The sequence below is a fragment of the Modestobacter italicus genome, from assembly GCF_019799965.1.
GTDB classification, from domain to species: Bacteria; Actinomycetota; Actinomycetes; order Mycobacteriales; family Geodermatophilaceae; genus Modestobacter; species Modestobacter italicus_A.
Genome location: NZ_JABGCJ010000008.1, coordinates 57,382 through 114,623 on the forward strand (window position 1 = coordinate 57,382; position 57,242 = coordinate 114,623).

Annotated in this window: 53 protein-coding genes (2 of these 53 only partly in view); 33 read left to right on the top strand and 20 right to left on the bottom strand. The window is 73.8% G+C overall.

What is annotated here, in order from left to right:
* On the top strand, nt 1–2,196 hold the 3' portion of the coding sequence (locus tag HLA93_RS18160) for an excinuclease ABC subunit UvrA (RefSeq protein ID WP_308128229.1). The gene continues 171 nt to the left of window position 1, outside the view; the window shows 2,196 of its 2,367 coding nt (coding positions 172–2,367); its start codon lies off the left edge, out of view; the stop codon is at nt 2,194–2,196.
* Between the two features lie 297 nt (nt 2,197–2,493).
* Here the strand turns inward: HLA93_RS18160 and HLA93_RS18165 are convergent, their stop codons facing one another.
* Nucleotides 2,494–2,808, bottom strand: a complete 315-nt coding sequence (locus tag HLA93_RS18165) for a DUF1622 domain-containing protein (protein WP_281425458.1) — start codon at nt 2,806–2,808, stop codon at nt 2,494–2,496.
* Nucleotides 2,809–3,164: 356 nt separating this feature from the next.
* On the opposite strand from HLA93_RS18165, the gene HLA93_RS18170 reads away from it, so the two are divergent.
* From HLA93_RS18170 to HLA93_RS18190, 5 genes are all read left to right on the top strand, one after another.
* Entirely contained in the window at nt 3,165–4,430 is a 1,266-nt protein-coding gene (locus tag HLA93_RS18170; RefSeq protein ID WP_222195848.1) for an ABC transporter substrate-binding protein, read from the top strand.
* A 97-nt stretch (nt 4,431–4,527) separates the two neighbouring features.
* On the top strand, nt 4,528–5,412 hold the full coding sequence (locus tag HLA93_RS18175; protein ID WP_222195849.1) for a carbohydrate ABC transporter permease: 885 nt from the start codon (nt 4,528–4,530) through the stop codon (nt 5,410–5,412).
* 2 nt (nt 5,413–5,414) lie between these two features.
* On the top strand, nt 5,415–6,326 hold the full coding sequence (locus tag HLA93_RS18180) for a carbohydrate ABC transporter permease (protein WP_222195850.1): 912 nt from the start codon (nt 5,415–5,417) through the stop codon (nt 6,324–6,326).
* Complete coding sequence (locus tag HLA93_RS18185; protein WP_308128230.1) at nt 6,310–8,952, top strand: glycoside hydrolase family 78 protein; 2,643 nt, start codon at nt 6,310–6,312, stop codon at nt 8,950–8,952. Before HLA93_RS18180 ends, HLA93_RS18185 begins: the two co-directional genes overlap by 17 nt.
* An 85-nt stretch (nt 8,953–9,037) precedes the next feature.
* Nucleotides 9,038–10,111 (top strand): ABC transporter ATP-binding protein, encoded by a 1,074-nt coding sequence (locus HLA93_RS18190; RefSeq protein WP_222195851.1) that lies wholly within the window; start codon nt 9,038–9,040, stop codon nt 10,109–10,111.
* A 68-nt stretch (nt 10,112–10,179) separates the two neighbouring features.
* Here the strand turns inward: HLA93_RS18190 and HLA93_RS18195 are convergent, their stop codons facing one another.
* From HLA93_RS18195 to HLA93_RS18205, 3 genes are all read right to left on the bottom strand, one after another.
* The gene (locus HLA93_RS18195; protein ID WP_222195852.1) at nt 10,180–12,420 is read right to left on the bottom strand and encodes a beta-glucosidase; all 2,241 of its coding nucleotides are present in this window, start codon (nt 12,418–12,420) and stop codon (nt 10,180–10,182) included.
* A 158-nt stretch (nt 12,421–12,578) separates the two neighbouring features.
* Nucleotides 12,579–13,592: a LacI family DNA-binding transcriptional regulator gene (locus HLA93_RS18200; protein WP_222195853.1), complete on the bottom strand. Its 1,014-nt coding sequence runs from the start codon at nt 13,590–13,592 to the stop codon at nt 12,579–12,581.
* Nucleotides 13,593–13,740: 148 nt separating this feature from the next.
* Nucleotides 13,741–14,031 (bottom strand): hypothetical protein, encoded by a 291-nt coding sequence (locus HLA93_RS18205; RefSeq protein WP_222195854.1) that lies wholly within the window; start codon nt 14,029–14,031, stop codon nt 13,741–13,743.
* 134 nt (nt 14,032–14,165) lie between these two features.
* Here HLA93_RS18205 and fabG point away from each other — a divergent pair, with 134 nt between their 5' ends.
* From fabG to HLA93_RS18225, 4 genes are read left to right on the top strand one after another with little or no spacing between them, the layout of a single operon-like run.
* A complete protein-coding gene (gene fabG, locus HLA93_RS18210; RefSeq protein ID WP_222195855.1) occupies nt 14,166–14,870 on the top strand; it encodes a beta-ketoacyl-ACP reductase in 705 nt (234 codons plus the stop codon).
* Between the two features lies 1 nt (nt 14,871).
* Nucleotides 14,872–15,639 (top strand): enoyl-ACP reductase FabI, encoded by a 768-nt coding sequence (fabI, locus tag HLA93_RS18215; RefSeq protein ID WP_222195856.1) that lies wholly within the window; start codon nt 14,872–14,874, stop codon nt 15,637–15,639.
* Nucleotides 15,636–16,820 carry a ferrochelatase gene (locus tag HLA93_RS18220; RefSeq protein ID WP_308128231.1) on the top strand — a complete coding sequence of 395 codons (1,185 nt, stop codon included), beginning with the start codon at nt 15,636–15,638 and terminating at the stop codon, nt 16,818–16,820. Before fabI ends, HLA93_RS18220 begins: the two co-directional genes overlap by 4 nt.
* A 17-nt stretch (nt 16,821–16,837) precedes the next feature.
* Nucleotides 16,838–17,326 carry a GNAT family N-acetyltransferase gene (locus tag HLA93_RS18225; protein WP_222195857.1) on the top strand — a complete coding sequence of 163 codons (489 nt, stop codon included), beginning with the start codon at nt 16,838–16,840 and terminating at the stop codon, nt 17,324–17,326.
* A 17-nt stretch (nt 17,327–17,343) separates the two neighbouring features.
* Here HLA93_RS18225 and HLA93_RS18230 read toward each other — a convergent pair whose 3' ends face one another.
* On the bottom strand, nt 17,344–18,084 hold the full coding sequence (locus HLA93_RS18230) for a hypothetical protein (RefSeq protein WP_222195858.1): 741 nt from the start codon (nt 18,082–18,084) through the stop codon (nt 17,344–17,346).
* A gap of 113 nt (nt 18,085–18,197) precedes the next feature.
* Here HLA93_RS18230 and HLA93_RS18235 point away from each other — a divergent pair, with 113 nt between their 5' ends.
* Together HLA93_RS18235 and HLA93_RS18240 are read left to right on the top strand one after the other, a co-directional pair.
* Nucleotides 18,198–18,629, top strand: coding sequence for an NfeD family protein (locus tag HLA93_RS18235; protein ID WP_222195859.1), 432 nt, complete (start codon nt 18,198–18,200; stop codon nt 18,627–18,629).
* Nucleotides 18,630–18,732: 103 nt separating this feature from the next.
* Entirely contained in the window at nt 18,733–19,989 is a 1,257-nt protein-coding gene (locus HLA93_RS18240) for an SPFH domain-containing protein (protein ID WP_222195860.1), read from the top strand.
* Nucleotides 19,990–20,067: 78 nt separating this feature from the next.
* On the opposite strand, the gene HLA93_RS18245 is transcribed toward HLA93_RS18240, so the two are convergent.
* Both HLA93_RS18245 and HLA93_RS18250 read right to left on the bottom strand, forming a co-directional pair.
* Nucleotides 20,068–21,075, bottom strand: coding sequence for an RNA polymerase sigma factor SigF (locus tag HLA93_RS18245; RefSeq protein WP_222195861.1), 1,008 nt, complete (start codon nt 21,073–21,075; stop codon nt 20,068–20,070).
* Nucleotides 21,072–21,569, bottom strand: a complete 498-nt coding sequence (locus tag HLA93_RS18250; RefSeq protein WP_222195862.1) for an ATP-binding protein — start codon at nt 21,567–21,569, stop codon at nt 21,072–21,074. The genes HLA93_RS18245 and HLA93_RS18250 overlap by 4 nt, the downstream gene beginning before the upstream one ends.
* A gap of 277 nt (nt 21,570–21,846) precedes the next feature.
* Here HLA93_RS18250 and HLA93_RS18255 point away from each other — a divergent pair, with 277 nt between their 5' ends.
* Nucleotides 21,847–22,854, top strand: a complete 1,008-nt coding sequence (locus HLA93_RS18255) for a DNA topoisomerase IB (protein ID WP_308128232.1) — start codon at nt 21,847–21,849, stop codon at nt 22,852–22,854.
* A gap of 143 nt (nt 22,855–22,997) precedes the next feature.
* On the opposite strand, the gene HLA93_RS18260 is transcribed toward HLA93_RS18255, so the two are convergent.
* Together HLA93_RS18260 and HLA93_RS18265 are read right to left on the bottom strand one after the other, a co-directional pair.
* Nucleotides 22,998–23,396 (bottom strand): STAS domain-containing protein, encoded by a 399-nt coding sequence (locus HLA93_RS18260; protein ID WP_222195863.1) that lies wholly within the window; start codon nt 23,394–23,396, stop codon nt 22,998–23,000.
* A gap of 240 nt (nt 23,397–23,636) precedes the next feature.
* Nucleotides 23,637–24,158 (bottom strand): hypothetical protein, encoded by a 522-nt coding sequence (locus HLA93_RS18265; protein ID WP_222195864.1) that lies wholly within the window; start codon nt 24,156–24,158, stop codon nt 23,637–23,639.
* Between the two features lie 178 nt (nt 24,159–24,336).
* Here HLA93_RS18265 and HLA93_RS18270 point away from each other — a divergent pair, with 178 nt between their 5' ends.
* The 8 genes from HLA93_RS18270 to HLA93_RS18305 all read left to right on the top strand — a co-directional run bounded on the left by HLA93_RS18270 (nt 24,337) and on the right by HLA93_RS18305 (nt 32,544).
* Nucleotides 24,337–24,924, top strand: coding sequence for a DUF1360 domain-containing protein (locus HLA93_RS18270; RefSeq protein WP_222195865.1), 588 nt, complete (start codon nt 24,337–24,339; stop codon nt 24,922–24,924).
* 195 nt (nt 24,925–25,119) lie between these two features.
* Nucleotides 25,120–26,130 (top strand): non-homologous end joining protein Ku, encoded by a 1,011-nt coding sequence (gene ku, locus HLA93_RS18275; protein ID WP_222195866.1) that lies wholly within the window; start codon nt 25,120–25,122, stop codon nt 26,128–26,130.
* A gap of 6 nt (nt 26,131–26,136) precedes the next feature.
* Entirely contained in the window at nt 26,137–27,621 is a 1,485-nt protein-coding gene (ligD, locus tag HLA93_RS18280) for a non-homologous end-joining DNA ligase (RefSeq protein WP_222195867.1), read from the top strand.
* Nucleotides 27,622–27,694: 73 nt separating this feature from the next.
* On the top strand, nt 27,695–28,612 hold the full coding sequence (gene ligD, locus HLA93_RS18285; protein ID WP_222195868.1) for a non-homologous end-joining DNA ligase: 918 nt from the start codon (nt 27,695–27,697) through the stop codon (nt 28,610–28,612).
* Nucleotides 28,613–28,732: 120 nt separating this feature from the next.
* Nucleotides 28,733–29,368 carry a DUF6518 family protein gene (locus HLA93_RS18290; protein ID WP_222195869.1) on the top strand — a complete coding sequence of 212 codons (636 nt, stop codon included), beginning with the start codon at nt 28,733–28,735 and terminating at the stop codon, nt 29,366–29,368.
* Nucleotides 29,369–29,410: 42 nt separating this feature from the next.
* Nucleotides 29,411–30,286 (top strand): formyltetrahydrofolate deformylase, encoded by an 876-nt coding sequence (gene purU / locus HLA93_RS18295; protein WP_222195870.1) that lies wholly within the window; start codon nt 29,411–29,413, stop codon nt 30,284–30,286.
* 111 nt (nt 30,287–30,397) lie between these two features.
* The gene (locus tag HLA93_RS18300) at nt 30,398–30,883 is read left to right on the top strand and encodes a Fur family transcriptional regulator (RefSeq protein WP_222195871.1); all 486 of its coding nucleotides are present in this window, start codon (nt 30,398–30,400) and stop codon (nt 30,881–30,883) included.
* A complete protein-coding gene (locus tag HLA93_RS18305) occupies nt 30,880–32,544 on the top strand; it encodes a catalase (protein WP_222195872.1) in 1,665 nt (554 codons plus the stop codon). Before HLA93_RS18300 ends, HLA93_RS18305 begins: the two co-directional genes overlap by 4 nt.
* 76 nt (nt 32,545–32,620) lie before the next feature.
* Here HLA93_RS18305 and HLA93_RS18310 read toward each other — a convergent pair whose 3' ends face one another.
* Entirely contained in the window at nt 32,621–33,874 is a 1,254-nt protein-coding gene (locus tag HLA93_RS18310; RefSeq protein ID WP_222195873.1) for an FAD-binding oxidoreductase, read from the bottom strand.
* A 151-nt stretch (nt 33,875–34,025) separates the two neighbouring features.
* Here HLA93_RS18310 and HLA93_RS18315 point away from each other — a divergent pair, with 151 nt between their 5' ends.
* Nucleotides 34,026–34,625: a carboxymuconolactone decarboxylase family protein gene (locus HLA93_RS18315; protein ID WP_222195874.1), complete on the top strand. Its 600-nt coding sequence runs from the start codon at nt 34,026–34,028 to the stop codon at nt 34,623–34,625.
* Nucleotides 34,626–34,647: 22 nt separating this feature from the next.
* Here the strand turns inward: HLA93_RS18315 and HLA93_RS18320 are convergent, their stop codons facing one another.
* Nucleotides 34,648–35,601: a proteasome assembly chaperone family protein gene (locus HLA93_RS18320; protein WP_222195875.1), complete on the bottom strand. Its 954-nt coding sequence runs from the start codon at nt 35,599–35,601 to the stop codon at nt 34,648–34,650.
* Nucleotides 35,602–35,689: 88 nt separating this feature from the next.
* Nucleotides 35,690–36,967, bottom strand: a complete 1,278-nt coding sequence (locus HLA93_RS18325) for an AI-2E family transporter (RefSeq protein ID WP_222195876.1) — start codon at nt 36,965–36,967, stop codon at nt 35,690–35,692.
* Nucleotides 36,968–37,083: 116 nt separating this feature from the next.
* Between HLA93_RS18325 and HLA93_RS18330 the strand changes: the two genes are divergently transcribed.
* From HLA93_RS18330 to HLA93_RS22120, 4 genes are all read left to right on the top strand, one after another.
* The gene (locus HLA93_RS18330; RefSeq protein WP_222195877.1) at nt 37,084–37,548 is read left to right on the top strand and encodes a PPOX class F420-dependent oxidoreductase; all 465 of its coding nucleotides are present in this window, start codon (nt 37,084–37,086) and stop codon (nt 37,546–37,548) included.
* A 56-nt stretch (nt 37,549–37,604) separates the two neighbouring features.
* Nucleotides 37,605–38,189, top strand: a complete 585-nt coding sequence (locus tag HLA93_RS18335; RefSeq protein ID WP_222195878.1) for a hypothetical protein — start codon at nt 37,605–37,607, stop codon at nt 38,187–38,189.
* Between the two features lie 88 nt (nt 38,190–38,277).
* Nucleotides 38,278–38,799, top strand: a complete 522-nt coding sequence (locus HLA93_RS18340; RefSeq protein WP_222195879.1) for a hypothetical protein — start codon at nt 38,278–38,280, stop codon at nt 38,797–38,799.
* 132 nt (nt 38,800–38,931) lie between these two features.
* Entirely contained in the window at nt 38,932–39,789 is an 858-nt protein-coding gene (locus HLA93_RS22120) for an endonuclease domain-containing protein (protein ID WP_222195880.1), read from the top strand.
* 94 nt (nt 39,790–39,883) lie between these two features.
* Here the strand turns inward: HLA93_RS22120 and HLA93_RS18350 are convergent, their stop codons facing one another.
* Nucleotides 39,884–41,428, bottom strand: coding sequence for a helix-turn-helix domain-containing protein (locus HLA93_RS18350; protein ID WP_222195881.1), 1,545 nt, complete (start codon nt 41,426–41,428; stop codon nt 39,884–39,886).
* Between the two features lie 75 nt (nt 41,429–41,503).
* Between HLA93_RS18350 and HLA93_RS18355 the strand changes: the two genes are divergently transcribed.
* From HLA93_RS18355 to HLA93_RS18370, 4 genes are all read left to right on the top strand, one after another.
* A complete protein-coding gene (locus HLA93_RS18355) occupies nt 41,504–41,719 on the top strand; it encodes a hypothetical protein (protein WP_222195882.1) in 216 nt (71 codons plus the stop codon).
* A gap of 84 nt (nt 41,720–41,803) precedes the next feature.
* Nucleotides 41,804–42,415: a hypothetical protein gene (locus tag HLA93_RS18360; RefSeq protein WP_308128233.1), complete on the top strand. Its 612-nt coding sequence runs from the start codon at nt 41,804–41,806 to the stop codon at nt 42,413–42,415.
* A gap of 45 nt (nt 42,416–42,460) precedes the next feature.
* The gene (locus HLA93_RS18365; protein ID WP_222195883.1) at nt 42,461–43,213 is read left to right on the top strand and encodes a dienelactone hydrolase family protein; all 753 of its coding nucleotides are present in this window, start codon (nt 42,461–42,463) and stop codon (nt 43,211–43,213) included.
* Nucleotides 43,214–43,275: 62 nt separating this feature from the next.
* On the top strand, nt 43,276–43,686 hold the full coding sequence (locus HLA93_RS18370) for an ankyrin repeat domain-containing protein (RefSeq protein WP_222195884.1): 411 nt from the start codon (nt 43,276–43,278) through the stop codon (nt 43,684–43,686).
* A 16-nt stretch (nt 43,687–43,702) separates the two neighbouring features.
* On the opposite strand, the gene HLA93_RS18375 is transcribed toward HLA93_RS18370, so the two are convergent.
* A complete protein-coding gene (locus tag HLA93_RS18375; protein WP_222195885.1) occupies nt 43,703–44,272 on the bottom strand; it encodes a MarR family winged helix-turn-helix transcriptional regulator in 570 nt (189 codons plus the stop codon).
* A gap of 90 nt (nt 44,273–44,362) precedes the next feature.
* On the opposite strand from HLA93_RS18375, the gene HLA93_RS18380 reads away from it, so the two are divergent.
* On the top strand, nt 44,363–47,521 hold the full coding sequence (locus tag HLA93_RS18380) for an efflux RND transporter permease subunit (protein ID WP_222195886.1): 3,159 nt from the start codon (nt 44,363–44,365) through the stop codon (nt 47,519–47,521).
* 64 nt (nt 47,522–47,585) lie between these two features.
* Here HLA93_RS18380 and HLA93_RS18385 read toward each other — a convergent pair whose 3' ends face one another.
* Nucleotides 47,586–48,983 (bottom strand): MFS transporter, encoded by a 1,398-nt coding sequence (locus HLA93_RS18385; RefSeq protein WP_308128234.1) that lies wholly within the window; start codon nt 48,981–48,983, stop codon nt 47,586–47,588.
* 109 nt (nt 48,984–49,092) lie between these two features.
* On the opposite strand from HLA93_RS18385, the gene HLA93_RS18390 reads away from it, so the two are divergent.
* Together HLA93_RS18390 and HLA93_RS18395 are read left to right on the top strand one after the other, a co-directional pair.
* The gene (locus HLA93_RS18390; protein ID WP_222195887.1) at nt 49,093–50,400 is read left to right on the top strand and encodes an alpha-amylase family glycosyl hydrolase; all 1,308 of its coding nucleotides are present in this window, start codon (nt 49,093–49,095) and stop codon (nt 50,398–50,400) included.
* Nucleotides 50,401–50,569: 169 nt separating this feature from the next.
* Nucleotides 50,570–51,919 (top strand): MFS transporter, encoded by a 1,350-nt coding sequence (locus tag HLA93_RS18395; RefSeq protein ID WP_222195888.1) that lies wholly within the window; start codon nt 50,570–50,572, stop codon nt 51,917–51,919.
* Nucleotides 51,920–51,923: 4 nt separating this feature from the next.
* Here HLA93_RS18395 and HLA93_RS18400 read toward each other — a convergent pair whose 3' ends face one another.
* From HLA93_RS18400 to HLA93_RS21840, 5 genes are all read right to left on the bottom strand, one after another.
* A complete protein-coding gene (locus HLA93_RS18400) occupies nt 51,924–53,252 on the bottom strand; it encodes a DUF2254 domain-containing protein (RefSeq protein WP_222195889.1) in 1,329 nt (442 codons plus the stop codon).
* Complete coding sequence (locus tag HLA93_RS18405; RefSeq protein WP_222195890.1) at nt 53,252–53,938, bottom strand: spermidine synthase; 687 nt, start codon at nt 53,936–53,938, stop codon at nt 53,252–53,254. Before HLA93_RS18405 ends, HLA93_RS18400 begins: the two co-directional genes overlap by 1 nt.
* A 113-nt stretch (nt 53,939–54,051) precedes the next feature.
* Entirely contained in the window at nt 54,052–54,867 is an 816-nt protein-coding gene (locus HLA93_RS18410; RefSeq protein WP_222195891.1) for a CPBP family intramembrane glutamic endopeptidase, read from the bottom strand.
* Nucleotides 54,864–55,790 carry an alpha/beta fold hydrolase gene (locus tag HLA93_RS18415; RefSeq protein ID WP_222195892.1) on the bottom strand — a complete coding sequence of 309 codons (927 nt, stop codon included), beginning with the start codon at nt 55,788–55,790 and terminating at the stop codon, nt 54,864–54,866. The genes HLA93_RS18410 and HLA93_RS18415 overlap by 4 nt, the downstream gene beginning before the upstream one ends.
* 89 nt (nt 55,791–55,879) lie before the next feature.
* On the bottom strand, nt 55,880–57,242 hold the 3' portion of the coding sequence (locus tag HLA93_RS21840; protein WP_222195893.1) for a LuxR family transcriptional regulator. The gene runs 875 nt beyond the window's last position; the window shows 1,363 of its 2,238 coding nt (coding positions 876–2,238); the start codon falls outside the window, past its right edge; its stop codon occupies nt 55,880–55,882.

Below are 57,242 nucleotides of genomic sequence, written 5' to 3' on the forward strand. Positions count from 1 at the left end.
GCGGAGTCCCAGCGGCTGATCAACGAGACCTACAGCTCGTTCGTCCAGGGGTTCATGCCCTCACTGGCGCGGCCGGACGTCGACGTACTCGACGGGCTGACCACCGCGATCATCGTCGACCAGGAGCGGATGGGGGCCAACCCCCGGTCCACCGTCGGCACCGCCACCGACGCCAACGCGATGCTGCGCATCCTGTTCAGCCGGCTCGGGCAGCCGCACATCGGTTCGCCGCAGGCCTTCTCCTTCAACGTCGCCTCGGTCAGCGGCGCCGGGGCGGTCACCTTCGAGCAGGGCGGCAGGACGGTGAAGGAGCGCCGTGAGTTCAGCATCACCGGCGGCATGTGCCCGCGCTGCGAGGGCATGGGCCGGGTCACCGACATCGACGTCAGCCAGCTCTACGACGACAGCAAGTCGCTGAACGACGGCCCGTTCACCGTCCCTGGCTACAGCGCGGACGGCTGGTACGGGCGGATCTACAGCGGTTGCGGCTTCTTCGACCCGGACAAGCCGATCCGCGAGTTCACCGAGACCGAGTTGCACGACCTGCTGCACAAGGAGCCGACCAAGATCAAGGTCGACGGGATCAACCTGACCTACGAGGGCCTGATCCCGAAGATCCAGAAGTCGATGCTGTCGAAGGACCGGGAGGCGATGCAGCCGCACGTCCGGGCGTTCGTCGACCGCGCCGTCGTGTTCACCACCTGCCCGGAGTGCGACGGCACCCGGCTCAGTGCGGTCGCCCGCTCGTCGAAGATCGACGGCGTCGACATCGCCCAGGCCTGCGCCATGCAGATCAGCGACCTGGCCGACTGGGTGCGCAAGCTGGACGAGCCCTCGGTGGCGCCGCTGCTGGCCGGGCTGGGGGAGACCCTCGACTCCTTCGTGCAGATCGGGCTGGGCTACCTCTCCCTCGACCGGCCGGCCGGCACGCTCTCCGGTGGCGAGGCGCAGCGCACCAAGATGATCCGGCACCTGGGCTCCTCGCTCACCGACGTCACCTACGTCTTCGACGAGCCCACGATCGGCCTGCACCCGCACGACATCGCCCGGATGAACGACCTGCTCCTGCAGCTGCGGGACAAGGGCAACACCGTGCTCGTCGTGGAGCACAAGCCCGAGACGATCGCGATCGCCGACCACGTCGTCGACCTCGGCCCCGGAGCCGGGACGGCGGGCGGCACCATCTGCTTCGAGGGCACCGTCGAGGGGCTGCGGGCCAGCGGCACCCTCACCGGCCGGCACCTCGACGACCGCGCGGCGCTGAAGCCCGCGGTGCGCACGCCGTCCGGCGTCCTGGAGGTGCGCGGAGCGGACACGCACAACCTGAAGGACGTCGACGTCGACATCCCGCTCGGGGTGCTCGTCGTGCTCACCGGGGTGGCGGGCTCGGGGAAGAGCTCGCTGGTGCACGGTTCGGTGTCCGGCCGGGAGGGCGTCGTCACCGTCGACCAGACCCCCATCCGGGGCTCGCGGCGCAGCAACCCGGCGACCTACACCGGACTGCTCGACCCGATCCGCAAGGCGTTCGCGAAGGCCAACGGCGTGAAGCCCGCGCTGTTCAGCGCCAACTCCGAGGGTGCCTGCCCCACCTGCAAGGGCGCCGGGGTCATCTACACCGACCTGGCCACGATGGCCGGCGTCGCCACCGTCTGCGAGGAGTGCGAGGGCCGCCGGTTCATGGCCTCGGTGCTGGAGCACCACCTCGGCGGCAAGGACATCAGCCAGGTGCTCGCCATGTCGGTAGCCCAGGCCCAGGAGTTCTTCGGCTCCGGCGAGGCGCGCACCCCGGCGGCGCACAAGGTCCTCACCCACCTGGCCGACGTCGGGCTGGGCTACCTCACCCTCGGCCAGCCGCTGACCACGCTGTCCGGCGGCGAGCGGCAGCGGCTCAAGCTGGCCACCCACATGGGGGAGCGGGGCGGGGTCTACGTGCTCGACGAGCCGACGACCGGGCTGCACCTGGCCGACGTCGAGCAGTTGCTGGCCCTGCTGGACCGGTTGGTCGACGCCGGCACGTCGGTGCTGGTCATCGAGCACCACCAGGCGGTGATGGCGCACGCGGACTGGATCATCGACCTGGGGCCCGGCGCGGGGCACGACGGCGGGCGGATCGTGTTCGAGGGCACCCCGGCCGACCTGGTCGCCGGCCGGACCACCCTGACCGCCGAGCACCTGGCGGCCTACGTCGGCAGCTGACCGCGCCGGTCGCGCCGCGCAGGAGCCGTCCGCGCCGCCAGGCCGGGCGGACCAGCACGCCGCCAGCCGGCCACCGCCGGCTCGGCCGCGCCGCCGGTGAGCCGGACACCGAACGGGCGCTGATCCGCAGCCCCAGGCCGATCAGGTGGCGCAGCCCGGCCGCCACCAGCAGGTCCAGCAGCACGCCCAGGGCGAGCGCCGGCCGGCGGGTGGTGACCAGGGCGACCGCGCCGGCGGCCAGCGCGGCTGCGGTGAGCAGCTGTGCGAGGACGCCGGAGAGATCGGCCAGCAACGGCGTCAGACCGGCCGGTCGGCGGTCGGCGCGCCGGACGGCTGGTCCCCGGCCGCGCGGGCCTTCGCCTGGTCCTCCTCGGCCACCTGGCGACGCTCCTCGGCGATCTCCTTGCCGAGGAACCAGTTGAGCGCCGTCCGGATCGCCGCGATCGCGGCCAGCTGGCCGATCTCCCGGAAGTTCGGGGCCACCGCCGTCCGGAGCACGTCGCCGGCGAGCTGGAACTCCAGGCCCAGCGCCAGGAAACGGCCGAGGGTGAGGCGGACCGGGACGAACGCCCGGTCGTCGTGGTGGCGCAGGCCCACCCAGAGGAACCGCAGGAAACGCCCACACCGCCCCGACGATGATCACCCCGCGGCGCCGCAGGCCTCCACGATGACGACCAGCACGTTGACGACGTCCTGCAGCAGCTCTTCCACGCGGGGGCGCTCACCCGCCCGGCCAGGTACCTGCCCCCGCCGGGGGAGCGGGCTGGTTCACTGCGGAGCCCGGGCCGGCGTTCGGCTGCCGGCGGGGCGCGGCTGACAGGTTGCGGTGCGGTCACGGTCCGGGGCCAGCTGATTGACCCGGGGATGTGGCGCGCGCTACTTTCTCGGCGCAGTTGAAGCGCTTCAATCCGAAGTACTCAGGAGGACTGGTGACGATGAAGTCGACTGGCCGGACATGGGCTCCGCGGGTGGCGTGTGCCGTCACCGTGTCCCTCGCCCTCGCCGCATGTGGTGGCGGAGGTGACGGTGGAGGCGGGTCCTCGGACGACGGCTTCACCATGATGTCGCTCAACGAGAACACCACGCAGGACTCGGTGATCACCTCGCTGAGCGAGGACCAGTGCGCCGACCAGAACGGTGCGCTGGCGCTGGACATCACCGAGCAGGCGCAGGAGAGCGTCGACCAGCAGATCCAGCTGCTGGCCGGCCAGGGCGCACTGCCGGACCTCTTCCCGGCCAACACCCCGGACCTCATCCGCGAGCTGGCGGACAACGACCAGGTCGCCAACGTCGGGGAGGTGCTCTCCGGCGGCGAGGCGGCCGACGCGATCGTGCCGGCTGCCGAGTCCGCGGCGGACCAGATCTTCGGTGACCAGCTCGTCCTGCCGGTCGAGCTCAACATCGAGGGCATCTGGTTCAACAAGCAGATCCTCGAGGCCAACGGCATCGCCGTCCCGCAGACCTGGGACGAGCTGGTCGCCGCCTTCGAGACGCTCAAGGCCGCCGGCGTCCAGCCGATCTCCAACGCCGGCTCCGGTGGCGACGGCTGGGGCGTCAGCCGCTGGGTCGGCGCCTACCTGTTCCGCACCATCGGCCCGGACGCGATGCGGGCGATCGCCGACGGCGAGGCCAGCCTGACCGACCCCGAGTACGTCGAGGCCGCCGACGCCATCGCCGAGCTCGGTGAGGCCGGCTACTTCGGCCCGGCGCCGACCTCGATCGACTACGCCACGGCGATCAACACGTTCCTGACCGGCGGCGCCGCCTTCATGTACATGGGCTCGTGGGCGCTGGCCGACTTCAACGACCCGGAGTCGAACCAGATCGGCGAGGACGCCATCGGCTTCCTGCCCTTCCCCGAGGTCGAGGGCGGCGCGGGCAACAGCGACCAGACGCCGACCAACCTCGGCACCTCGATCGTGCTCTCGTCCTCGGTCGCCGAGGACGAGCAGGCGCAGGCCTGGGTCGAGTGCATCGCCGGCAACTACGGCACCGTGGCGCTGCGCGACCACGGCCAGATCACCGGCCTCGAGCTGAGCGAGGAGGTCGAGGTGCCGCCGCTGACCGGGCTGGTGCAGGACCAGATCGAGGCCACCGACGAGAGCGTGCTGTGGTTCGAGGCGCTCTTCCCGGCCTCGGCGACCACGGCCAGCCAGCAGAACGCGGGCCTGCTCGGCTCCGGCCAGATGAGCGGCGAGGACTTCATGGCCGCCGTCGCCGCCGAGCTCGGCTGACCGGCAGCACCCTCCTCACCATCCGGTGCGGGCAGCGCGGACCGCGCTGCCCGCACCGGTGCTCGGCACACGGAAGACCTCGGAAGGCGGACAGTCCGTGAGAGAAGTCCTCGGCGACAGGCGCACCATCCTGGTGCTGCTGGCGCCAGCGCTGGCCATCTACACGCTGGTCATGCTCGTCCCGATGCTGTGGTCGCTGGGCTACACCGTCTTCGACGGCAGCGTGATCTCCGGCTTCCAGTTCGCCGGCCTCGACAACTTCAGCCGCCTGTTCAGCGACCCGAAGATCGCCGACGCACTCTGGTTCACGGTCAAGTACGCGGTCGTCATCACCGTCGGGCAGGTGCTGTTCGGCTACGTGCTCTCGCTGCTCTACGTGTTCGTGCTCAAGCGGGCCTCGGCGCTGATCCGCACCCTGGTGTTCTTCCCGGTGGTCATGCCGACCGTCGCGGTCGCGCTGCTGTTCCAGAAGCTCTTCGAGGTCGCCCCGCAGACCGGGCCGGTGAACGCGCTGCTCAACGCCTTCGGGCTTGAGTCGGTCAACTGGCTCGGCGACCCCGGCAACGCCTTCGTCGTGCTGGCGGTCATGGACATCTGGCGGTCGATGGGCTTCTACGCCGTCCTGCTGTACGCCGGCCTGATCGACATCCCCGAGGACGTGCTGGAGGCCGCCCGGCTGGACGGCGCCTCGGGCTGGCGACTGGTGCGCAACATCGTCATCCCGCTGTCGTTCCCGGTGCTGATCTCCTCGCTGATCTTCAGCATCAACGGGACGCTGAAGGTGTTCGACTCCATCTACGCCCTCACCGGCGGTGGCCCCGGGACGGCGACCACTCCGCTCACGCTGGCGATGTACCGCACCTCCTTCGCCTCCGGCGACTACGGGTACGGCGCCACCATCGCCCTGGCGCTGACGGTGCTGTCCCTGCTCGTGACCCTGCTGATCTTCAAGACGTCGCGGCGCGACCTGACCCAGGGCTGATCATGACGACGACCCCTCTCATCGCACCGCACGCCGACCTCCGTACCGGGGAGCGCCCCGCTCCGCGGCCGCGGCGCCGCCGGCGGCCGATGCGCACGCTCCGCAAGCTGCCGCTGTACGCGGTCGTGGCCCTCCTGCTGGTCAGCGTGCTCTACCCGCTGGTCTGGCTGGTGCTGGGCGCGTTCAAGACCCAGGACGAGTTCCTCAACTCCCCGACCTGGGCGCTGCCCGAGGACTTCACCAACCTGGCGAACTTCGGCGACGCCTGGGGGAGCGTGAGCCAGTACCTGCTGAACTCGACGCTGGCCGTCTTCCCGGCCCTGCTGGTCATGCTGGTGATCGGCACGGCAGCCGGGTTCGCCCTGGAGATCATGGTCTGGAAGGGCAGGAACACCGTCCTGCTGGTCTTCCTGGTCGGCATCATGGTGCCGTGGCAGATGATCCTGCTGCCGCTGTTCACCGTGTATTTCCAGGCCGGCCTGACCCAGACTCTGTGGCCGCTGATCATCACCTACACGGCCACCGGCCTGCCGCTGACGGTGTTCCTGATGGCCACCTACTTCCGGGCCATCCCGCGCGAGGTGTTCGAGGCGGCGACCCTGGACGGGGCGAGCATGCTGCGCTCGCTGGTCTCGATCGCCTTCCCGATGATGAAGAACGCCATCTTCACGATCGCGCTGGTGCAGTTCTTCTTCATGTGGAACGACCTGCTCATCGCGCTGACGTTCACCACTCGCGACGAGCTGCGCACGGTCCAGGCCGGCCTGCTCAACTTCACCGGCGAGTTCGGGGTCGTGCAGTACGGGCCCACCTTCGCCGCGATCTGCATCAACGTGCTGGTCATCCTGGCCATCTACCTCTTCCTGAACCAGCGGGTCATGCGCGGGATGGCAGCCGGTGCGGTCAAGGGCTGACGTCGCGGCCGCCGGCGCCGGGCAGCCGGCGGACGACCTGGCGCCTCAGGTCGTCCGGCTGGGGTTCGAGCACCACCGGGCGGCGCTGGGGATCGGGGAGCCCGCTCCCCGGCTGACCTGGGCCACGGTGGCGGGGGAGGGCTGGGTCCAGGCGGGGTACGAGGTCGCGGTCGACCGTGCCGGGCGGACGACGACCACCGGCTGGGTCGAGGGCACCGACTCGCTGCTCGTCCCCTGGCCGGGAGAGCCGTTGCGCTCCCGGGAGCGGGCCGAGGTCCGCGTGCGGGTCTGTGGCGTGGACGGCCGGGAGTCCGGCTGGTCGGCGCCGGCCGTGGTCGAGGCGGGGCTGCTGTCCCCGGAGGACTGGTCGGCGGTGCCGGTCGGCCCCGGACCGGGCACCCCGCCGGACGGCGTGTGGCTGCTCCGCCGGGAGTTCGCGGTGCGCGAGGACCTGGTGGCCGCGCGGCTGTACCTGACCGCGCACGGCGTCGCCGAGGCCGAGGTCAACGGTGCGCCGGTGGGCGACGACGTCCTCGCCCCCGGCTGGACGTCGTACGACTCTCGGCTGCAGTACGCCACCCACGACGTGACCGACCTGCTGCGGCCGGGGGCCAACGCGCTCGGCGTCCGGCTGGCCGACGGCTGGTACCGCGGTCTGGTCGGCTTCGAGGGCGGCACCCGGGAGATCTACGGCGACCGGGTCGCGGTGCTCTGCCAGCTGGAGCTGCACCACGCCGACGGGTCCACCGCGGTGGTGGCGTCCGGGCCGGAGGGCTGGACCGCGCTGCCCGCGCCGACCACGTCGGCCAGCTTCTACGCCGGCGAGCGGCACGACGCCCGCGCGGACGTCGACGGCTGGTCGTCCCCCGGTTCGCCGGTCGGGGACTGGCGGCCGGCCACCGACGTGTCACCCCGGGACCCGGCGACCCTGGTCGCCCCGGAGGGCCCGCCGGTGCGGCGCACCGAGGAGCTGGCGCCCGTCTCGGTCACGCCGCTGGAGCCGGGCACCTTCCTGCTCGACTTCGGGCAGAACCTGGTGGGCCGGCTGCGGCTGCGGGTGGACGGCCCCGCCGGCACGGTGCTCCGGCTGCGGCACGCCGAGGTGCTCGAGGACGGCCGGCTCTGCACCCGGCCGCTGCGCGAGGCCGCCTCGGTCGACGAGTACGTGCTGGCCGGTGGGGGACCGGAGGAGTGGGAACCGCACTTCACCCTGCACGGCTTCCGGTACGCAGAGGTCAGCGGCTGGCCGGGCGAGCTCGACCCCGGCGCGGTCACCGCCAGGGTGCACCACACCGACATGGAGCGCACCGGGTGGTTCGCCTGCTCGGACCCGCTGGTCACCCGGCTGCACGAGAACGTCGTGTGGAGCATGCGCGGCAACTTCGTGCACGTGCCGACCGACTGCCCGCAGCGGGACGAGCGGCTGGGCTGGACCGGTGACATCCAGGTCTTCGCCCCCACGGCCGCCTTCCTCTACGACTGCGCCGGCATGCTGCGGTCCTGGCTGCGCGACCTCGCCGCCGAGCAACTGCCCGACGGCACCGTGCCCTGGTACGTGCCCTACGTGCCCGGCGGGCAGATGTGGTCGCCCCCGCAGCCCGGCGCGGTGTGGGGCGACGCCGCGGTGCTCACCCCGTGGGTGCTGTTCGAGCGCTTCGGCGACCGGCAGGTGCTCGCCGACCAGTACCCGTCCGCCCGGGCCTGGGTCGACCTGGTGGAACAGCTGGCCGGCCCGGACCGGGTCTGGGACCGCGGGTTCCAGCTCGGTGACTGGCTGGACCCGGCCGCACCGCCGGAGGACCCGACCGCCTCGGTCACCGACCCGTACCTGGTCGCCACCGCCTACTTCGCCTGGTCGGCCGAGCACCTGGCCCGCACGGCGGCGGAGATCGGGCGGGGCGAGGACGCGGTGCGGCACGCCGCACTCGCCGAGGAGGTGCGCCACGCCTTCCGCAGCCGGTACGTGACCGCGGCCGGGCGGCTGACCAGCGACACGCAGACCGCGTACGCGCTGGCCATCTGCTTCGACCTGCTGCTCCCCGAGCACCGGACGGCGGCCGGGGCCCGGCTGGCGCACCTGGTGCACACCGCCGGCAACCGGATCGCCACCGGGTTCGCCGGCACCCCGTTGGTCACCGAGGCGCTCGCCCGGACCGGTCAGGTCTCCGCGGCCTACGACCTGCTGCTGAGCCAGGACTGCCCGTCCTGGCTCTACACCGTGCGGCAGGGCGGAACCACCATCTGGGAGCGGTGGGACAGCCTGCTGCCCGACGGCTCGGTGAACCCCGGCGACATGACCTCGTTCAACCACTACGCGCTGGGCGCGGTGGCCGACTGGCTGCACCGCACGGTCGCCGGCCTCGCCCCGGCGGAGCCCGGCTACCGGCGGGTGTCGTTCCGGCCGCAGCCCGGCGGGGGCCTCACCTGGGCGCGCGCCCGGCACACCTCGCCGTACGGGCCGGTCGCGATCGAGTGGCACTGGACCGAGGGCCGGCTGGACGTCGAGGTCGAGGTGCCGACCGGCACCACCGCCACCGTCGAGCTGCCGCTGCAGGCACCGCGCGAGGTCGGCCCGGGGCGCCATCGCCTCACCGCCGACGTCCCGCCGGACTGGGCCGACCGATGAGCCCGGCCGGCCCGTTGCACCCGGCGGGGACGCCCCGCACCCGAGCGGACGTACCGCCCGGTGGACTCCTGGAAGGACGCTGACGATGGCGACCGTGGTCTACGACGCCGCGACCCGGCTGTACCCCGGCGCCGACCGCCCCGCGGTCGACGCGCTGGACCTGAGCATCGAGGACGGTGAGTTCCTGGTGCTGGTCGGCCCGTCCGGCTGCGGGAAGTCGACCTCGCTGCGGATGCTCGCCGGTCTGGAGGAGGTGGACGGCGGCGCGATCCGGATCGGGGACGTGGACGTCACCGACGTCGCCCCCAAGGACCGCGACATCGCGATGGTGTTCCAGAACTACGCCCTCTACCCGCACATGACGGTGGGCGAGAACATGGGCTTCGCGCTCAAGATCGCCGGGGTGGGCAAGGAGGAGCGCGCCACCCGCGTGCGCGAGGCGGCCCGCATCCTCGACCTCGAGCAGTACCTGGACCGCAAGCCCAAGGCGCTGTCGGGCGGGCAGCGGCAGCGGGTCGCGATGGGCCGGGCGATCGTCCGCCAGCCGCAGGTGTTCCTGATGGACGAGCCGCTGTCCAACCTCGACGCCAAGCTCCGGGTGCAGACCCGCACGGAGATCGCCTCGCTGCAGCGTCGGCTCGGGGTGACCACGGTCTACGTGACCCACGACCAGGTCGAGGCGATGACGATGGGCGACCGGGTCGCGGTGCTCAAGGACGGCGTCCTGCAGCAGGTCGGGTCGCCCCGTGAGCTCTACGACCGGCCGGCCAACGCCTTCGTCGCGGGCTTCATCGGTTCCCCGGCGATGAACCAGCTGGAGCTCCCGGTCGTCGACGGGGGAGTGCAGTTCGGGGACAGCACCCTGCCGGTGGACCGCGCCGCCCTGGCCCTGGCGGGTGACCAGCGGGTGCTGGTCGGGGTGCGGCCGGAGGACCTGCAGCTGGCCGAGCACGGGCTCCCGGTGACCGTGGACGTCGTGGAGGAGCTCGGCGCGGACGGGTTCGTCTACGGCCACACGGTGATCGCCGGGGCCGAGCACCCGGTCGTCGTCCGGGTGGACGGTCGGCGGGTCCCGGCCCGCAGCTCGACCATCCACGTCCGCCCCGAGCCCGCGCGCACCCACCTGTTCGCCACCACCGACGGCCGCCGCCTGGACTGACCTGCCGGGGACGACGTCGAACGGGGCGGGGAGCGCACTGCGCTCCCCGCCCCGTTCGACGTGTCGGATCAGCGGATCCGGAACCGGGACCGCTCGGTCGCCTCGATCGAGCCGCCCACGGTCACCTCGTACCGGCCGCGCGGGGTGGCCCAGCTGCCGGCGTCCTCGTCCCACACCTGCAGGAGGTGCAGCTCGGCCAGGTCCTCCTCGGTCAGGACGATCTCGACGGTGCGGTGCTCGCCGGGCTGCAGCGTGACCTGCTCCCAGCCGACCAGCCGGCGGAACGGCTCGCCCGCCTCGTCGGGCAGGCTCAGGTACGCCTGCGCGGTCTCGGTGCCGGCGCGGTCACCGGTGTTGGTGAGCCGGAAACGGATCCGGACCTCTCGGCCCTCCTTGTTGCTCACCGGCGTCACCTTCACCCGGCTGTACTCGAACTCGGTGTAGCTGAGCCCGTGGCCGAAGGCGAACAGCGGGTCGATCTCCTGGGCCTCGTACCAGCGGTGGCCGACCTGCAGCCCTTCGCCGTACTCGACCTGCCGGATCTCGGTGCTGCCCTCGGCGCGGGTGGTCGAGCCGTCGGCGAACGTGCCCGGGTACCGGTCCGGGGAGGCCGCGGTCGGGGTGTCGGCGAGGGAGACCGGGAAGGTCATCGGCAGCTTGCCGGAGGGGTTGACGTCGCCGAACAGCAGGTCGGCGGTCGCCGGGCCCATCTGCTCACCGGCGTACCAGGTCTCCAGCACCGCGCGGACGTCGTCTACCCAGGGCATCTCGACCGCGCTGCCGGTCTGCAGCACGACGACGGTGTCCGGGTTCGCCGCGGCCACCGCCTCGATCAGCGCGTCGCCGTTGCCCTGCAGCCGCAGGTCGGGCAGGTCGCTGAACTCACCGGACCGCTGGTAGCCGAAGACGACGGCGACGTCGGCCTGCGCCGCAGCCGCCGCGGCGGCTGCCACGTCGCTGCCGTCGGTGAAGGTGACGGTCGCGCCGTCCTGCGCGGCCCGCTCGCGGATCGCCGTCTCGGGGGAGACGAGGTCCTCGCACTCCATCGTCCCGGCGTTGTTGAACCGCCAGGCCATCGAGCAGACCGAGGCGGCGCTGACCCCGTCGGTCGGGGTGCTGGACGCCGTCGGCCCGATCAGCGCGATGGTGTCCCCGGCGGCCGGCGCCAGCGGCAGGACGCCGTCGTTCTGCAGCAGGACGCTGCCCTCCGCGGCGACCCGGCGGGCCAGGGCCTCGTGCTCCGGGGTGGACGCGTCGGCGACCGGGGTGGCCGGCAGCGGGTGGTCGAAGAGCCCCCCGTCGATGTACGTGCGCACGACCCGGAACGCCGCCTGGTCGATCTGCGCCTGGGTGACGTCCCCGGCCGCCAGCGCCTGGTCCAGGCGCTCGGGGGTGAACCAGATCGGCCGGTTGAGCTCCTGGTCCAGCCCGTTCACCAGGCTCGGCGCGGTGGAGTGCACGGCGCCGAAGTCGCTCACCACGTAGCCGTCGAAGCCGAGGTCGTCGCGCAGCACGTCGTCCAGCAGCGGGTTCTCGCAGCCGTACACGCCGTTGACCTGGTTGTAGGAGCACATGACGCTGGCCGGGGAGCTGCGGTCCAGGGCGATCTCGAAGGGCAGGTCGTAGATCTGCCGCCGGGTGCGCTCATCGACGTTCGACGAGCTGGTCTGCCGGTCCAGCTCCTGCTCGTTGGCGACGTAGTGCTTGAGGTTGGACAGCACCGCCTGGTCCGGGTCGCCGCTCTCCTCCAGCCCGTTCACGGTGGCCGCGGTCAGCAGCCCGGTGAGCAGCGGGTCCTCGCCGAAGTACTCGGCGGTGCGGCCGGACAGCGGGGTGCGCCCGCTGGCCAGGCCCGGGCCGAGGACGACGTTCTTGCCCTTGTCGAACGCCTCGGCGGCGATGGCCGCGCTGCGCGCCTCGGTCAGCTCCTCGTCCCAGGTGCTCGCGACCGCGATCGGGGCGGGGAAGGCGGTGACCCCGGGGGTGAACCGGACGCCGTCCGGGCCGTCGGTGTAGACCACGGTCGGGGTGCACGGCACCTGGGCGGGGTAGGTGACGCCGCCGAAGGTGGTCTGCTGCGGGGCGTTGGCCGGCTGCTCCACCAGCCAGCGGTACACCTGGTGCGGGGTGCTGGCGTCCAGCAGCGCCTGGGCCCGCTCGTCGGCGGTGGCGGTGGTGTCCATCCAGGGGTACGCGGTGGTGTCGGAGCAGTCGGTGGCCGCGTTCGTCGGTGTCGCGGCCGCGCTCGTCGGCGCGGCGACCACGAGCAGTGGCGTGACCAGGCCGGTGAGCGCGATCGGCAGGGCCAAGCCGTGGCGGCCTCGTCGGGGTGGGTGGGTCGTCATGGGACAGCGTCGTCCTCTCAGGAGTACCGGACCGGTCGGTGGTTTGAAGCGCTTCAACGACCGTGCGAAGAACGTAACCGTCGTCACATGTGGGGTCAACGCCAGCTCGCCGACCGCGCCGGTCAGGGGGTCTCGGACGCCCGTCCGACGGTGCTCTCCCGCGCGATCAGAAAGGGCTCGAGGGTCACCGAGCGCTCGGTCCCGGCCGGGCTCCCGTCCAGCTGGGCCAGCAGCAGTTGGGTGGCCCGGCGGCCCATCTCCTCACCCGCCTGGTCCAGCGTGGTGATCGGGATGACGCTGTTCCACGCGGCCCGGTTGTTGTCGTACCCGACCACCGCGACGTCCTCGGGCACCCGAAGCCGGCGGTCGACCACCAGCGACTGGATGAGGCCCAGCGCCAGCAGGTCGGCGCCGGCGACGATGCCGTCCGGGACGTCCCGGGCCGGCCGGGCCAGCAGGTCGGCGCCGACCCGGCGACCGTCTTCCACCCGGACGCCGGAGGTGTGCATCCGCTCCAGCGTCACCGCCCCGCCGCTCTCGCGGACGGCGCGCTCGACCCCCTCCAGGCGCTGCCGGACGACGGTGAGGTCGTCCGGCCCGGCGAAGACCAGGCGCCGCCGCCCCAGCTCGATGAGGTGCCGAGCGGCGAGGTGGCCGCCGTGCACGTTGTCGGTCTGCACCGTCCAGACCTCCGGGCCCACCGACGGGTCGTTCAGCACCACCAACGGCATGCCCCGCGCGCGCAGGGACGTCGTCTCGCCCAGGGCGTTCTGCTGCGGCGCCAGCAGCACGCCGGCGACCCGCTCCTCCTCGAAGAGATCGAGGTAGGTGTGCTGCTTGTCGTCGTCGAGGTCGGCGTTGGCCAGCAGCACGTTCATGCCCGAGCGGCTGGCCTCCTGCTCGGCGCCGCGGGCCATGTCCAGGAAGAAGGAGTTGCTCAGGTCGATGACCACGAAGCCGAACGTCGAGCTGGTGCCCGAGGAGAGGGAGCGGGCGGCACCGTTGCGGACGAAGCCGAGCTGCTCGATCGCCGTCTCCACCCGGCGACGGGTGCCCTCGGCGACCTTGCCCGGGTTGTTCAGCACGTTGGAGACGGTGCCCAGCGACACCCCGGCCGCGCGGGCGACGTCGAGCATGCTCGGTGACGGTCTGCGCACCCCGCTGCTGCGCTCCTCGGTCGGTGCCTGCCGTGCCTGACCCCGGGACGATACCCAGCCGGGCCTCCGGCACCTGACCGCCACCACGACGGCCCACCCGCCCTGGGGAGGCCGGGTGCGGCGGTGCTCAGGTGTCGGCGAGGAGCCGACCGAACACCTCCGACCGCCGCAGCGCGACGTCCCGCCCGCCCAGCGCGGCGACGTCCAGGTGGTCGCGGACGAGCTCCAGGGCCGCGCCGGACAGCGCGGTCACCGACCCGGCGTCGATCACGTCCACCCGCACCGGCTCCCGGCCGTACCGGCGCTGGAACGCCAGCACCGCCTCGGCGTCCACCGCGCCGGCCAGGCACAGCGCCCGCCCGTCGGCGGTGTTGAGCAGCCGGACCAGGCCGCGCTGCCCGGGCGGGGACGACGTCACCTGGTCAGTCTCCCGCCACCTCCGCCCGGCCGCCCGGTCGACGACCGGCACCGGGCCTCGCCCGGGTGTGACCTGAGCCCACCGACTAGGTTCACCTCGACGAAACGCACGGTCGGCTCGATGAGGTGGGCGCAGTGGGCAGGTCGGTGCTGGTGACCGGTGGCAACCGGGGGATCGGGCTGGCGATCGCCCGCTCGTTCGCCGAGGCGGGTGACTCCGTGGCGGTGACCCACCGCGGCAGTGGCGCTCCCGAAGGGCTGTTCGGCGTGCAGTGCGACGTCACCGACGCCGCCGCGGTCGACCGCGCGTTCACCGAGGTCGAGGAGCACCAGGGCCCGGTCGAGGTGCTGGTCAGCAACGCCGGCATCACCCGCGACGGGCTGCTGCTGCGGATGGGCGAGGACGCGTTCACCGACGTCATCGACGCCAACCTCACCGCCGCCTACCGGGTCGCCAAGCGCGCCGCGCCGAAGATGGTGCGCGCCCGGGCCGGGCGGATGGTCTTCATCTCCTCCGTCGTCGGGCTGCTCGGTTCGGCCGGTCAGGTCAACTACGCGGCGAGCAAGTCCGGTCTGGTCGGGCTGGCCCGCTCGATCGCCCGCGAGCTGGGCACCCGCAACATCACCGCGAACGTGGTGGCACCGGGGTTCGTGTCGACCGACATGACCGCGGAGCTGCCGGAGAAGCGGCAGCAGGAGATCCTCGGGCAGGTGCCGCTGGGCCGGCTCGCCGAGGCAGACGAGATCGCCGGCGTCGTGCGCTTCCTGGCGAGCGACGCGGCTGGGTACATCACCGGGGCGGTCGTCCCGGTCGACGGCGGACTGGGGATGGGGCACTGACATGGGCATTCTGGACGGCAAGAAGATCCTCATCGCGGGTGTGCTGACCGAGGCCTCGATCGCCTTCTCGGCGGCGCGGATCGCGCAGGAGCAGGGCGCCACCGTCGTCCTGTCGAACTTCGGGCGCGCGTTCTCGCTGTGCCAGCGGATCGCCAAGCGGCTGCCGCAGGAGGCGCCGGTCGTCGAGCTCGACGTCACCGACACCGAGCACCTGTCGACGCTGGCCGAGCGGCTGCGCGAGCACGTCGACGGCCTGGACGGCGTCGTGCACTCCATCGGCTTCGCGCCGCAGGAGGCGATGGGGGAGGGGTTCCCCGAGGTCGCCTGGGAGCACGCCGCGACGGCGTTCCAGGTCTCGTCCTGGTCGCTGGCCTCCCTCACCCAGGCCTGCCGCCCGCTGTTCGGCGACACCGCCTCGGTGGTCGGGCTGACCTTCGACGCCACCGTCGCCTGGCCGGTCTACGGCTGGATGGGCGCGGCCAAGGCGGCGCTGGAGTCGACCTCCCGCTACCTGGCCCGCGAGCTCGGCCCCGAGGGCGTCCGGGTGAACCTGGTCGCCGCCGGACCGTTGCGCACCATGGCGATGAAGTCGATCCCGGGCAGCCAGCAGTTCGAGGAGGCATGGGAGGGCCGGGCGCCGCTGGGCTGGTCGGTCACCGACACCGAGCCGGCGGGCAAGGCCGTCGCGGCCCTGCTCTCGGACTGGTTCCCGGCCACCACCGGCGAGATCGTGCACGTCGACGGCGGCTTCCACGCGGTGGGCGTGTGACCGCGGTGCCCGCGCCCGACCTGTCCCGCCCGCGGTACCCGCTGCCGGAGGGCGCCTCGATCACCCCGGCCGGGCAGCTGCCCGACCAGGAGCCCTCACTCGCCGTCCGCAACAACGGCGGCGTCGCGCCGTCGGCCGAGTCCGCGCCGGCCGGCCGCCGGGAGGCGCTGCTGGTGCTCGGGTTCGGTGGCCCCGAGGGCCACGACGACGTGATGCCGTTCCTGCTCAACGTCACCCGCGGCCGCGGCATCCCGCCGGAGCGGCTGGAGGCCGTCGCCGAGCACTACCACCACTTCGACGGCGTCAGCCCGATCAACGACCAGAACAAGGCGCTCGTCGCGGCGCTGGAGGGCGAGCTCGCCGCCGCCGGCACCGACCTGCCGGTGTACTGGGGCAACCGCAACTGGGCGCCCTACGTCGAGGACGTCTGGCGGCAGATGGCCGAGGACGGGATCGAGCACGCCTTCGTGCTGGCCACCTCCGCGTACGCCTCGTTCTCCGGCTGCCGGCAGTACCATGAGGACGTCGCCCGGGCCCGGGTCGCGCTGGAGCTGGACCCGACCGCGCCGGCCGGTCCCACCGCGGAGAAGCTGCCGCACTACTTCGACGCACCGGGCTTCGTGCAGGCCAACGCCGACGCGCTGGCCGCCGCGATCGCCTCGCTTCCGGAGGACCTGCGCGGCAGCGCCCGGCTGGTGGCGACCGCGCACAGCATCCCGAACGCGATGGCCGCCGTCGCCGGGCCGCAGGGCAGCGCCTACGAGGCAGAGCTGCAGGCGGCGGCGCAGGCGGTCGTGGACGCCGCCGCCCCGGGGCGGCCGTTCGACCTGGTCTGGCAGAGCCGCAGCGGGCCGCCGTCCGTGCCGTGGCTGGAGCCCGACGTCAACGACCACCTGCGGGCGCTCGCCGAGTCGGGGGAGAAGGCGGTCGTCGTCTTCCCGGTCGGCTTCATCAGCGACCACCTCGAGGTCATCTGGGACCTGGACAACGAGGCGGAGGAGACCGCCGGCGAGCTAGGCCTGGCCTTCGCCCGCGCGGCGACGGCCGGCACCCACGAGGCGTTCGTCCGGTCGCTGCGGGAGCTGCTGGAGGAGCGTCGCGCCGGCGGCGAACCGCGGCTGGGCACCAACTGCCCGGCCTCCTGCTGCTTCGTCCAGCGTCCGGCGCGTCCGGCCGCCTGATGGTCCCCGGTGTCCCGGTGAGCGACCGTGGGGCGCCCTCGGACGTGCAGGTCGTCCCGGTGCACGTCGGTGAGCCCGAGGTGCTCGCGCTCGTCGACGCGCTCACCGCTGAGCTGGCCGGCGGCGGCTACCGGGCCGAGGAGACGTTCGGCTACTCGCCGGAGCAACTCGCGGCATCTGACGTGCACCTGGTCGGCGCCCGGTCAGCCGGCGAGCTGGTGGGGCTCGGTGGCGTCGAGGTGCCCGGCGACGGCACGGCCGAGCTGAAGAGGTTCTTCGTCGTCCCGGCGTGCCGAGGGACCGGTACCGCGGACGCGATCATGACTGCCCTGGTCGACCACGCCGTGGCGCACGGCGTGCGCCTGCTGCGGCTGGAGACCGGCGACCAGCAGCACGCGGCGATCCGGTTCTACCGCCGGCACGGTTTCGTCGAGGTGCCCAGGTTCGGCCCCTACGTGGTGAGTGCGACCTCGGTGTGCATGGCCCGCGAGCTCTCCCCGAGCTGACCCGTGCGCGTCCCGGCTCAGCCGCGCGGCACCCAGTTGTAGGCGGCAACGGTGGCCTCGCGGACGGCGGTGGCCAGCGGGCGCAGCGCCTCGTCCCGGGCCGCCGCCTGAGCGTGGGTGACGGCCGCACCAGGGGCGTCGGCCATGGCCAGGTCGAGCACCTGGCGCAGCCGCTGCGCCCGCCCGAGCACCGAGACGGCGAGCGGGTCGTGGTCCTCGGGCAGGCCGGGCGCCCGCACGCCCTTGGCGAGGCCGGCGAGCAGCGAGGGGACCTCGGGGTGCCAGCGGGCCAGGTCCAGGGAGGCCAGGGTGCGCGCCGCATCCCCGACCGCGAGGTCCAGCGCCCCGGACGCCGCCCGCAGCGTCCCCTCGACGGCGGGGGCGGTCGGCGGAGCGCCGTCCAGCGCGACCGCCGTCCAGGCCACCATCTCCGTGCCCAGCTCCTCGGGCACGAGGGCGACCCGGGCGCCGACGGCGACCTGGCCCGAGTCCAGGGCCAGCGCGGTCAACGCGGGGACCGCCGGCACGCCGCGGGTGTCGCCGGGGCTGGGGAGGACCAGCCGCAGCCGTTCTTCCCCGAGGCTGCGCAGGGCGGTCAGCGCCCAGCCCAGCGGCACCGCCTCGTCGGTCCCGGGCATGCCGGCGACCCGGTGGGCGGTGACCCCTGTCGTGGCGTCCAGCGCGTCGTCGTAGGAGCAGCGGCCGGTGAGCCAGGCGGTGGCCCAGACGGCGAGACGGCCGGCGGCGAGATCGTGCACGGTTGTCGAGGCTACGACGGCCCCGCCACCCACCGTGACCGCAGGCCTGGCGGGCCGGACGCGGGCGCCCGTGCGCCGCCCCGTCCGGCTGGGTCCGTGCCAGACTGCGGAGCGTGCCTGCCTGGTTGCTCTGGTTGATCGCCTCCGGCCTGTTCGCCGCGGGCGAGGTCGCCAGCCTGGACCTGGTGCTGCTCATGTTCGCCGGCGGCGCGCTCGGCGGGATGGGCGTGGCCCTCCTCACCGACAACGTGCTGCTGCAGCTGGTGGCGTTCATCGTCGTCTCGACCGCGCTGCTCGTCGTCGTCCGGCCGGTCGCCAAGCGGCACCTGGTGGACCGCACGCCGGAGCAGATCGACGGGGTCGCCACCTACGTCGGCCGCACGGCCGTGGTGAGCCAGCGGGTCGACGAGCACGCCGGACGGGTCCGGATGGGCGACGACGAGTGGACGGCGCGCACGCAGCTCGACGGTGAGGCCTACGACGTGGGCGACGAGGTCCGCATCGTGCAGATCGAGGGCCCGATCGCCTACGTCAGCCACATCTGAGGTCGCGATCGGGTGACGCGCGGGTCCCGAGGGGTGACCCACCGTTCCGGAAGGGGCAGGATCGGTGGCACGCACCGCCTCCTAGGAACGGAGCACCTCCCTCGTGGAACCCGCCCTGATCGCGCTGATCGTGATCGCCGTGCTCGTGGTCTTCGTGCTGGCCAAGAGCGTGACGATCGTCCCGCAGGCGCAGGCAAAGGTCGTCGAGCGCCTCGGTCGCTACAGCCGCACGCTCTCCCCGGGCCTGGCCCTGCTGGTCCCGTTCGTCGACCGGGTGCGCGCGACGATCGACCTGCGTGAGCAGGTGATCTCCTTCCCGCCGCAGCCGGTGATCACCGCCGACAACCTGCAGGTGGGCATCGACACCGTCGTCTACTTCCAGGTCACCGACCCGCGACTGGCCGTGTACGGCATCGCGAACTACATCACCGGCATGGAGCAGCTGACCACCACGACGCTGCGCAACGTCGTGGGTGGGCTGAACCTGGAGGGCGCGCTCACCGGCCGGGACGGGATCAACTCCCAGCTGCGCAGCGTGCTCGACGGCACCACCGGGCCATGGGGCCTGCGGGTGGCCCGGGTGGAGATCAAGGCGATCGACCCGCCGCCGTCCATCCAGGACTCGATGGAGAAGCAGATGCGCGCCGACCGCGACAAGCGCGCGGTCATCCTCACCGCCGAGGGGCAGCGGCAGTCGGCGATCACCACCGCCGAGGGCCAGAAGGCGGCGGCGATCCTGTCGGCGGAGGGCAAGAAGCAGGCCGCGATCCTGGACGCCGAGGCCGAGCGGCAGAGCCGGATCCTGCGCGCCGAGGGTGAGCGGGCCGCGCTGTTCCTCCAGGCGCAGGGGCAGGCGAAGTCGATCGAGACGGTCTTCCAGGCCATCCACGACGGCAAGCCCGACCAGGGGCTGCTGGCCTACCAGTACCTGCAGACCCTGCCGAAGATCGCCCAGGGCGACGCCAACAAGATGTGGATCGTCCCCAGCGAGTTCAGCAAGGCGCTGGAGGGGCTGTCCAAGCTGGGCGGTGGGTCCGAGGACGGCGAGAGCCGGTCCTGGCTCGACGTGGGCGAGTCCTCCGGTGGCAACGGCGGAGGCTCCAACGGCGGGGGCGACGGGCCCCGCCCGGGGCTGGACACCAGCACCTGGTTCGAGTCGCAGCTGCCCCGGGCGGCCGACCAGCCGGAGGCGAAGATCGAGCTGACCAGCATCACCGACCAGCCGGTGGGCACCACGCCGCAGATCCCGACCCCGCCGCCGCTGTCGCAGGTCAAGCAGGACGTCCAGGAGAGCGGCCCCGCGGCCGACCCGCGCAACCGCCGCGGGGACGACGACCCGCTGCAGCTGCCACCTTCCTGAACCACCGGACGCCAGTGGCCCAGAACTCGGTGAGCTCTGGGCCACTGGCGTCCACGGCCTCCGGGCCGGGGGGATCCATCAGTCCTTGAGCAGGCCCTCACGGAGCTTGGCCAGGGTCTGGCTGAGCAGCCGGGAGACGTGCATCTGGGAGATGCCGATGTCGGCCGCGATCTGCGACTGGGTCATGTTGCCGAAGAACCGCAGGATCAGGATGCGGCGCTCGCGGGCCGGGATGGTGGCCAGCAGCGGCTGCAGCGACTCGCGGTACTCCACGCCCTCCAGTGCGGCGTCCTCCTCGCCCAGCGTCGCCGCCAGGGTGGGGGAGTCCTCCTCGCCGGAGAGCCGCTCGTCCAGCGAGCTGCTGCGGTAGGCGTTCGCCACCGCCAGCCCCTCGAGGACCTCGGCGCGCGGGATGCCCAGGTGCTCGGCCAGCTCCGACGGCGTCGGCGCGTGCCCGTTCTTCTGGGACAGCTCGCTCACCGCGGCGTTCAGCGACAGGTGCAGCTCCTGCAGCCGGCGCGGCACCCGCACCGACCAGCCCTGGTCGCGGAAGTGCCGCTTGATCTCACCGGTGATCGTCGGGACGGCGAAGGACAGGAACTCCACGCCGCGGGTCGGGTCGAACCGGTCGATCGCGGCGATCAGCCCCAGGGTGCCGACCTGCAGCAGGTCGTCGAAGGGCTCGCCGCGGTTGCTGAACCGGCGGGCGAAGTGCCGGACCAGGGGCAGGTGCTCCTCGACCAGGATCTCCCGCAGCCGCTCGCGGCGCGGGTCGCCCTTCTCCAGGCCGGCCAGCTCCGCGAACAGCGGTGCGGTCCGCTCGGCGCGCTTCCGGTTGTCCGACATCGGCACCGGGTCGGCGGCCGGCTCGATGGTCGCGGCGGACTCGTCCGCCACGGACGGCGTGGTGGCCGGCGCCGCCCCGGTCTCGTCCGTGCTGGGCTCGTCGGTCATCGGGTTCGTCTCCGGGGCGGTGTCGCCGATCGGGGAGGTGTCGCCGGCGACGGCGCTGGGGCGCGCAGCCTCACCGGCGCCCAGGACGGTGTCGTGGGCGGCCGGCTGGTCCGTGGCAGCCGACCGGGTCACCGTGCGACCGACACGTCGCTGTCGGGCTGCTCGGTCAGGGCGTCGAGCGCGCTGTACCGGCGCAGCTGCTTGACCAGCGAGATGCAGGCCACCGGGGTGGCCGACCCGTCGCCGGCGAGCACGGTGGCCTGGGTGCTGGGGCCGGCCTCGACGGTGTCGACCAGGGTGTGCAGCACCGCCCAGCCGAACCCGTCGCGGGGCACGTCGACGCCGGCGGCCGTGGGCACCCAGGCGTCGATCCGGAGACCGTCGCGGCTGACCTCGAAGACCACGGTCAGGGGCGCATCGTCCAGCACCACGGAGGAGAGCGTGGCGCAGGCCTCGTCGACCGCGAGGCGGAGGTCCTCCACCGCGTCCAGGTCGAAGTCCATCCGCAGCGCCAGGTCAGCGGCCATCGCGCGCACCGCGGGCAGCTGGGTCGGCGAGGTCGGGACCCGCAGCTCCAGCCGCTCGGTGCGCCGTTCGCCGGTGGCGGCGGCCGAAGTGTCGCCCATGCGTCGTTCGCTCCTTCGTCGTCCGCGCGCTCCCGGACGGGAGCGCGGTGGCCCATCATCGCGCACCCGCCCGCAGCTCCGTGCAGGAGCGCGAGCGACGAGGCGGTCGCCGTGCGGTGGTGCCCCGGGCCGAGCCCGGTTCCCCGACTACCGACCGACCGGAGTGCCATGCCCGGACGGCGGGGCGGCCAAACACGCATCGGCTTTTCGGTTGCGGGCGAGGTGACCTGGGCCGTGTCCGGGTTTGAGGCCACCCGGTCGTGCCCATCTCAAGGCCGTGAGACTCCGCCGCAGTGACGTGCACGCCCCGGGCTGGACCCGGCGCCGCGCCGGGCGCGGCTTCGCCTACCACGACAGTGACGGGGTGCTGATCAAGGACGAGCGGCTCGACCGGCTGCGGTCCCTGGCGATCCCGCCGGCCTGGAAGGACGTGTGGATCTGCCCGTGGCCCAACGGCCACATCCAGGCGGTCGGCACCGACGCCGCCGGTCGCCGTCAGTACCGGTACCACGACGAGTGGCGGGTGAAGCGGGACGCCGCCAAGCACGAGCGGGTGCTGGAGATCTCCCACCAGCTGCCGGACGTCCGGGACGAGGTGGTGGCCGCGCTGCGCACCCGCGGCCTCAACCGGGCGCGGGTGCTGGCGTGTGCGGTCCGGCTGCTCGACCTGGGCGCCTTCCGGGTGGGCAGCGAGCAGTACGCCGAGGACAACGGCACCTACGGACTGGCCACGCTGCGCCGGGAGCACGTCTCGGTCCGCGGCGAGCGGGTGTTCTTCCACTACACCGCCAAGGGCGGCATCGACCGGGAGGTCGAGCTGCTCGACCGGCCCACCGCCACCGTCGTCCGGCAACTGCTCGAGCGCCCGGTCGAGGAGGGTGGCGAGCTGCTGGGCTATCGCCTGGCCGACGGGAGCTGGCACGACGTCACCAGCGACGAGATCAACGCCTACCTCAAGGAGGTCAGTGGCGCGGAGATCACCGCCAAGGACTTCCGCACCTGGACGGCGACGGTGATGATGGCCGCCACCCTGGCCGAGGCCCCGCCGCCCACCAGCAGGACGGCGCGGCAGAAGGTGGTGCGGCAGGCCTACGTGAAGGTCTCCGAGCAACTGGGCAACACCCCGACGGTGTGCAAGAACAGCTACGTCGACCCGCGCGTGGTCGACCGGTACGAGCACGGCGAGACCGTCGTCGAGGCGCTGGCCGAGGCAGCCGGGGCGCCCGACGACCGGACGGCGCAGCGGACCATCGAGCAGGCGGTCTGCCAACTGCTCAGCGCCTGAGGAAGGGCCCCGTCGCCCCCCACCACTCGCAAGCTCGTGGCGGGCCCCTGCGACGGGGCCGCTGACGGCACGTCACCACACGACGACGGCGGCTCCCCTCCGAGGAGGGGAGCCGCCGTCGTCGTACCGGTCAGTGCCTGGGGTCAGGCCTTCTCGGCGATCGTGAAGAGGTCGATCAGGCCGGTGACCTCCAGCGGGCGGGTCACGGCGCGGGTGTTGGCCACCAGCCGCAGCCCGACGTCGCGGGAGCGCGCCGACTTCTGGGTCTCGACCAGGACGGCCAGGCCGGCCGAGCCGAGGAACTGGACACCGCACAGGTCGATGACCAGCGCGGTCGGCTGCTGCTCGAGCTGGGTGTCCAGGGACGCCCGCAGGACGGGGGCGGTGAAGGTGTCGACCTCGCCGACGACCGTCACGGTGACCGTGCCGTCGCCGTCGGTGGACGTCGACAGCGTGATCACGTCGTCGAAGGGCGCTTCGTTCGTGTCGGCCGGGGCCGACACGTCACGCGAGCCTTCGGCGGGTGAGTCGGATGAGGTCACGGACTGCAGCTCCTCTCAGCGGCGGTGCACGTCGGGCACGCGCTAGCCCGGACAGCCTACTGCTGCATGCCGTCCGGTCCACGCGGCCCGGGACACCGAGGTTCCGGACACGCCTCCCGGGGCGCCCGGGCAGGCGACGGCTGGCTGCTCAACCGCGGTGCCCAACCTAGTGCCGGCATGATCGCCGCACCAATCAGACGTCCGGCGGGCCGGCCGGGCGGGCGGCCCGCCGGACGGGAGTCAGCTCCCCTCGACGACGTGCACCGCGCTCTCCTCCGGGCCCTCGCCGCCCACCGGCGCGTCGGCGAAGGCCTCCACGTCGTCCCCGGTGCGGTTGGTGCCCGTGTCGCTGAGCCGGTCGGTGTCCTCGTCCTGGTCCAGCTGGGCGAAGGCACGGTCGGGGTCCTCGGCCGGGCGCACGTCGGGCGCGTCCTCGGGGACCTCGCGGTCCAGCCGGCCCGACAGGGACTCGCCCTCGGACTGCTCGAAGGCGGTGGTGCCGAAATCCACGGTCTGGTGGTCGTCGCGCCCGCCGGGCTCCGGGGCGAACTCCGGGTCCTCGGCGCGGGCCATGGTCGGGCTGTCGTCCTGCGAGACCTCGGGGACGCCGTTGTCCTCGGGGAAGACGTCGCGGGCGGTCTGGCCCTCCGGGCCGACGTCCCCGCGCGGGCCGTCGGTGGTGCCGGTGAGGCCACGCTCGTCATCGGGGAACTCGGCGTCGTTGAGCGCAGAGTCGCGGGCGGCGCGGTCCGGGTCGGTCATCGTGGTGCCTCCGTTCTGCGTGCGTCCGTGCGGGCACGCGCGTCCGTCCAGGTGGACGGGGGAGCCGGTCGGGTGACCGGCGTCTGGGCATCGCCCTACCCGCGCACCCGCCGGGCATGCGTGAGCCGGGTCGCCCCCGCCCGGGCATGAGGTCGGCCGGCCGGGGTACGGCGCGGGGATGGCGATCACAGACGACGTGCAGCGGATCAGTGCCCCGGTCCGCCGGTGGGCTCGCACCCAGAAGCAGGAGTACACCCACGGCGAGGCCCGTCCGCTGGGTGCCGACCTGGGCGCGATGGGCGTCTACCTGGGCCTGGTGAGCGCCGCGGCCACCGCCATCCGGGTGTCCGGTCGGGAGCTGCCCACCCGCATCCCGCTCGGCGACGCGGTGCTGCTGACCGTCGGCACGTTCCGGCTGGCCCGGCGGATCGCCAAGGACCCGGTCACCGCCCCGGTGCGGGCACCGTTCGTGAGCTACCAGGGCACCTCGGGCGAGGCCGAGGTCGCCGAGGAGGTCCGCGAGCACGGCGGGGTCAAGCACGCGGTGGGGGAGCTGCTCACCTGCCCGTTCTGCATGGCGCAGTGGGTCGGCACCGGTTTCGTCCTCGGCTACGTGACCGCGCCACGGGCCACCCGGCTGGCCGCGCTGACGATGACGATGGTGGCCGGTTCCGACGTCCTGCAGTTCGTGTACGACGCGATCCAGAACGGTGCCCTGCAGCCGGGGGGCGACGAGTCGGGGAGCATCACCGGCCAGGACGTCTGACCGCGACCCGACGATCACCCTGCGTCGCCGACCGCGGGCGCCGCGGCCGGTGGCGACAGGCCGCACCGGTCACCCGTCGGGGTGGACGACTACGCGGAGTGGCGGTCTCGAGCTGTCGGGTCGGGCGCGCAGCGCCTATCCTGCGATCTTGACGGGACGCGGTCGTCGCGTGCCCTGCGGCCCAGGAGGTACGGCGTGCGGTCCATCTGGCGTGGCGCGGTCTCCTTCGGGCTGGTCAGCATCGCGGTGAAGCTCTACTCGGCCACCGAGGACCACGACATCCGGTTCCACCAGGTGCACAAGGCCGACGGCGGCCGGGTGAAGTACCGCCGGGTCTGCTCGGTCGACGGCGAGGAGCTCGAGTACGGCGACATCGCCAAGGGCTACGAGCTGCCCGACGGCCAGCTGGTCGTGCTGACCGACGCGGACTTCGACGAGCTGCCCCTGGTCACCACCCGGGAGATCGAGGTGCTGCAGTTCGTCGACCAGGAGCAGATCGACCCGATCCACTTCGAGAAGACCTACTACCTGGAGCCCGACGGCGTCGCCACCCGCCCCTACGTCCTGCTGCGCACCGCGCTGGAGAACGCCGGCCAGGTGGCGATCACCAAGATCGCCATCCGGCAGCGGGAGTCGCTGGCCGCGCTCCGGGTGCGCGAGGGCGTGCTGGTGCTGCACACGATGCGCTGGCCCGACGAGATCCGGCGGCCCTCCTTCGGCTTCCTCGACGAGGAGGTGCCGGTGCGGCCGCAGGAGCTGGCGATGGCGGAGTCGCTGATCTCCACGATGGCCGGCGACTTCGACCCGGCGCAGTTCACCGACGACTACCGCGAGGCGATGACCGCGCTGCTGGAGGCCAAGCAGTCCGGTGGTGACGTGCAGCCGGCGCCGGAGGCCGCCGACGACGGCGGCGGCGCGGTGGTCGACCTGATGAGCGCGCTGCGGCGCAGCGTGGAGCGGGCGGGCGGGGCTCCGGTCCCGTCGCAGGACGCCGACGAGGAGCCGGCCCCGGCGGAGGAGGAGACCACCGCCCGCAAGCCGGCGAAGAAGGCGGCAGCCGCCGAGGGCAAGGCGCCCGCCAAGAAGGCCGCGGCGAAGAAGGCCGCCCCGAAGAAGGCCGCGGCGGCAGGCGACGACGCAGCGGCAGACGACGACGCGCCGGCGAAGCCGGCCAAGCGTGCCCCCCGGGCCCGCAAGACCGCCTGACCTCGGGTGGCCGCACCCGATCCGCTGGCGACGTACCGGGCGAAGCGCGACCCGTCCCGGACCGCGGAGCCGGTGCCGCCGGCCGGGCGACCGCTGCCGGCGGGGGACGACGACACCTTCGTGGTGCACGAGCACCACACGCCCCGCGGCCGCACCGGCGAGCGGGTGCACTGGGACCTGCGGCTCGAGCGGGGCGGGGTGCTGAAGAGCTGGGCGGTGCCCAAGGGCCCGCCGACCGAGCCGGGGGTGAACCGGCTGGCGGTGCCCACCGAGGACCATCCGCTGGAGTACGCCTCCTTCTCCGGCACCATCGCCGCCGGCGAGTACGGCGCCGGGGTGTCGACCATCTGGGACGCCGGCCGGTACGCCACCGAGACGTGGACCGACGACCACGTCACCGTCGCCTTCGACGGGCAACGACTGTCCGGCCGCTTCGTGCTGTTCCGGCTGCCCGACGGCAGCTGGGCGCTGCGCAAGCTGGACGCCGACCCGGTCACCGACGCACCGGTCGCCGACGGGGTGCCCGAGGACCTGGTGCCGATGCTGGCCGCGATCGGCGAGCTGCCCCGGGCCGACGACCTGCGCTGGGGCTACGAGTTCAAGTGGGACGGCGTCCGGGTGCTCGCGCACGTGCGCGGTGGCCGGGTGCGGCTGCGGGCTCGCAGCGGCAACGACGTGACGGCGACCTACCCCGAGCTGCACGCCCTGCCCGCGGCGCTCGCCGGCCACGACGCGGTGCTCGACGGGGAGGTCGTGGCGCTGGACGCCCGTGGCCGGCCGGACTTCGGGCTGCTGCAGGGGCGGATGCACCGCACCGGCCCCGAGGTCGCCCGACGGGCCGCTGCCGCGCCGGTCAGCTACCTGCTGTTCGACCTGCTCGCACTGGACGGGGAGAGCCTGCTGGCGCTGCCCTACCGGGAGCGGCGTGCCCGGCTGGACGCCCTCGCCGCCGCCTCGGACCGCTGGGTCACCACCCCCTGGTTCCCCGGCGACGCCCCGGGCGTGGGCGCGCAGGTGCAGTCGGCCAGCCGGGAGAACGGTCTGGAGGGCGTCGTCGTCAAGCGACTGGACTCGCCCTACCGTCCCGGCGGCCGGGGGCCGGACTGGCGGAAGGTGAAGAACCTGCGCACCCAGGCCGTGGTGGTCGGCGGCTGGCGGCCGGGCGAGGGCCGGCGGGCCGGCGGGATCGGCTCGCTGCTGGTCGGGGTGCACGACGAGAGCGGCCACCTGGTGTACGCCGGCCACGTCGGCACCGGCTTCACCGCGCGGGCGCTGGCCGACCTGGAGCCGCTGCTCACGCCGCGGGCGACCCCTCCGTTCGCCGGCGCGCTGCCCCGGGAGGTCACCCGGGACGCGCACTGGGTGGAGCCGCTGCTGGTCGGGGAGGTGCGGTACGGCGAGTGGACCCGCGAGGGCCGGCTGCGGCACCCGTCCTGGCGCGGCCTGCGCGACGACGTCCGGCCCGAGGACGTCGTGGTGGAGCCCGCGTGAGCGAGCGTGCGAGCGGACCGATGAGCAGGGCGGCCCGCCGAAGTCGTTCGAAGAGCGCCGGCGAGGAGATCGCGTGAGGCAGCGGGTGCAGATCGAGGGCCGCCAGCTGGAGGTCTCCAACCTGGACAAGGTGCTCTTCCCGGAGGTCGCGTTCACCAAGGCGCAGGTCATCGACTACTACGTGCGGATCGCCCCGGTGCTGCTGCCGCACGTCGCGAGCCGGCCGGTCACCTTCACCCGCTGGCCGAACGGTGTCGACGGGCAGGCGTTCTTCGAGAAGAACAACGCCCGGCACGCTCCGGACTGGGTGCACACCGTCACGGTTCCCTCGCCCGGCAGCTCGCGGGGCCGGGAGACGCTGGACATGGTGCTGCTCACCGCCGTCCCGGACCTGGTCTGGTCGGCCAACCTCGCCGCGCTGGAGGTGCACGTGCCGCAGTGGCAGGTGGACGAGGCCGGCGTCGCGCAGCTGCCCGACCTGCTGGTGCTCGACCTCGACCCGGGCCCGGGCACCGGTGTGGTCGAGTGCGCCCGGGTGGCGCACCGGCTGCGGGAGCAGCTGCTCACCGACGGGCTGGACCCGGTGGTGAAGACGTCGGGCTCCAAGGGGCTGCAGGTGTACGCCCCGATCGAGTGCGCCGACAAGGACCACCCCAGCCGGTACGCCAAGGCGCTGGCTCAGCAGCTCACCCGGGAGACGCCCGAGGAGGTCGTCTGGCGGATGGAGAAGGCGTTGCGGCCGGGCAAGGTGCTGGTCGACTGGAGTCAGAACAACACCGCGAAGACGACGGTCGCGCCCTACTCGCTGCGGGCCCGGCCGCTGGCCACGGTCTCCACCCCGCTGCAGTGGGCCGAGGTCGACGAGCTGCGGGCCGGCGGCGACCCCGAGGCGGCCCGCTTCCGCACCGACGACGTCCTGGCCCGGGTGGCCGAGCTCGGCGACCTGTTCGACGTCGGCGCCCGCACCCGCGCCGTCCTGCCCGGCTCCTGACCGCCCGCCCCTGCCCGGCCATGTCGGCCAACATGGCCGGGCAGGTCGTCCCGGGGGTGGACGGCGGATCAGACCGCGGGCCGATGTGCCCGGTGCTCTCGCACCGGCACGATCGACGGCGTGATCGACATCGCTGCCCGTCCCGCCCCGGCGCCCGCTGCGCCCGTCCGCTGGTGGCTGCCGCTGGCCGTGCTGGTGCTCGGCGTCGGCGGCGGCGTGCTGACCGAGTGGGCGCAGGGCGTGCTGCCCGACCCGTGGGGGGCATGGGCCAACTCGGTGGCCGCCTGGTGCCTGGTCGCCTTCCTCGTCGGCGCGCTCAGCGGGGGAGCGCGGACCGCGGTCGCCGCCGCGGTCGCCACCGAGCTGCTCCTGGTGGGCAGCTACTACGCGGCCCAGTCGGTGCAGCAGCTGCCGGTCAACGGGGTCACGGTGGTCGAGTGGCTGGTGGCCGGGGTGGTGGCCGGCGTCGTCTTCGGGACGGCCGGGCGCTGGTGGCGGCAGGGCAGTGGCCGGCGGGCGACGGCCGGGGTGGCGGTGGTCGGTGGCGTGCTGGTCATGGAGGGTCTCTACCGGGCGGTCCGCTTCCCGTGGCAGGGCAGCTCCGGGGTGGTCATGGTCGTGGCCGGGGTGGTCCTCGCCCTGCTGCTGAGCCGGTCCTGGCGGCAGCGGGCGCTGGTGGCCGGGCTGCTGGCCGCCGTCGTCCCGCTCGGCTGGCTGGCGACCGAGCTGGTCAACGCGGCGCTGGCCGCACACTGACACCCCGCAGGTCGCGCTGGGCCGCTCTGGGACGATCTGCGCATGTCAGCGCCTCGTGACCCCCGCACCGCCGACCTGGGGCGGCTGGTCGTCCGTTGCCCCGACCGGCCCGGGATCGTCGCGGCGCTCTCCGGGCTGATGGCGCAGGTGGGGGCCAACATCACCGAGTCCCAGCAGCACTCCTCGGACCCGTCGGGCGGCACGTTCACCCTGCGGCTGGAGTTCGTCCTCGCCGACCTGGCCGGCCGCCGCGCCGAGCTGGAGGCGGCGCTGGCCGGCCTGGCGGGGGAGTGGCAGCTCACCTGGCGGCTGACCGAGGCGGCGCACACCCCACGGCTGGCGGTGTTCGTCTCACGCACCGACCACGTGCTGCAGGAGCTGCTCTACCGGGTGGGCTCGGGCGACCTGCGGGCCGAGATCGCCGCGGTGGTCTCCAACCACCCCGACCTTGAGCCGGTGGCCCGGGCGCACGGCGTGCCCTTCCACCACGTGCCGGTCACCCCGGACACCAAGGACGCCGCCGAGGCCCGCGCCCTGGAGCTGATCGGCGACGTCGACCTGGTGGTGCTGGCGCGGTACATGCAGATCGTGTCGCCGGACTTCTGCAGCCGGTTCCCCGAACGGCTGATCAACATCCACCACAGCTTCCTGCCGGCCTTCGTCGGCGCGAACCCCTACCAGGCGGCGCACGACCGCGGCGTGAAGCTGATCGGCGCGACCGCGCACTACGTGACCGCGGAGCTGGACGCCGGCCCGATCATCGAGCAGGAGGTCGCCCGGGTCGACCACCGCGCGACGGTTGACGACATGCGCCGGATCGGCCGTTACGTCGAGCGCCAGGTGCTCGCGCAGGCGGTGACCTGGCACGTGGAGGACCGGGTCGTCGTCGAGGGCGACCGCACCATCGTCTTCGGCTGAGCCACCGGCTCGGCGTGGACCCTGCGACGGGGTCGACGGGGTCACTCGTCAGGTGGTGTTCACCTGCTCTTGATTTGACTGGATCAAAACAACAGGGTTGACTCGTCCGCGATGGAGACGACCTGGGAGACCGAGCTGCGCACGGCCGGGCTGCGTGTCACGCGGCCCCGGCTGTCGGTGCTCGGGGTGCTCGCCGAGCACCCGCACGTCGACGCCGACACGATCGCCACCGCTGCCCGCACCGTCCACCCCTCGATCTCGCCGCAGGCGGTCTACGGGGTGCTCAAGGCGCTGGTCGGTGGCGGCCTCGCCCGCCGGATCGAGCCGGCCGGTGGACCGGCGCTGTACGAGCTGCGGGTCGGCGACAACCACCACCACCTGGTCTGCCGGGGGTGCGGGGTGGTCGCCGACGTCGACTGCGTCGTGGGGCAGGCGCCCTGCCTGTCGCCCTCGGAGACGGCGGGCTTCGCCGTCGACGAGGCCGAGGTCGTCTTCTGGGGACTCTGCGCGGACTGCCAGGTCGCGCGCAGGACGCACGGTTACGGAACGAACAGCACCACCGAGAACAGTGCAATCGAAGAGGGAGTGGGAGCATGACCGACGTCGCATCGCAGGGCCCGGCAGCCAGTGAGGCTGACCGGCCGGTCCTGACCAACCGTCAGGGACACCCGGTCTACGACAACCAGAACCAGCGCACGGTGGGCTCGCGTGGCCCGGCCACGCTGGAGAACTACCAGTTCCTCGAGAAGATCAGCCACTTCGACCGGGAGCGCATCCCGGAGCGCGTGGTGCACGCCCGCGGCGCCACCGCCTTCGGCGTCTTCGTCGCCGACGGCACCGTCGGTGACGAGCCGATCAGCAAGTACACCCGGGCCAAGCTGTTCCAGGAGAAGGGCAAGGAGACCCCGGTCGCCCTGCGCTTCTCCACCGTCGCCGGTGGCCGTGACTCCTCCGAGGCGGCGCGTGACCCGCGCGGCTTCGCGGTGAAGTTCTACACCGAGGACGGCAACTGGGACCTCGTCGGCAACAACCTGGGTGTCTTCTTCATCCGGGACGCCATCAAGTTCCCCGACTTCATCCACTCGCAGAAGCCCGACCCGGTCAACTTCGACCGGCAGGTGCCCAACCGGGTGTTCGACTTCTGGTCGCAGTCGCCCGAGGCGATGCACATGATCACGCTGGTGCTGAGCCCGCGTGGCCTGCCCTCCAGCTACCGCTTCATGCAGGGCTTCGGCGTGAACACCTACAAGTGGGTCAACGCCGCCGGTGAGACCAAGCTGGTCAAGTACCACTGGCTGCCGAAGCAGGGCGTGAAGTCCTGGACCGCGGCCGACGCCGAGGTGGCACAGGGCAAGGAACTGGGCGTGCACACGAAGGACCTCTACGAGGCCATCGAGCGCGGCGAGTACCCGTCCTGGGACCTGCACGTCCAGCTGATGGACGACCACGAGCACCCCGAGCTGGACTTCGACCCGCTCGACGACACCAAGACCTGGCCGGAGAACGACTTCCCGCTGCGCAAGGTCGGCACCATGACGCTGAACCGCACGCCGCAGGACTTCTTCACCGAGAGCGAGCAGATCGCCTTCGGCACCGGTGTGCTGGTCGACGGGCTGGACTTCTCCGACGACAAGATGCTGGTCGGCCGGACGTTCTCCTACTCCGACACCCAGCGTTACCGGGTCGGCCCGAACTACCTGCAGCTGCCGGTGAACGCCCCCAAGACCCGGGTCGCCACCAACCAGCGCGACGGGGCGATGGCCTACGGCGTGGACCGCGCCGAGGGCACCAACCCGCACGTCAACTACGAGCCGTCGATCACCGGCGGCCTGCGTGAGGCCGAGTACCCCACGCACGACGAGCAGGGCCCGGAGATCACCGGCCGGCTCACCCGCAAGCGGATCGCCCGCACCGACGACTACACGCAGGCCGGCCAGCGGTACCTGCTGTCGGAGCAGTGGGAGAAGGACGACCTGGTGGCCAACCTGATCGACGGCCTCTCCCAGTGCGACCGCCCGATCCAGGAGCGGATGGTCTGGCACCTGTTCATGGCCGAGGACGAGCTGGGTCAGCGCGTCGGCGAGGGCCTGGGCATCAGCGCGGACGACGTCCGGGGCCTGCCGCCGCTGCAGAGCCAGACGCTGACCGAGGCGGAGCTGCAGCGTGCGGCCAACCTCGGGAAGAACGGTCCCCGCGACGTGACCGGCCTGGTGATGACGCACTGCGTGCCCAACGAGCACGAGGTCCTCACCCGCTGAGCCGACCGCTCAGCAGTACCGCCTGCGGGCCGCGACCGGACTCCGGTCGCGGCCCGCAGTGCCGTGCGGCCGGCCGTCAGGCCTGCGCGGCGACCGCCTCACCGGTGCCCGGGGCGGGCTCGGTGGCCAGGTCGGCCTGCCAGAGGTCGGGGCCGAAGACCTCGTACTGGATGTCCCGACCCGGCACGCCCCGGTCGATCAGCGCGCTGCGCACCGCCCGCATGAACGGCAGCGGCCCGCACAGGTAGTACGCCGCCCCCTCGGGCAGGTCGACCCGGTCCAGGTCCATCGCCCCGGCGTGCACCCCGTCGACGGGCAGGCTGCCGTGCGCGCCGCGCTCGTAGAAGACGTGCGCGGTGGCGCCTTCGAGCCGGCGGACGTCGTCGAGCACCTGGTGCCGCAGGGCGAAGGACTCCTCGTCGAGGTCGGCGTGCAGCAGCGTGATCGGCAGGTGCGACCCGGCCGCGGTCAGGTGCGAGAGCATGCCGGCCATCGGGGTGATCCCGATCCCGGCGCTGGCGAAGACCACCGGCCGCCCGGAGTCGTCGAGCACGACGTCGCCGAACGGCACCGACAGGGTGAGCACGTCACCCACCTGCACCTGGTCGCACAGCAGGTTGGACACCTCGCCCGCCGGCTCGTCCCCGCCGCGCACCCGCTTGACCGAGAACTGGCGGTGCTCGCCGTCGTCGGCGCGGGTGAGGCTGTACTGCCGCGGCTGGTGCACACCGTCGGGCATCCGCACCTTCACCGACACGTACTGGCCGGGCAGTGACGCCTTGACCGGCCGGTCGTCGACCCGCTTGACCCGGAAGGTGACGACGTCGGCGGTCTCCTCGATCTTCTCGGCGACCTGCCACTCCCGCCAGACCGTCTCCGGGCGCACCCCGCGGGCACTGTAGAGGCCGCGCTCCATGTTGATCAGCGCGTAGGCCATCAGCCAGTAGACCTCGTCCCAGGCGGCCGCGACCTCGGGCGTGACCGCGTCGCCGAGCACGTCGACGATCGCCCAGAACAGGTGGTCGTGCACCACCTCGTACTGCTCGGGGGTGATGCCCAGGGAGACGTGCTTGTGCGCGATCCGCACCAGCAGCTTCTCGGGCACCTGCTCGGGGTCCTTCACCAGCGCGCTGGCGAAGACGGCGACCGAGCCGGCCAGGGCGACCTGCTGGGTGCCCTCGGCCTGGTTGCCCCGGTTGAAGGTGCCGTCCAGCAGCTCCGGGTGCTCGCCGAAGAGGTGGGCGTAGAAGCGTCGGGCGATCTCCTCGATGTGCTCGGCGACGACCGGCAGGGTCGCCTCGATGACCGGACGTGATCGATCGGACAGCATGTGGCTCCTCGGGTGCGGGTGTGCCGGGTCCCCGCCGGTCGGTCGGCGGGGCGTCCCGAGTCTCGCCCAGGCGACCCCGGGACGCAGGTCCGCCCGGGGCGGACCTGCTGGCCCTACGCTGCCGGCACCCAGCGAGGGCGGAGGCCGGCAGATGAGCTGGATCGACACACCGGTGGAGTCGCCGGCCACGAGCACGGCGGCGCAGGCCCACACGTCGGGGGAGGCCGCGCCGGGAGCGGTGCCCAACCACGCCCGGGTGTTCGCCCAGCGGCCGGCGGTCCTCGCGGCGTGGCAGCAGCTGAACGCGGCCGTCAAGGCGGGCATGGACCCGCGCCGGTACGAGCTGGCCACCGTGGCGGCGGCCGTGCGGATGCGGTGCAGCTACTGCGCCCTGGCGCACGGGCAGGTCCTCGCCGAGCAGCACCTGGGGGCCGAGGCGGTCGTGGCGATGGTCCGGGACCCGCGGTCGGCCGGGCTGTCCGCCACCGAGCTGGCCGTCGTGGAGCTGGCCGACCAGGTGGCCGCCGGGGCCGCGGCGATGACCGAGGCCGACGTCGCCCGGGCCCGGGCCGCGGGGCTGAGTGACGGGGACGTGCTGGACGTCGTGCTGGCCGCCGCCGCCCGGCTGTTCTTCAGCAGCGTGCTGGACGCGGTGGGCGCGTTGCCGGACGGGTCCTACGCCGCCCTCCCCGCTCACCTGCGGGACGCGCTCACCGTCGGCCGGCCGATCGAGTCGGACGAGCCGCGCTGACCGGGGCAGGCCGTCCCCCCCCTCAGTCGGTGGGGCGGTCGCCGTCCTGCTCGGCCAGGAACTGCTCGATCTGCGCGCCGAGCTCCTCACCGCTGGGCATCTGCCCGCCGAAGCCGAGCAGCCCGGTGTCGTCGCGGGAAGCGGTGAACGAGTCGAACTGCTCCTCCAGTCGGGCGACGACGGCGGTGTTCTCGCTGCTGCGGGCGATCTGCTCGTCGACCTCGGTGCGGTGGGCCTCGGCGGCCTCCCGCAGGGTCTCGGTGGGCACGTGCAGCCCGGTCAGCCGCTCCAGGTGCTCGAGCAGGGTCAGCGAGGCGGCCGGGTAGGTGGCCTGCGCCAGGTAGTGCGGCACGTGGGCGGCCACGCCGAGCGCGTCGACCCCGGCCTCGCCCAGCCGCAGCTCCAGCAGGGCGCCGACGCTGCCGGGGATGCGCATCTCGCCCCAGTAGACGGGGTAGGACTCGATCAGCTGTCGCCGGGTGGCGTGCGCGGTGACCGTCACCGGCCGGGTGTGCGGCACCGGCATGCCGATGGCGTGCAGCGCGATCACCGTGGTGACGCCGAGCCGCTCGACCAGCTGGAGCACTGCGGCCACGAACCGTTCCCAGGCGTGGTCGGGCTCGGCGCCGTGCAGCAGCAGGAACGGCGTCCCGGCGTCGTCCTCGAGCACGTGCAGCGTGATCTCCGGGGAGCTGATCGACTCGTACCGGTCGCCGGAGAAGACCATCCGCGGCCGGTGGCCGCGGTAGTCGACCAGCGCGTCGGCGTCGAAACGGGCGACCAGCTGTGCCGGCAGCGTGTCCAGCAGGTGCGCACCGGTGAGGGCGCCGGCGTGCGCGGCGTCGAACTCCCCGGCCAGGTCGTGCACGAGCACCAGGCCGCGGCGCTCCTCGGGTGAGCCGACCGCGGCCTCTCGGGCCAGCAGCTGGTCGGCTGCGGGGAGCAGCTCGACCAGGTCCTCCGGTCGCTGCGGCACGGGGTGTCCTCCTGATGACGAACGGGCTACGTGGACTCCAGCCTTGCAGGAGGCCGGCGCATTCCCATCGTCCCCCGGTCGGGGGAGATCAGTCGGCGCGCTGCTCCCCGGCCGGCTCGCGCACCAGCTGGGTGCCCTCGCCGTCCGGGGCCAGTTGCCGTCGCGTCCCGTCGTCGTCCACCTCGGGGTGGTTGCCGTCGAGCACGTCCCGGCCGTAGCGGTAGGCGACCGCGATCAGCGCGGCGACCGGCACGGCCAGGAACGCCCCGATGATGCCGAAGAGGTTCGCGCCGGCGGTCACCGCGAGGATGACGACGGCGGCGTGCAAGTTGAGCCCACGACCCTGCAGGATCGGCTGCAGCACGTTCCCCTCGATCTGCTGCACCACGATGATCAGGCCGAGCACGATCAGCGCCGTGGTCAGGCCGCTGTCCACCAGGGCGATCAGGACGGCGAAACCACCGGCCACGAAGGCGCCGATGATCGGGATGAAGGCGCCGAAGAAGGTGAGCACCGCCAGCGGCAGCACCAGCGGCACGCCCAGGACCAGCAGCCCCACGCCGATGAAGAAGGCGTCCACGAACCCGACGATGGCCTGCTGGCGGATGAACTCCGAGAGGGTGCGCCAGGTCTTCTGGGACAGGGAGGCGACGTGCGGTGCGGCCTGCGGGCCGGTCTGCGCCGCCAGCCACGGCACCCACTTCGGCCCGTCCTTGAGGAAGAAGAAGGTGAGCACCAGCGCCAGCACGAGGTTGATCAGCAGGTTGCCGATGGTGGTGGCCGTGGTCACCGCGTAGCCGGCGATGTTCTGGGCGTTGTTCTGGATCGAGTCGATGACCGAGTCGACGGCGCTGCCGATCTGCTCGTCGTCGATGTTGAACGGCGGGCCCGACAGGTACTCCTGGACCTGCTCCAGCCCCTGGGTGACCCCGTCGGCCACCTCCTCGACCTGCCCGATCACCTGCGGTGCGATGACCGCGATGACCCCGCCGAATGCCCCCAGGAAGAGCAGCAGCACGACGAGCGCGGCCAGCGCCGGTGGCCAGGAGTGGTGCCGCAGGAAGCGGGTGATCGGCCAGAGCACCGTGGTGAACAGCAGGCCGAGCACCACCGGCAGCAGCACCACCCACAGGATGCCGAGGACCCGCCCGATGATGATCAGGGCGATGACGATCAGGATCAGCTCGGCCGAGGCGATCGCCACCCGCCGGGTCGCGCTCTGCAGCCGCTGGGCGCGCTCGGGGCCGGGTACCGGCGCGTGCGTGACGTCGGTGCTCGGATCGGGGCCACCGACCACGGCGGTGCTCGCGCCGGAGCCCTCGTCGGCAGGAGCGTCGGCGGTCTCGGCCGGGCGTTCGTCGGACATGGGTCGATCCCAACACACCGGGGGCCTGCGCACCGACCGGCAGCGGTGGGGGAGGGCGTCGGGTGTGTCACGGTTTACCGGGGGAGTTCGTCGTCCCCTCGTCGTAGGTTCAGGGCATGCCGAAGACCGCCACCGCTGACCGGGTCGACCGCGACCAGCTGATCGAGTTCGTCCGCCCCCGCCACAAGGCCCTGCTGCAGACGCGGCGGGGCGACGGCAGCCCGCAGCTGTCGCCGGTCACCTGCGGGGTGGACGAGCAGGGCCGCATCGTCATCTCCACCTATCCGCAACGGGCCAAGGTGGTCAACGCCCGCCGGGACCCGCAGGTGTCCCTCTGCGTCCTCTCCGACGACTTCGACGGGCCGTGGGTGCAGGTAGACGGCCAGGCCGAGGTGCTCGACCTGCCGGCAGCGCTGGACCCGCTGGTCGACTACTTCCGGTCGATCAGCGGGGAGCACCCCGACTGGGCGGAGTACCGCGCCGCGATGCAGCGGCAGGGCAAGTCGCTGCTGCGGGTCACGATCGAGCGCTGGGGCCCGGTCGCCACCGGGGGCTTCCCGCCGGAGCTGGCCACCTCCTGACGACACGCCAAGCCCCAGACCTTGCTCTTTGCCATGCAAGGTGCTGCACTTGCTCGGTGCCCTTCGTGCTGACCGTCGACCAACGCGGCAGTCGCCGGGGCCCCGATCGCGTGCCCGCTGCGCTGCGCACCCTGGCCGGCATGCCCGTGGTGCTGCCCTTCGAGCGCACCGCCGGTGACGAGTTCCAGGGGGTCGTCGACGACCCGGCCGTCGTGGTCGAGGTGGTCCGCCGGCTGGTCCGGGACGGTGGGTGGAGCGTGGGCGTGGGTGCCGGGCCGGTGCACAGGCCGTTGCCGCGGAGCACCCGTGCCGGGTCCGGTGCGGCCTTCGTCGCCGCCCGCGGAGCCGTCGAGGCCGCCAAGCGCCGCCCCGTGCGGGTGGCCGTGCGCGGCGGCGCGGCCGAGTCGGCGGCCGACGCGCAGGCGGTCCTCACCGCGCTGGCGGTGCTGGTCGAGCGGCGCAGCGACCAGGCGTGGGAGGCGATCGAACTGGTGGAGGCCGGCCGCACCCAGGCCGAGGCGGCCGCGGAGCTGGGGGTGACCCGGCAGGCGGTGGGCCAGCGGCTGGCGGCCGGGCTGTGGGAGGTCGAGCGGGACCTGCGCCCGACCGCGGCCCGGCTGCTCGCCCGGGTCCTGGCATGAGCCCCGCCGTGGTCCCGGCAGGGGGCGCGTCCTGGTCCTGGGACGAGCCTCGTGATGGCCTGTCCCCGGCCCTGGCTCCGGTCCGGGCATGAGCGTCGCGACGCTCGGCCTGCTGGCCGCCCTCGTGACCGTCGGCGCGGCGCTCACCCCGCACAGCGACACCCGTCGGGGCGGGGTCGGGGCGGTTTTCCTGGTGGCGGTGCTCGGGGCTGCCGCGGTCCTCGCACTGGCCACCGGCCGGGTGGGGGACTGGGTGGAGACCACCGGCGCGGTGCTCGCGGTCGGCGCCGCGGCCCTCGGCGGCGGGCCGATCGCCACCGCGGTGCTGCGCGCGGCCGACCCCGACCGGGGTCCCTCCCGGCAGGGCGCCTCCGACCCCGAGGTGCTGCGGGGCGGCACCTGGATCGGCGTGCTGGAACGCACCGCGATCGCCGCCACCGTGCTGGCCGGGTTCCCGGAGGGGCTCGCCGTCCTGATCGCCGTGAAGGGCCTGGGCCGGTTCAACGAGCTCAAGGCGCCGGTCGCCTCGGAGCGCTTCATCATCGGCACCCTCGCCAGCGGCCTCTGGGCCCTCGCCTGCGTCGGCGTCGCCCTCCTCCTCCGCAGCTAGCGCCCCCTTTCCTGCCGTGTTCGCCAACATGGCCGCCTCTGGTGGGCCTCTTTCCGGCCATGTTGGCCAACATGGCCGGTGCCTGTGGACGGCGGGAGCGGGCTGCTGGCCGGTTCGGCCAGGCTCCGTCCCGTGTCCGGTCGATTGCTGCCAGGGGTGTTCGTCGGGAGTCATGCCGTCGCGGCGGGTCTGCTCACCCGGCGCCAGTTGCGTGAGCGCAGCTATCGGCGGCTCGTGCACGGCGTCTACGCCGACCCGGGACTGGAGTTCGACCACCGACTGCGCTGCGCCGGCGTCGCCCTGCTCCTGCCCCCAGGCGCAGCAGTGGCCGGGCACTCTGCGGCCGCCTGGCACGGGGCACCCTTCGCCAGGCCGCACGAGCCGGTCTCGGTCGTCCGGCCGCGGGGCGTCCTGTGGCAGGGGCCGCGCGACGTCCGCGTCCATCAGGCCGACCTGTCACCGGCGGACGTCGAGTGGCACGACGACGTCCCGGTGACCTCCGCGGTGCGGACGGCGTGGGACGTCGTCGCCTGGGAGCCGCTGGGCACCGCCGTCGCCGCCCTCGACGCCATGGTCCGCAGCGGCGCCCTGGTCCTGAGCGCGCTGCAGGCGGTGGCGGCCGAAGGGGCCGGGCGCAAGGGCGTCGTCCGGGTCAGGCGGGCAGCCGGGTTGGTGGACCCGCGGGCCGAGTCCGCCCCGGAGTCCCGGGTGCGGGTCGCGTTCGTGCTGGCCGGGCTCGCGCCCGTGCCGCAGTACGAGGTCCGGGACCGCGGCAGCTTCCTGGCCCGGGTCGACCTGGCCTTCCCGGAGCACCGGCTCGCGGTCGAGTACGAGGGTGCCCACCACTTCGACGGCACGCAGATTGTCCGGGACGACGCGCGCATCGCCCGGCTCGAGGCGGCGGGGTGGCGCGTGCTCCGGCTCAGCGCCGTCGACCTACGGGACCTCGACGCCGTCGTCGCCCGCGTGCGCGCCGCGCTCGCCCGCTGACCCGCCCGCCCTGCCGGCCATGTTGGCCAACATGGCCGGGTGAGGGGCGGGTCCTCCCCGGCCATGTTCGCCAACATGGCCGGGGAGGGGGTCGTCAGTCGGTGAAGACCTCGATCTGGGCGCCCATCTCCACCAGGCGCTCGTAGAGCTGCTCGTAGCCGCGGGCGATGATGTCGACGTTGCGCAGCACCGAGGAGCCCTTGGCCGCGAGCATCGCCAGCAGGATGCAGACCGCCGGGCGCAGCGCGGGCGGGCAGACGATCTCCGCGCCCGACCACCGGGTCGGCCCGGACACCAGGACGCGGTGCGGGTCCAGCAGCCGGACGTCGGCGCCCAACCGGGTGAGGTCGGACAGGTGGATCGCCCGGTTGTCGTAGACCCAGTCGTGGATCACCGTCTCGCCGGTCGCGGTCGCCGCGATCACCGCGAAGAACGGCAGGTTGTCGATGTTCAGCCCCGGGAACGGCATCGGGTGCACCTTGTCGATCGGCGCCCGCAGCTGGGAGGGGTGGATGGTGATGTCGACCAGCCGGGTGCGGCCGTTGTCGGCCGGGTACTCCGGTGACAGCTCGTAGCGCAGGCCCATCTCGGTGAGGGTGGCCAGCTCGATCTCCAGGAACTCGATCGGCGCGCGCCGCACGGTGAGCTCGGAGCTGGTGACGATGCCCGCGGTGAGCAGGCTCATCGCCTCGACCGGGTCCTCGCTGATCGTGTAGTCGACGTCGGCGTCGAGCACCGGCCGGCCGGTGACCACCAGCGTCGTCGTCCCGAAGCCGGCGATCTGGACGCCGAGCTTCTCCAGGTACAGGCAGAGGTCCTGGACCATGTAGTTCGGGCTGGCGTTGCGGATCGTCGTGGTGCCGTCGTGCCGGGCCGCGGCCAGCAGGGCGTTCTCGGTGACGGTGTCGCCGCGCTCGGTCAGCACGATGGTGAGGTCCCGGCCGTCGACGCGGGTGACGCTGGCGTGGTACTCGCCGGCGTGCGCCTCGACGTCCAGGCCGAAGGGGCGCAGCGCGATCATGTGGGGCTGCACGGTGCGGGTGCCCAGGTTGCAGCCGCCGGCGTAGGGCAGCTCGAAGGTGTCCGCCCGGTGCAGCAGCGGGCCCAGGAACATGATGATGCTGCGGGTGCGCCGGGCGGCGTCGGCGTTGATCGCGGTCAGGTCCAGCTGGTCGGGGACCAGCAGGGTGAGGTCCCGGCCGGCGTCGTCCCAGGTGGCCGAGACGCCGATGGAGGTCAGGACGTCGAGGATCCGGTCGACCTCCACGATCCGGGAGACGTTGCGCAGCGTCGTCCGGCCGCGGTTGAGCAGCGAGGCGCACAGCAGCGCGACGGCGGCGTTCTTCGACGACTTGACCGTGACGCTGCCCGACAGCGGGGTGCCGCCGCTGACCCGCAGGTGGGTGGGGCCGGTGCGGCCGACGGTGATGAGCTCGCTCTCCAGCGCGGCGGACAGCCGGCCGAGCAGCTCCAGGGTCAGGTTCTGGTTGCCCTGCTCGATGCGCGCGACTGCGCTCTGGCTGGTGCCGAGCCGTTCGGCGAGCTGGGCCTGGGTGAGGCCGTGGTGCCGGCGCGCGTCGCGCACCAGGCCGCCGATCTGGCGGAGGGACTGGCCGGTGGCTTCCTCGGTGAGCGTCATCGCCGGGCAGGATATCTCACAGATGAGATGCGGACGGAACTGGCGCGGAGGACGAGCGGGCGGCCACGATGCGGCATGGGGATCTTCTGGGCGGCGATCGTGCTCCTGCTGGCCGGCCTGCTCGTCGCGGGCTGGGTCATGGACCGCGCCGTCCGGCGGCGTGGCTCGCGGGTCGTCCACCACTCCGAGATCTGGCGGGAGGTCCGGGAGGGCAACCGGGACGCCCGGGTCGCCGACCCGCGGGTGAGGGACACCTCCTGGACCAGCTGGAACCGCCGCAACCGGAGCTGAGATCCGGACCGCCCGCATGCCGGTGCGGGGGACAACCGACATGATGGACGGGCCGTTCCCGGCCCCGTCTGCGAGGAGATCCCCGTGTCCGACACCCCGGCACCGACCGGTTCCGTTGCTCATCCCGAGCTGCTGGCCGTCTACCTCAACGACCACCTGGCGTCCTCCACCGGCGGCATCGAGCTGGTCAGCCGGATGATCGGGGTGCACCGCGGCGGCCCGCACGAGGCGGGGCTGCGGCAGCTGCTCGAGGAGCTGCGCGAGGAGAAGTCCGCGCTGGACGGGCAGATGCGCACGCTCGGCATCGCGGTGCGGCAGTACAAGCAGGCCGGGGTGTGGCTGGCCGAGAAGGCCAGCCGGCTCAAGTTCAACGGCCACCTGCTCAGCCGGTCGCCGCTCAGCGACCTGGTGGAGTTCGAGTTCCTGGCCTCGGCCGTGCGCGGCAAGCGCAGCGGCTTCGAGACACTGCGGATCGCCGCGACCGTGGACAGCCGGATCGACGCCGCGCTGCTCGACGGGCTGATCCAGCAGGCCAACCGTCAGCACGACTGGCTCACCGAGGTGCGCCGGGACGTCGCCGCCGCCGTCTTCGGCGGCGACCCGGGGGCACCGGACGCCGCGGCCGACGGCGGCAACGGCGACGGCGGTGGCGGCGATGACGACGGCACCGGCGGCCGAGGAGCCGACCGCGGCTGAGCCCCGCCGCTGCGCGGGGCGGACAGCGGCGGTAGACACGTGGCCATGTGCCACGACCACGACAGCCGCCCGCCCGCCCCGCCGCGCTCCGGCGACGTCACCGAGCGCGGCACCCTCACGCTCACCGCCGCCGACGGCAACCGGCTGTCCGCCGCCTACGCCGCGCCGGCCGCCGAGCCGCGGGCCGGCGTCGTCCTGCTGCCGGACATCCGCGGGCTGCACCCCTACTACGTGGCGCTGGCCGAGCGGTTCGCCGAGGCCGGCCTGCCGGCGGTGGCCATCGACTGGTTCGGCCGGACGGCGGGGATCGCCGAGACCGGCACCCGCGCGGAGGACTTCGACTGGCAGACGCACATCCCGCAGACCACGCCGGCCGGCGTCGACACCGACACCACCGCCGCGATCGAGTACCTGCGCAGCCGCACCCGGCCGGACCTGCCGGTGGTCACCGTCGGCTTCTGCTTCGGCGGCAGCCACGCCTGGCGCCAGTCGGCCGGGCCGCTGGACCTGGCCGGCACCGTCGGCTTCTACGGTCGGCCGAGCCTGGTCGGGGACGCAGCTTCCGGGGCCCGCAAGCCGGTCGTGATGATCATCGCCGGTGCGGACACCGCCACCCCGGTGGAGGAGCAGCTCCAGCTGGCCGCCACGATGCGGGCCGCCGGCGCGGACGTGGACGACGTGGTCTACGAGGGCGCACCGCACTCGTTCTTCGACCGGGCGTACGGCGAGTGGGCGGAGGCCTGCCAGGACGCCTGGCGGCACGTGCTCGCCCTCACCGACCGGGTCGCCGCCGGCTGAGCTCCACCCGTCCGGGGCACTGCCGGGCGCCGCCCGCCGCCGGCCGACCTACCCTCGACCTCGTGAGCGAGCAGCAGCAGCAGGGACCGGCCGAGCCCATCGAGCAGGGCGTCCTCGACCTGGCCGCGCGGGTGTTCGACCTGGCCCGCGGCGGGGCGACCGCCGAGCTCGTGGAGTACCTGGACGCCGGGGTGCCGGCGAACCTGACCAACCACAAGGGCGACACCCTGCTGATCCTGGCCGCCTACCACGGCCACCCGGAGACGGTGCGCGCCCTGCTGGAGCGCGGGGCCGACCACGGCCGGATCAACGACCGGGGGCAGACCCCGCTGGCCGCCGCCGTCTTCAAGCAGTCCGCCGAGACGGTGCAGGCGCTGGTCGCCGCCGGAGCCGACCCGGACGCCGGGCAACCCAGCGCGCGGGCCACCGCGCAGTTCTTCGACCTGCCGGAGATGGCCGCGCTGCTGGGCTGAGCCTGATCGCGGGCGCTCAGCCCTGGGCGCGCAGCACCCGGAGCAGGCCGGTCAGTCCGCGGCGGAGCGCGTCGAGCTCGTCGGGGTCCAGTGCCTGCAGCACCGTGGCGTCGGTCTCGACGTCGGCGGCCATCAACCGCCGCACCACCCGGACGCCGTCCCGGGTGGGGGAGAGGACCTTGCCGCGGCCGTCCCGGGTGTCCGGTGACCGGTCGACCATGCCGGCCCGCACCAGCCGGTCGACCAGGCCGGTGGTGGTCGCCGGGCTGACCCCGAGCAGCTCGCTGAGCAGCAGTGGCGTCGCCGAGCCCTCGACGACCAGGAACGTCAGGCAGCGCAGTTGCTGCAGGGTGAGCGGGGTGTCCAGCAGCGGCTCCAGCCGCCGCCGCATGCCGTGGTCGCCCACCTCCGCGCCCAACCGCAGCACGGCCTGGACGTCGGCGGGCAGCTCGCGCCAGTGCGCCGGCCACTCCTCCGGCACGGCGCAGCCGGCCGCGGGGACGGCGTCGGCGTCCACCGGTCCGTCGTCGGTCGTTCGCCCGGGCGTTGCGTGGGGGCCCACCTCGCCGTCGGGGTGCGTCGACATGCTGCCTCCTCCGGGGAACTCTCGACCCCAGACGGTAGTTTGCTCCACGCAAACTATCCCCCCGACCGGCTCCCGGGCCGTGGAGGAAGCGTGTCCCGTCTCGCCGTCCTGTCCCTGCGCAACCGAGCCCTGGTCGCGCTGGCGACCATCGCCGTGCTCGTGTTCGGCCTCATCTCGGCGGGGTCGCTGAAGCAGGAGCTCATCCCGAGCCTGCAGATCCCCGCAGCCGCCGTGGTCGCCGCCCAGCCCGGCGCCTCGCCCGACGTGGTGGAGCGCCAGGTCGTACAGCCACTGGAACAGGCGATCGGCACGGTGGACGGCGTGGTCGCCACCACCTCCACGGCCAGCACGGGGCTCGCGACGGTCACCGTCGAGCTGGAGTACGGCTCGGACATCGACCGGGCCACCGCCGCGCTGCAGACCGCGGTCAGCCGGGTGCAGGCCCAGCTCCCGGCCGACGTCGAGCCGCAGGTGCTCGCCGGGTCACTGGCCGACCTCCCGGTCGTCCAGCTGGCCATCGCAGCGCCGGGGGACACCGCAGCGCCGGGGGGCACCGCAGCGCCGGGGGGCACCGCCGCGCTCTCCGACCGGATCGAGGCATCCGTCGTCCCGTTGTTCGAGCAGGTCGAGGGCGTCCGTGACGTGACGGTCACCGGAGCCAGCGAGCCCCGGGTGCAGATCACGCTCGACCAGGCCGCTCTCGCCGCCGCCGGGGTCTCGCCGGCCGCGGTCTCCACCGTGCTGGAGGAGAACGGCGTGGTGCTGCCGGCCGGCACGGTGACCGAGGGCGAGCAGTCCCTCCCGGTGCAGGCCGGGGACCGGCTGACCTCGGTGGAGGAGCTCCGCGCGCTCCCGTTGAGCGGCGCCGGTGGCGCGGTCGTCGCACTGGGCGACGTCGCCACGGTGGAGCTGGGTGAGGCGCCGGCGACGTCCTACTCGCGGGTCGACGGCCAGCCGGCGCTCTCGGTCGGGCTCACCCAGACCCCCGACGGCAACACCGTCGACATCTCGCACGCAGTCGAGGAGCTGCTGCCGCAGGTGCGGGAGCTGCTGGGTGAGGGCAGCACGGTGGCCGTGGTGTTCGACCAGGCGCCGTTCATCGAGGAGTCGATCGAGGGCCTGGCCACCGAGGGTGGGCTCGGGCTGCTGTTCGCCCTGGTCGTGATCCTGGTGTTCCTGGCCTCGGTGCGGTCCACGCTGATCTCCGCGGTGTCGATCCCGGTGTCGCTGTGCGTCACCTTCATCGGCCTGCAGGTGGCCGGCTTCTCGCTGAACATCCTCACCCTGGGCGCGCTGACCGTCTCGATCGGCCGGGTGGTCGACGACTCCATCGTGGTCATCGAGAACATCAAGCGGCACCTGTCCTACGGCGAGGCGCGCACCAAGGCCATCCTCGGCGGTGTCCGTGAGGTGGCCGGGGCGATCACCTCCTCCACCATCGCCACCGCGGCGGTCTTCCTGCCGATCGCGCTGGTCGGCGGCCTGGTCGGTGAGCTGTTCCGGCCCTTCGCGCTCACCGTCGCCATCGCCCTGCTCGCCTCGCTGGTCGTCTCGCTGACCATCGTCCCGGTCATCGCCTCGGGGTTCCTGAAGGCACCGGAGACCGACCGGGAGGACACCGCGGAGGTGGCCCGCGAGCGGGAGGCAGCCGAGGCGGCCGAGCGGCGCACCTGGTTGCAGCGGCTGTACGTACCGGCGCTGCGCGGCGTGCTGGCGCACCGTCGCTGGACCGTCGCCGGTGCGCTGGCCGTCTTCGTCGGCACCCTGGCGCTCACCCCGCTGCTGCAGACCAACTTCATCGGCGACGCCGGCGAGGACACCGTCACCGTCACCGCCGCCTACCCGGCCGGCACCAGCCTGGCCGCCCAGGACGAGCGGGCCCGGGTGCTGGAGAGCGCGCTCGGTGAGCTCGCCGGGGTGGAGACGGTGCAGACCACGGTGGGCTCGGCCGGCGGGTTCGCCGCCTTCAACGGCGGCGGTGGCACGCCCACGGCCACCTTCGCGCTGACCTTGACCGAGGACGGCGACCCCGAGGCGACCCGCGAGGAGATCCGGGACGTCGCGCAGGAGCTCGAGGACGTCGGCGAGGTCACCGTGGCCGCCGCCGGCTCCGGGTTCGGCAGCTCGACGGTCGACGTCCTCGTGCAGGCCGCCGACGCCGACGTGCTGGCCGAGGCCGCCGACCAGGTGCAGCAGGCGGTGTCCGAGGTGCCCGGGGCGACCGACGTCACCAACGACCTGTCGGCCGGGCTGCCGGTCGTGCAGGTGGACGTCGACCCGGTCGCGGCGGCGCAGGCCGGGCTGACCGCGGCGCAGGTTACCCAGACCCTCGCCGGGCTCACCAACGCCGTCCCGCTCGGGGAGATCGACGTCGACGACGCGAGCACCCCGGTGTACCTCGACCCGGTGCAGGCCCCGGAGACCGTGGAGCAGCTGCGCGCGGTCGTCCTGCCGACGGCCGGCGGGCCGGTGCCGCTGACCTCGCTGGCCACCGTGGCGGAGGTGCAGGCGCCCAGCTCGATCAGCCGGGTCGACGGCGAGCGCAGTGCGACCGTGTCGGCGACCCCGGCCGACGCCGACCTCGGTTCGCTGACCACCGCGCTGCAGTCGGCGATCGACGAGCTGGACCTGCCGGCCGGCGCCGAGGTCTCCATCGGCGGCGTCGCCGCTGACCAGAGCGAGGCCTTCGCCGACCTGGGGCTGGCGTTGGTGATCGCCATCGTGATCGTCTACCTGGTGATGGTGGCGACCTTCCGCAGCCTGGCCCAGCCGTTCATCCTGCTGGTCTCGGTGCCGTTCGCCGCGACCGGTGCGCTGCTGATGCTGCTGGTCACCGGCACCCCGCTGGGCGTGCCCGCGCTGATCGGCGTGCTGATGCTCATCGGCATCGTGGTGACCAACGCGATCGTGCTGATCGACCTGGTCAACCAGTACCGGCAGCAGGGGCTGCCGCTGGCCGAGGCGGTCAGCGAGGGCGCCCGCAAGCGACTGCGGCCGATCGTGATGACGGCCGCGGCCACGGTGCTGGCGCTGACCCCGATGGCGTTCGGGCTGACCGGTGGCGGGGTGTTCATCTCCCAGCCGCTGGCCCTGGTGGTGATCGGCGGGCTGATCAGCTCGACGGTGCTCACCCTGCTGCTGGTCCCGGTGCTCTACACCGCGCTGGAGACCCGTCGCGAACGCCGCGCGGCCAAGCGCGCGGGCAAGGCGGAGCGTCCGGCCGAGCCCGCTGAGCTGCAGCCGGCCTGAGGTCGAGTGCGCAGTCCCGGTCGCCCGGCGCGGCGTGTCCGCGCGCGCCGGCGACCGGAACTGCTCACTCGGCGCTGCGTGGGATCCGGGTCGGCAGGAGGGCGGTGAGCAGCCCGAGGGCCAGGCAGGCGGCGGCGCCGGTCAGGCCGATGGCGGTGTACCCGCTGCTGGGTGGGAACGCCGCGCCGGCCGGGGTCACCGCCTCCAGCACGGTGGCGCTGAGCGCGCTGCCGAGGGCGAAGCCGATGTAGCGGAGCACCTGGTTCAGGCTCATCGCGCTGCCGGTCTCCCCGGCAGGGACGGCGGCGACGATCAGCCCGGGCAGCGCCGCGAACACCGTGCCGACGCCGAAGCCGGCCACCGCCATCGCGGCGAACAGCTGCCACAGGTCGTCCCGGACGAACGCGAACAGCAGCTCGCCAGCCCCCAGCACCGCCGCGCCGACCGGCAGCACCAGCCGCGGCCCGCCGTACCGGTCGAGCCGGCGGGCGACCCGGCTGGCGGTGAAGCTGGCCAGCGAGAACGGCAGCAGCACCAGGCCGGCGACCACGATCGAGGTGCCGAACCCGTAGCCGGTCGACGCCGGCTCCTGGGCCAGCCGGGGCACCGAGGAGAGCAGCAGGTAGTTGGCCAGGCCGACCAGCAGGGCGGCGCCGTGCGCGGTGGCGGCGTCGCGGCCGCGGGCCAGCCGCAGGTCGACCAGCGGCGCCGCGGCGCGCAGCTGCCAGACCGCCCAGGCGACGAGGCTCACCAGGGCGACGGCGAACAGCCCCAGCACGCCGGGGGAGGTCCAGCCCCACGTCTCGCCCTCACCCAGGGCGAGCAGACCGGTGGCCAGGGCGGTGCCCAGCAGGACGGCGCCGGCGACGTCCAGCCGGCGGGGCGCCACCTCGGGCGACGGCGGGTAGACCACCGCGGCGGCGGCCAGGGCCAGTGCGCTGGCTCCGGCGCCGAACCAGAAGGCGGCGTGCACCCCGCCGAGCTCGGCGATCGCGCCGGTGAGCGGGTAGCCCAGGCCGACCCCGGCCGCGACGGTGACCGACAGCGCCGCCACGGTCGAGCGGGAGCGCTCGCCGGTCAGCGCGGTGCGGGCGGTGGCGATGGCCAGCGGGGTCAGCCCGAGGCCCAGCCCCTGCAGCGCCCGGCCGGCGACCAGCCAGCCCAGCCCCAGCGGCAGGGCGGCCAGCACGTTGCCGGCCAGCACCACGGCCAGGACGACGAGGACGACGGTCCGCCGGTGCCGCCCGTCACCGAGCCGGCCGATCACCGGGGTCGCCACCGCACCGACGAGCAGGGTCACGGTCAGCGACCACTGGGCGCTGCTGACCGGGACGTCGTTGGCCTCCGCGATCGCCGGGATCAGCGGTGCGCCCAGGCTGCTGATGACCGCGACCAGCATGGCCAGGAAGAGCAGCACCGGCACGAGCGCGGGCCGGGCCGGGGGAGCGAGAGGCGAGGTCACGCCGACCGACGATAGTTGCGGACTGCACCATGCCCGGGGCGCGGCTCCCGTCCAGCGGCCGGTGGGTAGCGTCGCCGTCGTCGGGGGCTGTCGATCGCGAGGGAGCGGGATGCCGGACTGGGTGCAGGACGCGGTGTGGTGGCACGTCTACCCGCTGGGCTTCGTGGGTGCCGAACGGGAGGCGACCGACGTCGTCACGCACCGGCTGGACCGGCTCACCGCCTGGCTGGACTACGCGGTCGAGCTGGGCGCCAACGGCCTGGCCCTTGGCCCGGTGTTCGCCTCGAGCACGCACGGCTACGACACCGTCGACCACGGCCGGATCGACCCGCGGCTCGGTGACGACGCCGACTTCGACGAGCTGGTGGCCGCCGCCCACGACCGAGGTCTGCGGGTGCTGCTCGACGGGGTGTTCAACCACGTCGGCCGCGAGCACCCGGCGTTCCAGGCGGTCGTCGACCGCGGGCCCGACGCGCCCTCGGCGGCCTGGTTCCGGCTGCGCTGGCCCGATGGCTGGGAGCCCGGCGTCGTCCCGGAGTACGACACCTTCGAGGGCCACGGCCAGCTGGTCGCGCTGGACCACTCCGCGCCCGTGGTCGCCGACTGGGTGACCGAGGTGATGACCCACTGGCTGGACCGCGGCGCCGACGGCTGGCGGCTCGACGCCGCCTACGCCGTCCCGACGTCGTTCTGGGCGACCGTGCTGCCCCGGGTGCGCGAGCGGCACCCCGACGCCTACCTGGTCGGTGAGGTCATCCACGGCGACTACGCGCAGGTGGTGCGGGAGTCGACGATGGACGCGGTCACCCAGTACGAGCTGTGGAAGGCCATCTGGAGCTCGCTCAACGACGGCAACCTGCACGAGCTGGCCCACGCCCTCGGCCGGCACGACGGCTTCCTGGACACGTTCGTGCCGCTGACCTTCGTCGGCAACCACGACGTCACCCGGATCGCCAGCCGGCTGGACGACGCCCGGCACCTGCCGCACGCGCTGGCCGTGCTGTTCACCGTCGGCGGCACCCCCTCGGTCTACGCCGGCGACGAGCAGGCGTTCACCGGGGTGAAGGAGGACCGGGCCGGCGGGGACGACGCCGTCCGGCCCCCGTTCCCCGACTCACCGGCCGAGCTGGCCCCCTTCGGCGAGCCCACCCGCCGGCTGCACCAGGAGCTGATCGGGCTGCGCCGCCGGCACCGCTGGCTGCACACCGCCCGCACCGCCCCGCTGCACCGGGACAACCGGCAGTTCAGCTACGCGGTGTCGGGGGAGGGGCAGCGGCTGGTGGTGGCGCTGAACCTCGCTGACACCGAGGCGACCGTGCCGGCGGCCGGGGCGGGCGAGGTGCTGGCCGGGCAGGCGACGGTGCGCCGCGACGCCGTCCTGCTGGAGCCGCACGGCTGGGCCGTGCTCGCGGGCTGACCCCCGCGGCCATGGTGGCCGACACGGCCGGGACGGACGCGGCCATGTTGGCCAACATGGCTGGGACGGACGGGCGTTCGCCCGGCGCGTCGGGCGGGGACACGCGGCGGTGAGGGATCTCACCGGGGATCGGGGAAGAGCTGACCGACGGCGGGCGTCGTCCCTGTACGTGACCGAACCAGCGATCCGGACGCCGTCCCGCGCCTACGTGATCTGGCTGATCGGCCTGGTCGCCTACGCCGTGGCCATCTTCCACCGCGCCTCCCTCGGCGTGGCCGGGGTGGAGGCGCAGGAGCGGTTCTCCGCCGGGGCGTCGGCGATCTCGCTGTTCCTGGTGCTGCAGCTGGCGGTGTACGCCGGGCTGCAGGTGCCGGTCGGGGTGGCGCTGGACCGGTTCGGCTCCCGCCGGATGATCGTCGCCGGCGCGGTGACCATGGCGGTCGGCCAGTTGGTGCTGGCGCTGGCCGACAGCGTGCCCACCGCGATCGCCGCCCGGGTGCTGGTCGGCGCCGGTGACGCGATGACCTTCATCAGCGTGCTGCGGCTGGTGCCGCTGTGGTTCCCCGGCCGCGCCGTGCCGGTGGTGACCCAGCTGACCGGGATCCTCGGCCAGGTCGGGCAGATCGTGGCCGCCTACCCGCTGGTCGCGCTGCTGCACTCGGCCGGCTGGACGCCGACGTTCCTCGGTGCGGCCGCGGTCGGCGTGCTGGTGGGCGTGCTGGTGCTGGTCGCGCTGCGCGACTCCCCGCCCGGCACGCCGGCGCCGACGGTCGCCGGGATGGACGCGGTGCGGCAGAACCTGGCCGCCGCCTGGCGGGAGCCGGGCACCCGGATAGGCCTCTACACCCACCTGGTCACCCAGTTCTCCGGCACCGTCTTCGCGCTGCTGTGGGGCTATCCGTTCCTGACCGTCGGCCAGGGCCTGTCCGCCGGGACGGCGGCCGCGCTGCTCACCCTGCTGGTGCTGGTCGGGATGGCGTTCGGGCCGCTGCTGGGCCGGCTGGTGGGCCGGTGGCCGCTGCGCCGGTCCAACCTGGTGTTCGGCATCCTCGCCGTCACCGCCGTCATCTGGACGGTGGTGCTGCTGTGGCCGGGCCGGGCGCCGCTGTGGCTGCTCGTCGTGCTGGTGCTGGTGCTGGGCACCAACGGCCCCGGGTCGATGATCGGGTTCGACTACGCGCGCACCGAGAACCCGGTCGAGCGGTCCGGCAGCGCCACCGGCGTGGTCAACGTCGGCGGCTTCGTCGCCTCGCTGTGCACCGTGCTGGCCATCGGCTTCGTGCTCGACGCGCTCACCCCGGGCAGCTCCACCGACTACTCGCTGGACGCGTTCCGGGCGGCGTTCGCGGTGCAGTACGTGTTCTGGGCGATCGGGCTGGTCGGGGTGGTCCGCCACCGGCGCCAGCTGCGGGCGCGGATGGCCCGGGACGGCGTCGTCCTGGTGCCGCTGGTGACCGCGGCCCGCGCCCGGCTGCGGGGCGGGTCGGCCTACCCGACGACGCCGCGCCAGGACGGCTGACCGCTCAGATCGAGCGGGTCTCCCCGGCCCGGTCGGCGTAGGCGGCGACCAGGTCGCCGCTTAGCGCGCACCGCACCCGGCGGCGCATGTCGTGCACCGCCGCGGCATCGTCCTCGGCTGCCTGGTCGGGCAGCTGGGCCACCGCGTTGTCGGCGGCCCGCGCGATCTGTGCGCGCTGCTCGTCGTCCCGGCAGGAGACGGCGACGTCCCGCAGCATCTGCAGGATCGAGGTCAGCACCGTCGGCTCGCTGCCGCCGAAGCGGCGCAGCTGCCCACAGGACAGCTCCAGGTAGTACTGCAGGTCCCGGTCGGGGACCACGGCCCGGCCGACGCCGTCGTCGTCCCGGTGCACCGAGGGGCCCAGGTGCGAGCCGAGCACCCGGCTGAGCAGGTCGCCCATGTGCCCCAGCGCCGTGGCCGCGGTGACCGGGTCGTTGATGCTCGGCGAGACCGCCTTGACCGCGATGTCCTCCAGCTGGCGGAAGCCGAAGCCGGCGTCCTGGTCCAGGGTGCGTTCGTAGCCCAGGTCGACGGACCCGCGCACCTCCGCCACGAGCTCGCCGGGGAGCTCCCCACCCTGCCCGTGCCAGACGGTCGCGATCGGGGTGCGCCGGACGACGTGGTCGCCCGGCCGGGTCTCGATCCGCACCACCGCGTCGTGCTCGCGGGCGCTGCGGACCAGGCGTGCCACGTCCACGGTCCGCACGTAGCCGCTGTCCGACGCGTGCACCAGCTGCCCGGCGGACTGGTCGAGGCCCAGTTGGTCGGGGTCGTCGAGGGGCTCGTCGTAGTCGGGGTAGAAGGTCTCGATCGCGATGCGGGTCTCGTCGTGCACCTTGAGCATCAGCGTGTCCACCCGCAGCAGCCGGGTCATGTGCGCGATGAAGGTCAGGCCGGCGGCGAAGGCGGCGATGCCCAGCAGCAGCGCGACCAGCGCGCTGACCGCCGGCACCGGGGAGCTGCTGTCCAGCTGCCGGATCGCCACGATCGGGAAGACGAACGCCGCGGTCAGCGTGGAGAGCACGCCCTTGGTCACCCGGTCGCGGGTGACCTCGCGCAGCAGCCGCGGGGAGAACTGCTGGGAGGCCAGCTGCAGCGCCACCACGGTGAGGCTGAAGGTCAGCGTGGTCACCGTGACCACCGAGGTGACCACCACCTGGAACACGGTGGAGGCGGCATCCTGGTCGCCGGGCCACAGGGAGGTCAGCCAGCCACTGGTCGGCCGGATGGTGGTCAGGACGAGAGCGGCGGCCGCGGCGAGGACGCCGGCGACGGTCGGGCCCACCCAGAGCGGGAGCCGGGAGCGCTCGGCGCTCTGGCCACTGCGGCCCATCAGGCTGGGGCCCCGGTGCGGCGGGCGAGGACGATCGCGTAGTCGTACCGGCGGCCGTCGCGTTCGACCGGCAGCACCAGGTGCTCGACGTCGACGACGTCGGGCAGGCCGGTGAGCCGGTCGGCCAGCTCGGGCGCGGGGTCGCTGGACCAGATGGCCAGCACCCCGCCGGGGCGCAGCGCCGCCACCGCGGTGGCCAGCCCGGCCTCGGAGTACAGCCCGGCGTTGGCCTCGTGCACCAGGAACGCCGGGCCGTTGTCGACGTCGAGCAGCACCGCGTCGTGGCGGCCGGCGGAGGCGGCGAGGTGGTCGGCCACGTCGGTGACGTGCAGGGTCAGCCGCTCGTCGCCGGAGGGGAGCGCCGGCAGCAGCCCCCGGCCGGCCCACTCCACCAGCGGGCCCTGCAGCTCGGCGACGTCGACCGCGGCCACCCGGGGGTCGGCCAGCGCGGTGGCCGCGGTCCACCCCAGGCCCAGCCCGCCGACCAGCACCCGGAGCCCGTCGCCGGGGCAGCGGGCCAGTGCCTGGGTGGCCAGCGCCTGCTCGGTGGAGGTGTCGACGTCGTCCATCGCGAAGACGCCGTCCACGACCAGCTCCAGGTGGGTGGCGCCGTCCTCGGCGGTGCGCCGGCGCAGGGCGACCTCACCGTGCGCGCCGTCCGCCCGGCCGAGCTCGGTGACGGTCATCGGGCCGTGCACCGGCAGGGGCGGTCGGTGGAGAGGGGGAGCAGCGGAGGCCTCCGGAGGTCGTGTCGCGTCGGCGTGGCTGACCGAACGGAGGCACTCTGCCACGGACGTGATCACCGCACCCCCGGGTGCCCGTCCAGCCGCCGGGCCAGCACCGCCGCGACGGCCACCAGGAGGACCGACCACACCAGCGTCGGCAGCCAGCTCGTGCCGTCCTCCGGCAGGGCGGGACCCCAGACGTTGACCGAGGCGTGCAGCGCGACCGCGGTCAGCGCGCTGCCCCCGCTCCGCAGGAACAGCCAGGTGTGCACCAGCGACCAGGCCGGGAGCTGGACCAGCAGCAGCCAGCCGGGAGCGCCTTCCAGCGCCGCGCCGGTGGTCCAGTGCAGCGGCGCGTGCCAGACCGCCCAGAGCACTCCGAGCAGCAGGCCGGCGCGGACGGGTCCGGTGCAGGCCAGCAGCCGGGGCAGCGCGTGACCGCGCCAGCCGGCCTCCTCGCCGAGCCCGTCGGTGAGGGCCAGGGCGGCGAACAGCACCAGGACACCGGCGGGTGCGGCGTCCAGTGCCTGCGCCCGCAGGTCGCCGGCCTGACCGCCCAGGGCGACGCAGACGGCCGCGGTCGCAGCTGCCAGTGCAGCCGGACCGGCGAGTGCGACCGCCCACCAGCGCCAGCCCACCCGCCAGCGGGTCAGCCGCCGCCGCAGGTCGGTCAGTGCGGTGCGGCCCTCCCACCCGGCGGCCAGGACCGCGGCCAGCGCCGGCCCGTACGCCCAGACCGAGCCGACTGTGCGCGCCCAGCCGGCGTCCAGCAGGCCCTCGTCGGTGAGTGCGCGGGGCACCCAGACCGCCCAGGTGAGGGCCACGGCGAGCACGGCGAAGAGCAGCAGCGACCGCCGGGTGCGCGCCATCGGCCGCACCGTCGCGGTCACGGCCGCACCGCCAGCCACTGCCGGACCTGCTGGGCCGTCCAGGCCGGGTCCTCCAGCGCGAGCAGGTGCCCGGCGCCCTCCCGCACCCGGAACGGCCAGTCCGGCCGGGTGGCCGCCAGCGCCCGGGCGGCGGCAGGGTCGGACAGCGGGTCATCGGTGCCCTGCAGCCAGAGGGTGGGGGCGGTGATCCGGGCCAGCGTCTCCCGCCAGGCGCCGGCCCGGCCGAGCAGCGCCATGGTGTCCAGGATCCCGGCCCACTGCGCCGCCTGCGCCCGGTCGGCGTCCGGCCGGGCGGACCGCAGCCGGGTCTCGGCGACCGCGGCGGCCACAGCATCCGCCGCGATGCGGTCGGGGTGCGGGGTGGCCTGGCGCAGCTGCTGGTCGACGGCCTGGTCGGGGGTCAGCCGGGCGAGCCGGCGCCGCACCGTGCCGGCCACCCCGGGCAGCCGCAGGAACGCCCGCCGGGCCAGCAGGCCCCGGTCGGTCCGGCCGGAGGTGCCGGGGACCGGCGGGCTGAGCACCACCAGCCGGTCGACGGTCGCCGGGTGGTCGGCCGCGTGCCGGAGCGCCAGCACCCCGCCCATGGAGTGGCCGAGCAGCACGGCGGGTGCGCCGACCACCTCGGTCAGGAAGCGGCGGAGCATCCGCAGGTCGGCGGTGAGGCCGGTCGGGCCGGTGGACAGCCCGCTGCGGCCGTGCCCGAACAGGTCGACGGCGAGCACCCGGTGGCTGTCGGTGAGCAGGGGGCCGAGCAGGCCCCAGTTGAGCGCCGAGCCGCCGAGGCCGTGCACGGCCAGGACGACCGGGGCACCGGGCGGGCCGCCGAGGTCGAGGTGGTGCACCGGCCCGTCGAGGTCGGTGACGTGTGAGCAGGCGCCGGTGGGCCAGTCGAGTCGGGGGGCGGTCACGCCGGGGTGGGTCACGGTGGGCTCCTCGGTGGGGTGGTGCCGGCACCGTCCCGCCCGGTGGGGTGGCCGCGCACCACCCCACCGCCCGGACCACCCGGGGTGGGTCAGGCCAGCCCGAGCTCCGCCGCCCGGGCCACCGCCTCGGCCCGGGAGTCCACGCCGAGCTTGCGGTAGAGGCTGGCGGTGTAGCCCTTGACGGTGTTCAGGGACAGGTGGAGCTCCCCGGCGATCTCCCGGCGGCTGAGCGGGCCGGACAGCGCGCGCAGCACCGACACCTCTCGGTCGGTGAGCGGCTCGAGCAGCACGGCGCGGCTGTGCCGCGCCACCTGGCCGCCGGCTCGGGCGGTCAGCTCGGTGATCCGGCCGCCGGCGTCCACCGCGGCCTCACCAGCGGATTCGCGGGCCCGGTCCAGCAGGGCGAGGGCGGCCCGTCCCTCCCCGCAGGCGAGTGCGGTCCCTGCGGCGGCGAGCAGCACGAGCACCGCCACCGCCGGGTGGGCCGAGACGGCCACCAGCTCCACGGCCCGAGCCGAGCGACGGCGGGCGGTGCGCAGGTCCCCTGCCTGCTCGGCGAGGAGCGCGGCGGAGGCGTGCAGCAGCGCGACCGCGGCCGCCGCGGCATCGCCGAGCTGCGACTCCAGCGCGGCCGCGTCGTCGGCGGTCGACCGCAGCAGCCGGTCTGCGCCGGCCGGGTCCTGGGCCTGCACCCGGCACCACGCGAGCAGGCCGGCCACCTCCAGCCGGGAGAAGGTGGGCAGCACGGCGAGTGCCGGCGCCGACCAGGCCTGCTCGAGCACCGGGAGGGCGTCGTCCGGCGCCCCCGCGGCGAGCAGCGCGCCGCCCAGGGCCACCCGGGCCACCACCCAGCCCGGCAGTCGCGCGTCGTCCTCGGCCGCGACGGCTCGGCGGGCCTGTTCCCGCGCGAGGTGGCCGTCCCCGCTGCTGCCGTAGACCGAGCGCAGCGCGGCCACCGCCCCGGCGGTGGAGGCGAAGCCGGGGAAGCCCGGGTCCGCGGCGCCCTCCCGCAGTCGCTGCTCGGCCCGGTCGAGGAGCCCGGGCACCCGGTCGAGCCGGCCGGACGCCCCGGCCGCCCAGGCCAGGGTGAGCAGGAACGGCACGCCGACCCCGGACTGCGGGGTGATCCGGGCACCCAGCTCGGCGAGGACGCCGACCCGGCCGGACTCGATGAACGCGGCGCTGTGCTCGACGAGGGCGGCGGCGGCGCCGGGGAGGTCACCGGCCGCGATGCGGGCGCGCACCGCCTCCTCGACCAGGCCGCCGGCCAGGAGCCAGTCGGCGGCCCGCCGCCGGAGGTCGCAGACCCGGTCCGGGCGGTCGAGCTCGCCCAGCACAGCGGCGCCGAACACCGGGTGCACCCGGTGCCAGCCGCTCCCGGTCGCGGTCACCGGGACGCCGCGCCGCTCCAGCGCGGCCAGCGCGGCACCGGACCGGGTGCGTTCCAGGACC

What these genes read in the sequence shown, in the direction of transcription:
- HLA93_RS18180 (WP_222195850.1), top strand. Translation starts at nt 5,415, where the DNA reads ATGACGACGACCCCTCTCATCGCACCGCACGCCGACCTCCGTACCGGG.
- HLA93_RS18190 (WP_222195851.1), top strand. Translation starts at nt 9,038, where the DNA reads ATGGCGACCGTGGTCTACGACGCCGCGACCCGGCTGTACCCCGGCGCC.
- HLA93_RS18200 (WP_222195853.1), bottom strand. Translation starts at nt 13,592, where the DNA reads ATGCTCGACGTCGCCCGCGCGGCCGGGGTGTCGCTGGGCACCGTCTCC.
- fabI (WP_222195856.1), top strand. Translation starts at nt 14,872, where the DNA reads ATGGGCATTCTGGACGGCAAGAAGATCCTCATCGCGGGTGTGCTGACC.
- HLA93_RS18250 (WP_222195862.1), bottom strand. Translation starts at nt 21,569, where the DNA reads ATGGGCGACACTTCGGCCGCCGCCACCGGCGAACGGCGCACCGAGCGG.
- HLA93_RS18265 (WP_222195864.1), bottom strand. Translation starts at nt 24,158, where the DNA reads ATGACCGACCCGGACCGCGCCGCCCGCGACTCTGCGCTCAACGACGCC.
- HLA93_RS18270 (WP_222195865.1), top strand. Translation starts at nt 24,337, where the DNA reads ATGGCGATCACAGACGACGTGCAGCGGATCAGTGCCCCGGTCCGCCGG.
- purU (WP_222195870.1), top strand. Translation starts at nt 29,411, where the DNA reads ATGTCAGCGCCTCGTGACCCCCGCACCGCCGACCTGGGGCGGCTGGTC.
- HLA93_RS18300 (WP_222195871.1), top strand. Translation starts at nt 30,398, where the DNA reads ATGGAGACGACCTGGGAGACCGAGCTGCGCACGGCCGGGCTGCGTGTC.
- HLA93_RS18305 (WP_222195872.1), top strand. Translation starts at nt 30,880, where the DNA reads ATGACCGACGTCGCATCGCAGGGCCCGGCAGCCAGTGAGGCTGACCGG.
- HLA93_RS18310 (WP_222195873.1), bottom strand. Translation starts at nt 33,874, where the DNA reads ATGCTGTCCGATCGATCACGTCCGGTCATCGAGGCGACCCTGCCGGTC.
- HLA93_RS18315 (WP_222195874.1), top strand. Translation starts at nt 34,026, where the DNA reads ATGAGCTGGATCGACACACCGGTGGAGTCGCCGGCCACGAGCACGGCG.
- HLA93_RS18325 (WP_222195876.1), bottom strand. Translation starts at nt 36,967, where the DNA reads ATGTCCGACGAACGCCCGGCCGAGACCGCCGACGCTCCTGCCGACGAG.
- HLA93_RS18330 (WP_222195877.1), top strand. Translation starts at nt 37,084, where the DNA reads ATGCCGAAGACCGCCACCGCTGACCGGGTCGACCGCGACCAGCTGATC.
- HLA93_RS18340 (WP_222195879.1), top strand. Translation starts at nt 38,278, where the DNA reads ATGAGCGTCGCGACGCTCGGCCTGCTGGCCGCCCTCGTGACCGTCGGC.
- HLA93_RS18350 (WP_222195881.1), bottom strand. Translation starts at nt 41,428, where the DNA reads ATGACGCTCACCGAGGAAGCCACCGGCCAGTCCCTCCGCCAGATCGGC.
- HLA93_RS18355 (WP_222195882.1), top strand. Translation starts at nt 41,504, where the DNA reads ATGGGGATCTTCTGGGCGGCGATCGTGCTCCTGCTGGCCGGCCTGCTC.
- HLA93_RS18365 (WP_222195883.1), top strand. Translation starts at nt 42,461, where the DNA reads ATGTGCCACGACCACGACAGCCGCCCGCCCGCCCCGCCGCGCTCCGGC.
- HLA93_RS18375 (WP_222195885.1), bottom strand. Translation starts at nt 44,272, where the DNA reads ATGTCGACGCACCCCGACGGCGAGGTGGGCCCCCACGCAACGCCCGGG.
- HLA93_RS18390 (WP_222195887.1), top strand. Translation starts at nt 49,093, where the DNA reads ATGCCGGACTGGGTGCAGGACGCGGTGTGGTGGCACGTCTACCCGCTG.
- HLA93_RS18400 (WP_222195889.1), bottom strand. Translation starts at nt 53,252, where the DNA reads ATGGGCCGCAGTGGCCAGAGCGCCGAGCGCTCCCGGCTCCCGCTCTGG.
- HLA93_RS18405 (WP_222195890.1), bottom strand. Translation starts at nt 53,938, where the DNA reads ATGACCGTCACCGAGCTCGGCCGGGCGGACGGCGCGCACGGTGAGGTC.